We start from the raw sequence: 57,260 nt of genomic DNA, 5'->3' as shown, positions 1-57,260 counted from the left end.
GGCGAGATAGCCGATGGCCTCGACGAGGTTGGTCTTGCCCTGGCCGTTCAGGCCGACCAGCGTGGTGACACCGGGCTCGAGGGGCAGGTCGGCGGCGGTGTAACTGCGGAAGTCGGCAACCGTGAGGTGCCGGACGTACACAGGCGGCTAGGGCTCGTCGCGGCGCAGCAGGCTCATCGCGCCGCGCGCTTGCTCGCCGACGCCGACCGCGCAGACCCCGACGGTGCAGACCCCCGCGTCGAGCCGGTGCCCGAGGAGGGACCGGCCGAGGCTGCCTTGCGACCCTTCGCAGCCGCCTTGGCGGGGCTCTTGGTCGGCTTCTCCTTCGTGGCGGCCTTCGCCGCGACCGCCTTCTCGTGCTTCGGGGCTCCCTCGGTGCGGAGCTTCTCGCCCTCGGCGACCGACATCACCTGGTGTCCACCGAACCCACCGCGCAGGGCCGCCACGGCCTGCATGGTCGGGGACTCCTGCTGGCGGGAGGCGAACCGGGAGAACAGCGACGCCGAGATGACCGGCATCGGGACCGAGTTGGCGATCGCCTCCTCGACGGTCCAGCGACCCTCGCCCGAGTCGACGGTGTAGCCGGAGACGTCCTCGAGGTGCGGGTTCTTCTCCAGGGCATCGACCAGCAGGTCGAGCAGCCAGGACCGGACGACCGTGCCGCGGGTCCAGGCCTTGAAGGCGCCCGGGACGTCGGTGACGATGTCCTTGGCCTCGAGCAGCTCGTAGCCCTCGGCATACGCAGCCATCAGGCCGTACTCGATGCCGTTGTGGACCATCTTGGTGTAGTGCCCTGCGCCGACCTTGCCGGCATGGACGAAGCCCTCCTCGCGCGGACCCTCGGGCCGCAGGGCGTCGAAGATCGGCATCGCCTTGCGCACGTTGGCAGCCGAACCGCCGACCATCAGGCCGTACCCGTTGTCCAGGCCCCAGATGCCACCGCTGACCCCGCAGTCGAGGTAGCCGATGCCCTTGGCCTTCAACAGCTTCTCGTTCTCGAAGTCATCGGTGAACCGGCTGTTGCCGCCGTCGATGACCATGTCGCCCTTGTCGAGCAGCTTGGCCAGCTGGGCCACGGTGTCGGTCGTCGGCGCGCCCGCGGGGACCATCACCCACACCGTGCGCGGGGCGTCGAGTGCCTTGACGAGGGCGGCCAGGGTCTTGACGTCCGCCACCGCAGGGTTGCGGTCGAAGCCGACCACTTCGTGCCCGGCGCGGCGGATCCGCTCGCGCATGTTGCCGCCCATTTTGCCGAGACCGATCAGACCGAGCTGCATGTGACGACTCCCGTTCGTGTGGGTGGTTCGGTATGCCGCCACGCTGGCTTCGCGGCATACCTCGCGGTGCGCGTGCTCAGGCTACGCCCGGGGGCGGTCAGCTCGCGAAGCGAACGGGCATCAGGACGTAGCGGTAGGAGCTGTCGGCGTCGCCGTCGAGCTCGTCCTGGCCGGACAGCACCGCCGGGCGTGACGGCTGGGTGAAGGAGAACCGCGAGTAGTCGGTGCCGACCGCGCCGAGGCCGTCGAGCAGGAACTGCGGGTTGAACGCGATCTCGATCTCGGGTCCGGTGAGGGTCGACTCGACGGCCTCGGAGGCCTGGGCGTCGTCACCGGTGCCGGCCTCGATGGCCACCTGGCCGTCGGAGAACTTCAGGCGCACCGGGGTGTTGCGCTCGGCCACGAGGGCGACGCGCTTGACGGCCTCGATGAGCTCGGAGGTCTTGAGGACGGCCTCGGTGTCGACCGTCGTGGGGAAGATCGAGGTGACCTTGGGGTACTCACCGTCGAGCAGGCGGGTGGTGGTGCGGCGCTGCCCGGCCTCGAAGCCGACCAGTCCGTCGCCACCGGCCGAGGATCCGAGGGCGACCTCGATCGACCCGGAGGCGCCGAGTGCCTTGGCCGTCTCGGACAGGGTGCGGGCCGGGACCAGGGCCAGGTGGCTGGCGTCGGTGGCCTCGGGGTTCCAGGTCAGCTCACGCATGGCCAACCGGTAGCGGTCGGTCGCGAGGAGCGTCATCTTGTCGCCGTCGATCTCGACGCGGACGCCGGTGAGGATCGGCAGGGTGTCGCCACGGTCGGCGGCGATCGCGACCTGGGCAACCGCCTGGGTGAAGACGTCGCCGGCGATGGTGCCGCTCGCCGTGGGGGAGATCGGCAGCGTCGGGTAGTCGTCGGCCGGCATCTGCATCAGGCTGAAGCGCGAGGACCCGCAGACCACGGAGACCTTGTTGCCCTCGGTGGCGATGTCGACCGGCTTGGTGGGGAGGTTGCGGGAGATGTCGGCGAGCAGTCGGCCCAGGACGAGCACCGTGCCGCCCTCGGCGACCTCGGCCGCGACGGTGATCTTGGCGGAGACCTCGTAGTCGAAGGCCGAGAGGGTCAGGGTGCCCTCGTCGTTCGCCTCGATGAGGACACCGGCGAGGACGGGCACCGGTGGACGGGCCGGGAGGCCACGGGCCACCCAGGTCACGGCGTCGGCGAGGACCTCACGTTCGACCCGAAACTTCACCGTGACTACCTGCCCTTTCGCACGCGGCCCCGCCGCCGAACTTCAAGAATGTGACTTCACAAATGTGATTGCGCACTGACCCTAGTGCTCACGATGCACTCGGCCAACCCGGATGGGGCAATCCGTCCCAGCTGTTTCCTCCCTGTCATTTCAGTGGGTAGCGGTGTGGTCTGGAGGTGGGCAGGGTCAGGATTGGTACTCGGGGCTGGATGGCTGATGGGAGATGGGTAGTCGTTGTCATAGGGGGTGTGGATCCTGTGGACGACCGACATCAGTGCAGGTCAGCGCGGCGCGTCCCCTGTGCATGCAGGGTGGACAAGCGGTGGCACAACCTGGGCCGGCTTGTGGAGGCGCCGGCTGCGCCCACACGGTCTCCACACGGCATACCCCGGTTGTCCCCAGCTGGAGCCTGGTCGTGCACGGGTTGTCCACCGGTTGTCCACAGGGGTGGATGTGCGGGGGAAACGGCTCCGGAACAGAAATCATCCGTTTGGTGGATAGGCGTAGGGCCGAACCACATACCCACAGAGTTGTCCACAGGTGTGGACCATGGGTCGAGTTCCTCAAATGTCCGAATCTGCTGCGGGATTCGTGCTCACCTGAGCACGAACTCGACTGAGGTGTCGGGGAGGTGAACAGGCCCCCACACCTGTGCACAAGCCTGTGGACAACCAGTTCCTGGTGCAGAGAAGTCGGATCGGGCGTCAGCGAGACTGCTGCTTGATCCTGTTGGTCAGCTCGGTGACCTGGTTGTAGATCGCGCGCCGCTCGGCCATCAGCTGGCGGATCTTCTTGTCGGCGTGCATGACCGTGGTGTGGTCACGGCCACCGAACTGCTGCCCGATCTTGGGCAGGGACAGGTCGGTCAGCTCGCGGCACAGGTACATCGCGATCTGGCGAGCCGTCACCAGGACCCGCGAGCGCGACGTGCCGCAGAGGTCCTCGATGGTCAGCCCGAAGTAGGCCGCGGTCTGGGCCATGATCGTCGCGCTGGTGATCTGGGAGCCTTGCTCGTTGGGGATCAGGTCCTTGAGGACGATCTCGGCCAGGCCCATGTCGACGCTCTGCCGGTTGAGGCTGGCGAAGGCCGTGACGCGGATCAGGGCGCCCTCGAGCTCGCGGATGTTGGTCGAGATGCGGCTCGCGATGAACTCGAGCACGTCGTCGGGCGCGCTCATGCGTTCCTGGATGGCCTTCTTGCGCAGGATCGCGATGCGGGTCTCGAGGTCGGGCGGCTGGACGTCGGTCAGCAGGCCCCACTCGAACCGGCTGCGCATGCGTTCCTCGAAGCCGGACAGCAGCTTGGGGGGCAGGTCACTGGTGATCACGACCTGCTTGTTGGCGTTGTGGAGCGTGTTGAAGGTGTGGAAGAACTCTTCCTGCGTCTGCACCTTGCCCTGCAGGAACTGGATGTCGTCGATGAGGAGCACGTCGACGTCGCGGTAGCGGCGCTGGAAGTTGCTCGCCTTGTCGTCGCGGATGCTGTTGATGAAGTCGTTGGTGAACTCCTCGGAGTTCACGTACCGCACCTTGACGTGCGGGTAGAGGTTGCGCGCGTAGTGCCCGATGGCGTGCAGCAGGTGGGTCTTGCCCAGCCCGGACTCGCCGTAGACGAACAGCGGGTTGTACGCCTTGGCCGGCGCCTCGGCCACCGCGACGGCGGCCGCGTGGGCGAACCGGTTGCTCGCGCCGATGACGAAGGTGTCGAAGGTGTACTTGGGGTTGAGTCGCGTCGCCGACTCGTCGGTGACGCTCATGACCTCGTCGCGCGGGCGGCGCTGCGCCTCGGCGGGCGGCGTCAGCGGGTAGACGTTGTCCACCGAGAGGTGGGCAGGCGGCTGGCCGTGCGGCTGGCCAGGCTGTGCGAGGGGAGGAATCGACAGGGGCTGCTCGTCGACGTAACCCGTGGTGTCCTCACCGTGGTGCGCCTCGTCCAACGAGGTGTCGACGGTGACGGCCAGCTGCACCTGCTCGCCGAGCTGGGAGGACAGTGCCTGGGTCACCGCGTCGCGCACCCGCTGCTCGACGACGTCCTTGGTGTACTCGTTCGGCACCTTGACCAGGGCGGTTCCGTCGAGGAGTCCGGCGAGGCGGGCCAGCGTGAGGAACGCGCGTTCGCGGGCCGGGAGTCCGTCGGCGTCGAGGGTGGCGATGGTGTTCTGCCAGATCTGCGTGTAGTCCAGATCTGTGTCACTCACCGGTCCCACATCCCTTTCGACGGTTTGGCTGCCCTGTCGCAGGGTCATGGTGTCTGTCCCCTGTGCCTCATCGACACTGTGCCTTATCCACATAGTTATCCACAACCTGTGGGCAAGGGATGGGACGAGGAGGGACGGTAACAACAGCGGCGCAGGGCGGCAACCGAAACGGCGGAAATTGGGTCTCGTTCGGGGAAATTGGTGCCCGACGCACGGCGTGTCTGGTCCGAAATGGCCAAGAGTGGGTGCTATTGGCGCCTCGTCGGCCCTGCTGCTCCCCGCGGTATGCCGCGTGGCCGGCGCTGGTTTGACCCTGCGGTGGGCGCTCGCGTACCTTGGAACCGGCCTGTCGGCCGTTTTCGCATGCCCGTGACGCCCTGGATCGCTGGTGCCAGCCACCGAGGATCGGTTCTCGCGGGTCTCCGATTGCGGCCGACCACCCAGCCGCCCATGCACTCAGCAGGCCACCCGGGCCTGATCAGTAACGGAGATCCTCGTGAGCAAGCGTACTTTCCAGCCGAACAACCGTCGTCGGGCCAAGACCCACGGCTTCCGCCTGCGTATGCGGACCCGTGCGGGTCGCGCCATCCTGTCGGCCCGCCGCGCCAAGGGCCGCACCGAGCTCTCCGCCTGAGGCCGACCCCGTGCTGCCCGCGGGGCACCGGCTCCGTGCGAGTTCGGACTTCGCGGCCACCTTTCGGGGGCCCAGGGGAGCCCGAGCTGGCTCCACGCTGATCGTGGTCCACGCCAACCAGGCCGACGCGCGCGCGGGACAACCGCCGCGGGTCGGTTTTGTTGTCTCCAAAGCCGTCGGCGGAGCGGTGGTCCGCAACCGGACCAAGCGCCGGCTGCGGGCGCTGATGGCGGCTCGGGTCGGCGCACTGCCGCTTGGTACGGATCTCGTGATTCGCGCGAATCCTGTTGCGGCGCAAGCGAATTCGTCGTTACTGGGCGTCGAGCTGGATGGTCTCCTCGCTCGGGTGACCGCACGACTCGGGGCGGGGCGCGCGTGAGCACGCTCAAGCGGGTGACCGCGGCACCCCTGATCGGGCTCCTGCTCTTCTACCAGCGCTTCATCTCACCGATGACGCCTCCGACCTGCCGGTACTACCCCTCCTGCTCGGCCTACGCCGTCACCGCGATCCGGCGCTTCGGTCCGGTCAAGGGAACCTGGCTGGCCGCCAAGCGGTTGGCTAGGTGCCATCCCTGGGCAGCCGGTGGGGTCGACCACGTTCCAGCACCACCCACGCACGCCGCCCACGCCGCCTAGCGGCAAGGCACCAGACCTGCCGGCCGCGCGGCATACCCACTGCGCGGCCGGAACCACCGGTGGACCGTCACCTCGACGGCCCACCACCAGATTGAGGACGACATGAGTTTCAGTGATCTGATCTTCCCGTTCGAGTGGATCGTCTCGTGGATTCTTTTCGGTTGGCACTGGGTGTTCACGAACCTGCTCGGCATCCCGTCGGACTCCGGCGTCGCGTGGACGTTGTCCATCGTCGGCCTCGTGGTGGTGATGCGGGCCGCGATGATCCCGCTGTTCGTCAAGCAGATCCACGCGTCGCGGCGGATGCAGCTCATCCAGCCCGAGATGCAGAAGATCCAGGCCAAGTACAAGGACAAGAAGGACCCGGACTCCCGTCAGGCGATGACGCAGGAGACGATGGACCTCTACAAGCGCACGGGGACCAACCCGTTCAGCTCGTGCCTGCCGATCTTGCTGCAGTCACCGTTCTTCTTCGGACTGTTCCGCGTGCTCAACGGGCTCAAGAAGATCGCCGACGGCACGAACGATCCGATCGGCCCGATCTCGGCCAAGCTCGCCGGTGAGGCGGAGTCGTCGACGTTCTTCGGTGCACAGCTGTCCGACAAGTTCGTCGGAGCGAACAGCCTCACCGTCCAGATCGTCACTGTCGTGCTCATCATCGCCATGTCTGCCAGCACGTTCACCACCCAGCGCCAGCTGATGATGAAGAACATGCCGGCCTCGGCGCTGGACAACCCGTTCGCCAAGCAGCAGAAGATGCTGCTCTACCTGATGCCGATCTTCTTCGCGATCTCCGGCGTCAACTTCCCGATCGGTGTCCTCCTGTACTGGCTCACCACCAACGTGTGGTCGATGTGCCAGCAGTTCTACGTGATCCGCAAGATGCCCGCCCCCGGCTCCCTCGCGGAGAAGGCGATGCAGGAGCGGCGGCGCAAGAAGGGCAAGCCGATCGAGGAGTTCACCGTCAAGGGGCTCGACAAGGTGGAGGACGCCGAGGCGCCCAAGGCGGGCGGTCAGCGCGTCCAGCCTTCGCGGAACAAGAAGAAGAAGGGTGCCGCAGGTCCGGCCAAGAAGCCGGCGCCCAGCTCCACCACAGACACCAAGCCCCAGACCGACAACTGAGAGTGACCACCATGACCGAGCACAACAACACCGTCGTGGACGACACCCAGACCACTGAGACGTCCATCGACGAGGGCACCGATCAGGGCGCCGGCGAGGGCGTCGACCAGGGCATCGACCACGGGACCGACCAGGGCACCGATCAGGGCACCGACGAGCACACCGATCAGGGCGCCGGCGACTCCGACGACTCCGACGACACGGCAGCGGACGCGCCCTCTGACCACGAGCACGGGGCGCCTCGGCGTCGCCCGGCCAAGGTGGCCGACCTCGAGCGTGAGGGCGAGGTGGCGGCGGACTTCCTGGAGACCCTGCTCGACATCGCCGACCTCGATGGCGACATCGACGTGGACGTGGACGGCGACCGTGCCGCGGTGTCCATCGTCGACTCCGACGAGGGCCGGGTGCCTCGGCGCCTGGTCGGCCAGGACGGCAAGGTGCTCGACGCGCTCCAGGAGCTGACCCGGCTCGCCGTCCAAGCGGCCACCGGTGAGCGCAGCCGACTGATGCTTGACGTAGCCGGCCACCGGGCCGAGCGCCGTGCGTCCTTGGTCGAGGTCGCGCGCGGCGTCATCGAGCAGGTCAAGGCGACGGGCGAGCAGGCCGCTCTCGAGCCGATGACGGCTTTCGAGCGCAAGGTGGTTCATGACGAGGTCCTCGCTGCCGGTCTCACGTCCGAGTCCGACGGCGTGGAGCCCCGCCGCTTCGTCGTCGTCCTGCCGGCGTGATCGAGCCGCAGGCGAGTGTGTTTCACGTGAAACAGAGCGCATGACGGCGCACGAACGCACCGACGACGGGCGCGGGACCGGGGAGACCGGGACCGCGCCCGTCGCGTCGTCGACGGGTCCCGCCGCTCCTCCAGCCGTTTCAGACCCAACCGCTTCAGACCCGCCTGCGTCAGACCCAGCGGCTCCGGCTCCGGTGGCACCACCGGCGGCTGCGGCAGTGTTCGGTAAGCAGCTGGCCCTGGCCGAGCGGTTCGCCGCGATCCTGGCCGACACCGGGGTTTCGCACGGCCTGATCGGCCCCCGCGAGGTGCCGATTCTCTGGGACCGGCACATCCTCAACTGTGCGGTCGCGCACGAGGCCTTCCCCGAGGGGGTGGCCGTGGTCGACGTGGGTTCCGGAGCCGGGTTGCCCGGTTTGGCCCTGGCCATCGTGCGGCCTGACCTGCACCTGCACCTGGTCGAGCCCATGTTGCGTCGCACCACGTGGCTCTCGACGACGATCGACGAGCTCGGCCTCTCCAACTGCACGGTCCACCGGGGCCGGGCCGAGGAGTTCAACGGGGTGCTGACGGCGCCCTATGCCACCGCTCGAGCGGTCGCCCGCATTGACAAGCTCGCCCGGTGGACCTTCCCGCTGCTGGCCGACGACGGCACCCTCGTGGCCCTCAAGGGCGAGTCCGCCGCCCAGGAGCTGGCCGCCGAGGAGAAGGTGCTGCGCCGGCTGGGAATGACCTCAGCGCGGGTCGTGACCTTCGGGGCCACTCTGCTCCCCGTGCCCACCACCACGCTGCAGCTCACGGTGGGCGCTCGTCCGGCAGCCAAGCGCGGTGCCGCGCGACGCGCCCGGAACCGGACCTGATCAACCCTACTGACAGGGCGCTGCCTCCCGCGTTGTGACGCACGCGCGAACTAGGGTTGGATGATGCCCATGGCCAACGAGGAGACTGCGTGAGCACAGCAACGCTGCACCTGACCAGGGGGCTCGGATGGCCGCAACGGCCGGACCGCCCCAGCAGCGCACTCGGGTGGCCGGCAGGGGACCGGAGGTCGCAGAGCGACCCGGTTTCACGTGAAACGGAGCAGCTCTCCACCGCGACGACGGCCCTGGACGAGCGCGCGGGACAGGCCGAGCCCACGGCGAACGGTACGACCCTCACGACAGGTGACGCCTCCATGACCGGCACAGTCGACAGCGATACCGCCTCTGTTTCACGTGAAACCAATGGCGCCCGCGACCTCCATCCCGACGCCCACGCGGGCACGCACCCGGGCACCCGCCCCGTGGATGCGGCCGCGGCTGAGGAGGCGCTGGCGGCCGTTGTTTCACGTGAAACGGACGAGCGTGAGGAACTGGCCTCCTCCTTGCCGACCGCTGACCGGGACACCCCCTTGGCGCAGGCCGTCGCCGCTGATGCCCGCAAACGAATAGCCCTCACCGGGCGAGTCTTCCCCAAGCCGACGGCGACGCGCGTCCTGACCGTGGCCAACCAGAAGGGCGGGGTAGGCAAGACCACCACCACCGTGAACGTCGCGGCGGCGCTGGCCCAGGCGGGCTTGACCGTGCTGGTCATCGACATCGACCCGCAGGGCAATGCGAGTACGGCCCTCGGTATCGACCACCACGCCGAGGTGCCGAGCATCTACGACGTGCTCGTCGACGGCACACCGATGGCGGATGTTGTCCAGGAGTGCCCGGACATCCCCGGCCTGTGGTGTGCGCCGGCCACGATCGACCTCGCCGGCGCGGAGATCGAGCTCGTCTCGCTGGTTGCGCGCGAGACCCGCCTCCAGAAGGCGATCGCGGCGTACCTGGAAGCGGACGCCGACACCGATCGCCCGGCGCCGGACTACGTCCTGATCGACTGCCCCCCGAGTCTGGGCCTGCTGACGGTCAACGCCTTCGTCGCCGCCCAGGAGGTCTTCATCCCGATCCAGTGCGAGTACTACGCGCTCGAGGGTCTCTCACAGCTGCTCAAGAACATCGAGCTGATCCGCAACCACCTCAACCCGTCATTGCACGTGTCGACCATCCTGCTGACCATGTACGACGGCCGGACCCGCCTGTCGGCCCAGGTCGCCGAGGAGGTGCGCAACCACTTCCCGGCGCAGGTCCTGCGCAACACCGTGCCTCGCTCGGTGCGCATCTCGGAGGCGCCGAGCCACGGCCAGACCGTGATGACCTACGACCCCAACTCCAGTGGCGCCCTGTCCTACCTGGGCGCGGCTGCTGAGCTTGCCGATCGCGGCGCCGCCACCGCCGACCACTCGACCGCGTCCACGCAGAACTGAGAGAAGACACCATGAGCGAGAAGCGCCGCGCACTCGGCAGGGGCCTGGGTGCCCTGATCCCCAACGCCCCGACCTCCCCCAACGGCCGTCCCGTGGACGTCTTTTTCCCTGACCAGCGTCCCGGCGCGACGGCGTATGCCGGTGGGACGCCGTCCGGGCGCGACGGTGCCGGCGAGGCCTCGGCTGGGGCAGGGACGACCACGACGACGATGGAGCCGACCAGCGACGCCGGTCACGGTCCGGACGGGGTGTCCGACGATGACCGTGCTGCCGGCAACGGGCAGGCCCGCACCGGTGAGGCGTCAGGCTCGGGTGACGCGAGCGACACCGACGACGCAGATGGCGCGGTGGCGGCAGACACGGACAACCCGCACGGGCTGGCGCCGGTCCCGGGAGTCTCCTACGGCGAGATCCCGGTCGAGCAGATCCGCCCCAACCCGCGTCAGCCCCGGTCGGTCTTCGACGAGGACGACATGGCCGAGCTGGTGCACTCCATCTCCGAGATCGGGGTGCTTCAGCCGATCGTCATCAGGCCCATTCCTGCAGGTCAGGGGCCCGACCAGCTCGACAACGCCCCCGAGGGCGTGCGCTACGAGCTCATCATGGGTGAGCGCCGCTGGCGCGCCTCGCAGGAGGCTGGGCGGGCTACCGTGCCAGCGATCGTCAAGGAGACCGAGGACGACGACCTCCTGCGGGACGCCCTCCTGGAGAACCTGCACCGCAGCGAGCTGAACGCTCTCGAGGAGGCGGCGGCCTACCAGCAGCTGCTCGAGGACTTCGGCTGCACCCACGACGAGCTCGCCGCTCGGATCGGCCGTTCCCGGCCCCAGATCTCCAACACGCTGCGGCTGCTGAAGCTGCCGCCGCTCGTGGCCCGCCGCGTGGCTGCGGGCGTGCTGTCGGCCGGCCACGCGCGGGCCCTGCTGTCGCTGCCCGACGGTGCCGCGATGGAGCGCGTCGCGCAGCGGATCGTGGCCGAGGGCCTGAGCGTCCGCAACGTCGAGGAGATCGTCGCCGTCGGCGGGCCGGACGACGTGGCCAAGCCGCGACGCCCGCGCGCGGGCAACCGGCACCCCCAGCTCGACGACCTGGCGGCCCGGCTGTCCGACCGGTTCGACACCCGGGTCAACATCGCCCTGGGTCAGCGCAAGGGCAAGCTGACGGTCGAGTTCGCCTCGGTCGAGGACCTCAACCGGATCGTCGACATGCTCGGCCTCGACCGCCGCAGCTAGGACCGAAGTGGCTAGGACCGCAGACCGACCGACCGCCGCGACCGCGGGCTTGGAGTAGGTCGGCTGCTGCTCAGCGGTCGGGGAATTCCCTTGGGGGAGTAGCCGATTCGTGGTCGTTGTCAGCTGTGTGAGGCGAGGTAGGCGCGCAGGTCGCCGAGTCTCAGGACGCCCGTCGTGGCGGTGTCGTCATCTCCCAGGTAGAGCCGCTGCAGGCTGACCAGCACGGCCTCGGCGATCGTGTCGCGGAACGCCGGGTCGGCCAGGCGTGCGGCGTCGCTGGGGTGGGACAGGTAGCCGGCCTCGATGCGCACGGCAGGCATCCGGGTCTGCTGCAGCAGGGCCCAGGAGCGGCCGTGCGAGCGGCAGTTCTCGAGACCGGTGCGCGCCACGACCTCGCGCAGCACCAGGTCGGCGAGGTGCTCCCCGACGGCCGACCACGACGTCTTGCGGTCGCGGCCGAAGAAGAAGGTGGCGACCCCGCTGGCCTCGGCGGCGTCGTGGGAGTCGCAGTGCAATGAGAGCACGAGGTCGGCGCCGGCATCGTTGGCCAGGGCGGCCCGCTCGTCCTCGGTCGGGCAGGTGTGCTCGGTGCGGGTGTAGACGACCGAGACGCCGATGGCGGTCAGCCGACCCTCGATCCGGCGCGCGAGGTCCATGACCAGCTCGGCCTCGACCAGCCCGTGGGCCACGGCGCCGGAGTTGCTGCCACCGTGGCCCGGGTCGAGCACGACGGTGCGGCCACTCAGGCTGTGCCCGGAGCGGCGGACCAGCTCCTGCTCGCGCAGCACGTTGGCCGAGCCCCCCGACACCGAGCGACGCAGGTCCTTGAAGGCACGCAGCGTGTCGGGACCGACCGATCCGTCACCGGAGAGGCCGTAGGCGCGCTGGAAGCTGCGCACCGCACGCTCCGTCTCGGGCCCGAACCGGCCGTCGACGCGGCCGGCGGCGAAGCCGAGGGTGTTGAGCCGCTCCTGCAGGGTGACGACGTCCTCCCCGCGCAGCAGGTGACCCGGCGTGTGCATGAGGATCCGGTCGCCGAGGGCCCAGCGGGCACCGTCGATGGCCGTGAACGTCTCGACCCCGACCACCCCGTCGACGATCAGCCCCTTGTGCTGCTGGAAGGCCCGCACCGCACGCTCGAGGGAAGCGTCGAACAGGGCAGGGTCGAACGGGGTCTGGTCCCCCTCCCCAGCGCCCTCGGCGTCCGGGCCGCCGAGGTGTGGCGGTTCGGGCAGCTGGTCGAGTGGCAGCGCTGCCAGCCTGGCTCGCACGTCCACGACGGCGGGTCCGTGGCTGCCGAGGCCGAGCAGGCCGCTCTTGCTGTCGGACACTCGACCTCCTCGGGTGATCGCGCACCCAGCCAGGTTCTTGGCCGGTGTGCGGGTGGCTGGCTGTTGGGGTATTTGTGCAGGTCAGCGGTGGTGCGCCCGGGTTGCGGGGCATGGTGGCTGACGCCCGAGCCTAAGTCAGAACCGGGCTGCGGACCAACCGGACGAGCCCTGGTCCGAAAGCCTGGTCCGAAGGCCTCGTCCGGTCGCCTGGTTCGTCCGTGGTCCTCACGCCCTGGCCCGAAGCCAGGGGACGACGATGCCGGCCGCACCCACCATCGGGCGCGGCCGGCACACGGTCACTGCGGTGCTCAGCCGAGGTAGTCGGCGAGCTCGCGCACCAGCTTGGGCTTGGGCATCGCACCCACGAGGGTCTTGACGACCTCGCCGCCGACGTAGACGTTGAGCGTCGGGATGCCAGTGATGCCGTAGCGGCTGCTCACCGCGAGGTTCTCGTCGGTGTTGAGCTTGACGATGTCGATCTTGTCGGCGTGCGCGATCGCCAGCTCCTCGAGGACCGGGGCGACGGCGCGGCACGGGCCGCACCAGGGCGCCCAGAAGTCCACCAGGACGGGCTTGTCGTTCTGGAGGACGTCGACCTCGAAGGTGGCGTCCGTGGTGTCCTTGATGGCTCCCACTCGGGGGCTCCTTTCGGTGGTGCTGCGGTTGGGGCTGGATGGGTGGTGAGGTGTGCCGGTTGTGGCGTGGGGCTCGGTCTGTCCGTCAGGATCCCAGCGGGGTCTGACAGGCAGACCGGGTGGTCAGTGGGTGAGGGCGGGCTCGTCGGTGAGGGCGGTGTCGCCCGCGGGTGCGCCCGCGTGCTCGCGGTCGGCGAGGTAGCGCTCGGCGTCGAGGGCCGCGGCGCACCCGGAACCGGCCGCGGTGATGGCCTGGCGGTAGGTGTGGTCGACGAGGTCGCCGGAGGCGAAGACACCGGGCAGGTTGGTGAGCGTCGTGCGGCCCTGGACCAGGACGTAGCCCTCGTCGTCGAGCTCGACGACGCCCTTGACCAGCTCGTTGCGCGGGTCGTGCCCGATCGCGACGAACAGGCCGGTGACGGGCAGCTCACGGGTCTCGCCGGTCACGGTGTCGCGCAGCGTGATCCCGGTCAGCTTGGCATCACCGTGGATCGCCTCGACGGCGGAGTTCCAGGCGAACCTGATCTTGTCGTTGGACAGGGCGCGCTCGGCCATGATCTTGGAGGCGCGCAGCTCGTCGCGACGGTGCACGATCGTCACCGAACGGGCGAACTTGGTGAGGAAGGTCGCCTCCTCGACGGCCGAGTCGCCACCGCCGACCACGGCGATGTCCTGGTCGCGGAAGAAGAAGCCGTCACACGTCGCACACCACGAGACCCCGTGGCCGGAGAGTCGCTTCTCGTCGGGCAGCCCGAGCTCACGGTAGGCCGACCCCATCGCCAGGATCACGGCGTGCGCACGGTAGGTGTTGCCCTCGGCGTCGACGACCGTCTTGACCTCGCCCTCGAGGTCGACCGACTCGACGTCGTCGGTGATGATCTCGGCGCCGAACCGCTCGGCCTGGGCCCGCATGTTCTCCATCAGGTCCGGGCCCATGATGCCGTCGCGGAAGCCGGGGAAGTTCTCGACGTCGGTGGTGTTCATCAGCGCGCCACCAGCGGTCACGGCGCCCTCGAACAGCAGGGGCTGGAGGTTGGCCCGCGCCGCGTAGACGGCGGCGGTGTAGCCCGCTGGACCGGAGCCGATGATGATCAGACTGCGGATGTCGGCAGGTGCGGTGGTGCTCACGCGGTTACAGCCCCTTGTGGTCGAGAAGGCGGTGCACCGCAACATACGGTGCCTGTGTCTGCAACCGATCGTAGGCCCTCGATGTTCCCCACCGCTGCGGTGCGCCACGACGCGCCGTGAGGCGGCCCCTGCAGGCTCAGGGGACCGCGAGCGGGCCGGCCAGCACGAGGGGGTGCGCGGCGTCGCAGGCCGGGGACACGGCATACACGGTCCGTCCGGTGTCGTTGCTGACCACGGCGACCACCGCTGGTGCGCCGTCGAGAGTCGCGACGTCAGCCGCGACCGGCATCCAGGCCTGCACGCCGATCGCGGTGAGGCAGGCGCGCAGGCCGGTCTCGCTGTCGGCGGGACCGCGGCTGGCCTTGGGTGCTGCTGCGCTGTCGCGGGCGGTGTAGTCGACGGCAGCAGCCTGCGTCGCCAGCGCTGCCGCGGTGTATGTCGTGCCGCTGGCCGCCAGCGACACCTGGCCCAAGGGCCCCCTGACCCGCAGGTCCGGGCCCGAGGACGACTGGGTGCGCGGCGCGACGCCCGACCCCGAGTTCGTGTCCGACCCGCTCTCGCTACTGGCCGCCGCCCCGCTGCCGCTGTCTGCGGCGGAGCCGCCGCTGAGGGAGGCCATCACGTCGCCGGGGCCGGTGCCGGTGAGCAGGGCGGGGAGGCCGAAGCCGAGGATGGCGGCTGCCGCGGCGGCGACCCCCACGTGCTGCCAGCCCCAGCGGCGCGGCCGCAGGGGCACGACCGTGGCGCCGCCCTCGCGGGCCGACTGCTCGGCGGCGATGGAGGCGTTGATCCGGGAGACGAGGTCCGCCGGCATGGGGCCGGGGTCCGGCAGCGCCGACAGCAGCTCGCGGATGCCGGTGGGGTCGTGCTCGGGGCCCCCCTTGTCCGCGGGGGGCACGGGTGGGGTGCTCACCACGAGAACCTCCAGACGTCGGGGACCAGCATTCGGGACGCACGGATGCCGGTGGACACACGGCAGGGGCGACATGTGTACGACGTCACGGCTGCCCCGATGGTTCCCTGAGCAGCTCGGCCATGGCCTCACGGCCCCGACTGCAGCGCGACTTCACGGTGCCCTCCGCGACCTCGAGGACGGCGGCGGCCTCCGCCACCGAGAGGCCGTGCATGTCGACGAGGATGAGCGCCATCCGCTGGCCCTCGGGCAGTCGGTCGAGGGCCTCCCGCACGTCGAGCCTGGTGTCGACCGAGGCCTGCGCGTCGCGCTTGTCGGAGAGCTCGTACTCGGGCAGCGGACTGGTCGGCTTGTCGCGCCGCAACCGGTCCAGGCACGCGTTGACGACGATGCGGTGGAGCCACGTGGTCACGGCCGCGTCGCCTCGGTAGGACTCGGCTCGCCGGAACGCCGAGATGAAGGCGTCCTGCACGCAGTCCGAGGCCAGCTCGCGGTTGCGCGTGGTCCGCAGCGCGACAGCCCACATCCGGTCGCGGTGACGACGGAACAGCTCCCCGAAGGCGTCCGGGTCGCCGGCGATGTGGGCGCGGAGCAGGTCGCGGTCGTCGCGCTCGCGCAGCGGGAGGGTGCTCATGGGTATGCCGCCCTGCCGACCTTCCCGGTCAGCTGACCGTGACCTCGGCCAGCGTGGCGCGGAAACGCCCGTCGCTGACCTGGGTCACGCTGGTGAACCAGACGAAGACGAACTGGCCCTTGACCGCTGCAGGGGCGGTCAGGGTGACGTCGCCGGACTTGCCCTTCGAGGAGCCGACCTCCTTGGCGCTGTCGAGGCTCTCTCGGTCGTCGCCGACGTAGACCGTCACGTCGGAGGCGTTGGGCAGGACCAGCTTGACGGTGGTCACGTCGCGGTTCTGGCCGAGGTCCAGCCGCACGCCGACGCCCTTCTTGAGGCCACCGAGGTTGGCCGACGCGTAGCCCTCCGAGCTCCAGAAGGTGTTGTCCTTGCCGTCGAAGACGCGGGCCGCCTCGCCGTTGCGCTCCGCACCGTCGCCGGCCGGGTCGAACCCGGTGGCGCTGAGGACGGCGAAGGACTGGGTCCCGGACTCCTCGGGCTGGGTCGGCGTGACGGTCACCGCTGGGGCGGTCACCTTGACGGTGCTCCTCGGCGTGGGGGGGTCGCCGAGCCCGAGGTCGGTGTTGGAACCGATCTTCGAGGCTCCGTAGAACCCGACCACGATGGCCAGGATGAGGAACGCCGCCACGACGGCCAGCACGAGCTTGGACTGGTCGCGCGTGGGTGCCTCGCCGGTGTCGGCGTGGAGCATGGGGAGCGGAGGGTCCAGTGGCTCCTGGCCCTCGACGAGGGCCTGGTCGAGGGAGATCCGGCGTTGCTCCGCCCGCTCCTCGGCCGCCTGGCGCTGCGCCCGCCGCTCGGCGGCCTTGTCCGCCGCCGCGCGGGCGAAGCTTCCCACGCGGTGGGCAGCGGCCCCCGCTGCCTGACCGGCTGCCTGACCTGCCGTGCCGATCGCGGACCCGACCGCACTCGCTGCCGCAGCGGCCTGGGCGGCTGCCGCCGCGCCGGCGCCCGGCTCACCGGGCTCTGTGGATGGCTGGGTGGATGGCCCTGCGGCCGGCTCGGACAGCTCGGAGGGCGGGCCGGGGAGGACCGGGTCGAACCGCGTCTGGGTCGGGCGGCTCGCCGGACTGCTCGTCGGGCTGCCGCCACCTGCGGGACGAGGGCCACCCGCGGCCGGGAGCAGCGCTGTGTCGACGTCCGCACCGGTCGCGTGGTGCTGAGACGCCGCATCCTGCTCGTCTGCCGCGTCCCACTCGTCCGCGGCAACGGACGGTCCGTCGACAGGTGCGTCGACCGGTGCGTCCTGGCCGGTCGGCAGGGCGACGGTGCTCTCCGAGGCGGGGGAGGACGCGGATCCCGGGGTTGCTGGCGGGATGGGCACCGTGGCGAGCTCGGAGCGCAGTTGCTCCATGGCCAGCGGAATGGTCCGGGTCGTGCCGTCGTCCACCGGGGTCGTGCCGCCGAGACCGCTGACCTGCGCCATGGCCCACGGCGCGATCTGGGAGGCGAAGTCACCGGGGGTGAGCGGCCCCTGGTCCTCGTTGAGGGTGAGGCGGCACAGGGCGTCGAGGTCCCCGGGGACACCCGCCGCGATCTCGGACGGCGCGGGGACACCGCCGACGACGTGCGGCGCGGACTCCAGGCCGGGGACCGAACCGGGCAGTGGCCACCGGCTGGTCAACGCGGCATACGTGAGGGCCACGACGCCCACGGCGTCCAGCCGAGCCGCCTGCGTGGCGTCGAGGTCGTCCTCGTCGGCCATCGCGGCGAGGGTGGCCACCCCGCGGACCTTGATGGTGCCGTCGTGGGAGCGCAGGACCGAGTGCGGGGTGAGGCGCAGGTGGTGCAGGCCCCGGCCGCGCGCGGCCTCGAGGCCGGTGGCGGTCTCGCCGACGACGCGGCGGACCTCCTCGGCGGGCAGTCCGCCCTGTTCGAGGATCTGGGCGAGCGAGTGGGCGTCGTGGATGGCTTCCTCGACGAAGAACGCGATCCCCTCGGACCGGCCCACGTCGAGCACGCGCACGAGGCGGTGGTTGTCGAGTCCGGCGACGCGACGCGCGGCGTCGAGGGTGGCATCGGCGTGGGACTCGTCCTCGGAGAAGCACACGATGACGACGTCGCGCTCCAGCGTCGTGTCGTGGGCCGACCAGCGTTCGGCCCTCGGCAGCTGCTCGAGCCGACGCTGCACGGCATAGCGGCCGCCCAGCACCGTCGATGGGCCTACCCCGTGCACGCTGCCTCCTACGGTGTCGATGGACGCGTCGCCCCTATTGCACCAGCACGGTGCGGGCTCATCCTAGGGCGTGCCCGATCAGGAGGGGCGGCGCCGGAGGCGGCGCAACACGGGCTCGAACAGCTGGCCGACCTCCTCCACGCGCAGGAGGTGGGCGGTCCCGAAGCACAGGACGAGGAACAGCACCCCACCCAGCACCATCTCGACGAGGGCGCCCGACCAGCGCTCGCCGTCGATGCCGAAACCCTCGAGACCGACGAGCATGAAGGCCGTGGCCGCGGCGGCCAGCAGCCCGGCCAGCGCGAGCCTGACGTAGGTGCGGATGCTCGATCCGAGCCGCAGCAGGCCCAGCCGCCGACGCAGCAGCATGAACCCCAGGAGGGCCGCGGCGAGGTTGCTCAGCGTCTGTCCGATGCCGACGACGATGCCGGCGCGTCCCGGGTCCACGGTGAGGGCCGTGATGTTCACCGCGGTGGCGACGACGGTCACCACCACCTGCAGCAGGAACGGTGTCCTGGCGTCCTCGTAGGCGTAGAACACGCGTTGCACGAGGTAGAGCCAGCCGAACGGCACCAGTCCCAGCATCATCGCCATCATCACGTGCGCGATCGCCAGGCTCTCGGCGTGGTCGTTGCCGGGGAAGGCGACCCGCACGGCCTGGGCGCCCAGCACCAGGGCGAGGAAGGTGCCGGGGACCAGGAGCACCGCGGGCATCCGGATGCCCCGACCGAGGTCGGCGACCACCTCCACCGTGTCGTCCCGGTGCGCGGCCTGGGAGAGCCGGGTGAACAGGGCGGTGACGAGGGAGACCGTGATCAGGGAGTGGGGGAGCATGAACAGCAGGAAGGCGAGCCCGTAGGCAGTGACGCCCGCGCCGACCTGACCGCGCTCGTCGAGCAGGTCGCCCGCCCGGGTCATGACCTTCGACGTGACGATGAACCCGAGCTGGCTGACGGCCACCGCCGCAAACGTCCACAGCGCGACCTTGGAGGCGGACCGCAGCCCCACGCCGCGGAAGCCCCACACGGGTCGATACCGGAAGCCGCTGCGGTGCAGCGGGAGCCACAGCGCGAGTGCCTGGGCTGCGACGCCGAGGGTCGCGGTGCCCGCCAGCAGCCAGATCATGGTGCCGGACCAGTTCTCGACCTTGATGTCCTTGCCGTAGGCCGCGCCGAACCAGAGCAGCCCGCCGATCGCGACCACGTTGGCCAGGGCCGGCGCCCACATGTATGCCGCGAACTGACCTCGCGCGTTGAGCACCTGGCCGAACAGGGTGTAGAGGCCGTAGAAGAAGACCTGTGGAAGGCAGATGAAGGCGAACGCGGTGGCCAGCCCCAGGGTCGTGGCGTCCCACCGGTTGGAGAACAGCCGGACGAGCAGTGGCGCGGCCGCCGTGACGACGATGGTGGCGCCCAGCAGCAGGGCGATCGAGAGGGTGAGCAGCCGGTTGACGAACTCGTGACCGCCGTCGTCGTGGCTCGCGGCCTTGGTGATCTGGGGCACCAGGACGGCGTTGAGGACACCACCGGCGAGCAGCAGGTAGAACTGGTTGGGCAGGGTGTTGGCGACCTGGAACGTGTCGGCCGCCAGGGCGATGCCCACGGTGGCCGCGAGCATCGAGGCCCGCGCGAACCCGAGCAGCCGCGAGACGACCGTGCCGGCGGCCATGACGGCGCTCGACCGGGCAAGGCTGCGCTCGTTGCCGGTGGTGGCGTCGCTCATTCGGGGATGGCCTCTCGGGGGAGCCGGGCGCCGGGGCGACGTCGGACGGTGCGCACGATACCCAGCAGCAGGATGAGCCCGCCCACCGCGGCGAGCCCCCAGTAGACCCAGTTGCCCGTGGGCGTGACGCGGACCTGCACGTCGGCGCCCTGTCCGATGACGGTGCCGTCCGGCGTCGTCAGGGTGGTCCGCAGCGGCACAGAGCCCGCGGCGAGCGCCGTGACGCCCACGAACACGGTGGCCCTGCTCTTGGGGCCGATCCGCAGGACGGCGGGCTGGCTGTCGATCCGCAGGCGCGGGTTGGAGGCCTCCACCGTGAGCTTGACGTTCTCGACGGGCACGGCCAGGTCGTTCGTGACGGTGATCTGCAGCCGACCGGAGTCGGCGAGGAAGTTGATCGTGCTGGCCGACACCTTGACCGACGTGGTCGTCTGCCTGGCGGCCTGGGTGACCCGGCCGCTCAGGGTGTCCCACGCGGTCGGGGCGGCTCGCCAGCGGGTGGAGGCGAGCTGTTCGGCCGCCCGGGTCCAGGTGCGCAGGAACTCGTCGCCGTCGTCGCGGATCTGGGCGACACCGCGCACCGTGCGGACGGTCTGCTCCAGCTGGCTGATCCGGGCACTGGTGAGGACTGCCCGGCCGCCGCTGGGCGCGACCGTGGGCCGGGTGACCGGGGCGGCTGGAGTGCCCACGGCGCGCCTGGCCCTGGCCAGCACGTCGCCGGTCGTCGTCGGGGTGAGCCACGGGATGCTGGCGGTGGCGGAGAGGAAGGCCCTGGCGGCGGTCGGGTCGGGGTTGAACGAACGGGGCGCCGCCACGAGGACCGAGCGCCCCTGTGTGCCGGGGAGCTCGTTGAGCAGCGCGACCGAGTCCGCGACGAACTGCTGGGTGCTCAGCACGCCTTCCGCCGCCGAGGTGGTCCGCCGCAGGAGCGCGCTCAAGGCGTCGTCGTAGGCCAGCAGGGGCAGCCCGGTGGTGCTGCGTTGCGCCGAACCCGGGGTCGCGGCGGACCCCGGCGTGCTGAGCACCGCGGCCGAGGTGACCTGCCCGGCGAGGGCCGGCACGCGGAAGAGCCGGCGCAGGGCCGTCTCGCGGCTCGTGGTGTAACCGCCGTCGGCCGGCCAGGCCACGTCCGCGCGGCCGCCCAGCTTCTCGGCCACCGCCTGCGAGCGCCCCACCAGGGTGCGCATCAGGGACTGGCCCGTGCTGGCCCCGGCGACCGCTGCGAGGTCGGCGTCGGTGTCCGGCAGCACCCACGGGGTATGCCGCGCGGCCGCGTCGGTGATGCGGGCCTGGGTCGCGGCGCGCATCGCCGTCTCCTGGTCACCCTGGGTGGATTCACCACCGAGGTCGACGCCGGTCGGCAGCAGGCCGGGCAGGAGGGTGGGGTCGATGGCCCAGGTCACCGGCGCGTCCTGGGTCGCGTCAAGGACCCGGTTGACCCGCGATCCCTCGGCGAGCGCCTCGCCCCAGGCGGTCTCGCGGCTCGCTCCCCGGCCACCGAACAGGTTGGGGTCGGGGTCGAGGGTGAGCGGCACGGCCCAGCTGATGGAGATCGGCTCGTACTGCTTGGTCCGCTGGTAGCCGGCGAAGGTCCGCACGCTGGACGTGCCGGTCTGGATGCTGAGCGGGATGGCGCCGTACGCCGCGCCCCCCAGCGAGGCGAGGCGGGGAACCGTGAGCGAGAACGACGCCGTCCCGCCCGCCGGCACGGCACCGGCGAGCCGGGTCTGGGCGATGACGGTTCCCTCGGCCGGGCCGGTCGCCGTCGCCCAGGCCTGGACGGCCTCGCGGGTCGACTTCAGGGCCGCGTCGGCGGTGGGCATGACCACGGACACGGTGGGCCGGTTCAGCGGGCCGGTGCCGTCGTTGTGCACCGTGCCGGTGACGACGAGGTCCTGGCCGCCCATCACGACGGCTGGGGTCACGGCGGACAGGGCGAGGTCGACGCCCGCTGCCGACGCGGACCCGGACCCGGCCGCCCACGTGGGCAGCGCGAGCGCGGCCGCGGCGAGCACGCGGCATACGGATGCGCGGTGCATCACCCGTCTCCGGCCAGACGCGCCCAGGCCTGCCTCGCGATGCGTCGCTCGTTGGGGAAGGTGAGGTGCTCGTGCGCCTCGCGCAGGGGCAGCCAGGCGACGTCGATCGCCTCGTGGTCGGGGTCGTTCTCGATGGTGAGGTGACCGCCGGTGGCTTCGAGCAGGTAGTGGTGGACGAACTTGTGCACCCGGCGCTGGTCGGTGGCGAACCAGTAGTCGATGGTGCCGAGCTCGGTGAGGACGCGGCCCTCGATGCCGGTCTCCTCCTCGACCTCACGGGCGGCGGCCTGCTGGAGCGTCTCGTCGTTCTCGAGGTGCCCCTTGGGCAGGCACCACTCGATGCGGCCGGCCCGGTTGCGACGCGCGATCACGGCGATCCGGGCGACGCCCTCGTGCACGTCGACGACGATCCCGCCCGCCGACCGCTCCTCGACCGCGGGCAGCCGGGGCCGCTGGGGCACCAGCCTCTCGGGGTCGCGAGCGGGGGAGGTCACCGTGCCACTCTAACGAGCGCCTACCCTTGACCTCCGTGTCCACCGCCGATCCCCGCGAGCCGCAGACCGGCCCTCCCTCCCAGACCCGGGCAGTGCTCCTGCCCGAGCTGATGCGGCGGGCCGCTGCCCACCTCGCGCCGGTGGTGCCGCTGCTGACCGAGCTCGGCGACCTGTTCGTGGCGCAGGGTCACGAGCTGGCCCTGGTCGGGGGCCCGGTGCGCGATGCGTTCCTCGGCCGCCTCTCGCCGGACCTGGACTTCACGACCAGCGCGACGCCCGACCAGACGCTGGCGATCCTCAAGCCCTGGGCCGACGCCCACTGGGACATCGGACGCGAGTTCGGCACGATCGGCGCGCGTCGCGGCGAGCACACGGTCGAGGTGACGAGCTACCGGGCCGACGCCTACGACGGCCAGACCCGCAAGCCCGTCGTCGCCTTCGGAGACAACCTCGAGGACGACCTCGTGCGGCGCGACTTCACCGTCAACGCGATGGCGATGCGGCTCCCCTCGATGGAGTTCGTCGACCCGTATGCCGGGTTGGCCGACCTCGCGGCGCGGCGCCTGCGCACGCCGGGGCCACCGGAGGTGTCGTTCGGCGACGACCCCCTGCGGATGATGCGGGCGTGCCGGTTCGCGGCGCAGCTCGGCGTCGACGTCGCCCCCGAGGTGAGCGAGGCCATGACGGCCATGGCGGGATCGATCGGGATCGTGTCGGCCGAGCGGGTCCGCGACGAGCTGACCAAGCTGGTGCTGGCTCCGGCACCCCGTGCGGGACTGCGACTGCTCGTCGACTCCGGGCTGGCCGACCACGTGCTGCCGGAGCTCCCGGCGCTCAAGCTCGAGATCGACGAACACCACCGCCACAAGGACGTCTACGAGCACTCGCTGACCGTCCTCGACCAGGCGATCGCGCTCGAGGGGGCGCCGGACGGCCCCGAGTCGTCGGTGCCCGGGCCCGACCTGGTGCTGCGGCTCGCGGCGCTGCTGCACGACATCGGCAAGCCGGCGACCCGGAGGTTCGAGGCCGGCGGCGGCGTCTCGTTCCACCACCACGAGGTGGTCGGCGCCAAGCTCACCGGCAAGCGGCTCAAGGCCCTGCGCTACGACAAGGACACCGTGAAGGCGGTCTCGCGCCTCGTCGAGCTGCACCTGCGGTTCCACGGCTACGGCGACGGCGCCTGGACCGACTCCGCCGTGCGCCGCTACGTCACGGACGCCGGGCCGCTGCTCCAGCGCCTCCACCGGCTGACCCGCTCCGACTCCACCACCCGCAACGCCCGCAAGGCGGCACGCCTCTCGCAGACCTACGACGCCCTCGAGCTCCGGATCGAGGCGCTGATGGAGGCCGAGGAGCTGGCCAAGGTGCGGCCCGAGCTCGACGGCAACGAGATCGCGGAGGTGCTCGGCATCCGTCCCGGCCCCGTGCTCGGCCGGGCCTACGCCCACCTGCTCGAGGTGCGCCTCGACCGGGGCATGATCGGCCGCGAGGCCGCCGAGCAGGAGCTGCGCGACTGGTGGGCGCAGCAGCCGGAGTCGAGCCGGGCCGACTCGAGCCAGCCCCCGTCGAGCTGACCCCCCCCGACGTGTTGCGTCCCGGTGGTCACCGGGGCCCGGTTTCGGGGGTTCGGTGACGACCTGCGCGCAACAAGTCCGAGTCGGGACGCGAAAGGGGCACCTCCCGCGTGATGCGGAAGGTGCCCCTTTCGGTATGCCGTGTGGCTGGGGCGCTGGGTCAGCGCTCCTCGGTGCCGGCGATGAAGGCCTCGAGCTTGGTGCGGCCCTCGGTGTCCTCGCGCTGCACGGGCGGGGACTTCATGAGGTAGGACGAGGCGCTGATGAGCGCGCCGCCGATGCCACGATCCTTGGCGATCTTGGCCGCACGGATGGCGTCGATGATGATGCCGGCCGAGTTGGGGGAGTCCCAGACCTCGAGCTTGTACTCGAGGTTGAGCGGCACGTCACCGAAGGCGCGACCCTCGAGGCGCACGTAGGCCCACTTGCGGTCGTCGAGCCACGCGACGTAGTCGGACGGCCCGATGTGGACGTTGCGGCTGTCGGTCAGCCCCGCGAGGGCACCGGTCAGGTTGGACGTCACGGCCTGGGTCTTGGAGACCTTCTTGGACTCGAGGCGCTCGCGCTCCAGCATGTTCTTGAAGTCCATGTTGCCGCCGACGTTGAGCTGGTAGGTGCGGTCCAGCGTCACGCCGCGGTCCTCGAACAGCTTGGCCATCACGCGGTGGGTGATGGTGGCGCCGACCTGGCTCTTGATGTCGTCGCCGATCACCGGCACGCCGGCGGCCTCGAACTTCGCGGCCCACTCGGGGTCGGAGGCGATGAAGACCGGCAGCGCGTTGACGAAGGCCACGCCCGCGTCGATCGCGCACTGTGCGTAGAACTTGTCGGCGACCTCGGAGCCCACCGGGAGGTAGGAGACGAGCACGTCGGCCTTGGTGTCCTTGAGGACCTGGACGATGTCCACCGGCTCGGCGTCGGACTGCTCGATGGTCTGGGCGTAGTACTTGCCGATTCCGTCGTAGGTGTGACCGCGCTGCACGGTGACGCCGGTGGGCGGCACGTCGGCGATGCGGATGGTGTTGTTCTCGGAGTTGCCGATGGCCTCGGAGAGGTCGAAGCCGACCTTCTTGGCGTCCACGTCGAAGGCGGCGACGAACTCGACGTCCTTGACGTGGTAGTCACCGAAGGTGACGTGCATGAGCCCGGGGACGTTGCCAGCCGGGTCGGCGTCCTTGTAGTACTCGACACCCTGCACCAGCGAGCTGGCGCAGTTGCCTACGCCAACGATGGCGACGCGAACGGATCCCATGGGAATACTCCTTCTAGAGGGTTTTGGGGGTGGTGGATTTCGGGGTTCTGCTGGTGGTGCTCTTGGTGGTGACCGAAGCGGGGACGTTGCGCTCGGCGGTGATCAGCTCGTTGAGCCAGCGGACCTCGCGCTCGGCGGAGTCCAGGCCGTGCCGCTCGAGAGCGGTCGTGTAGGTGTCGAAGCGCTCGCGGTTCTTGGCCGCACTGGTGCGGATGTTGTCCAGCCGCTCCTCCAGCCGGCTGCGGCGCCCCTCGAGGATGCGCAGCCGGACCTCGGCCTCGGTGCGGGCGAAGAAGGCCAGGTGGACGTCGAAGGTGTCGTCCTCCCACGCGGTCGGCCCGGCTTCCTTGACCAGCTCCTGGAAGTGCTCCTTTCCGTCCGCGGTGAGCTCGTACACGATGCGGGCGCGCCTGGACCCGGAGGTGGCCGCGTGCTGAGTGCCAACCGCCTCGGCGATGAGGCCCTGGTCGAGCAGCCCGCGCAGGCAGGGGTAGAGCGTGCCGTAGGACAGGGCGCGGAAGACGCCGAGCGCCGCGTTGAGGCGCTTGCGCAGCTCGTAGCCGTGCATGGGGCTCTCGTGCAGGAGGCCGAGAACGGCGAACTCGAGGAGCTCGGAACGACGGCTCATGACTGGTCAGCACCTCCCTTCGCGATCGGCGGACGGAACTCGCCCGTGGGTGTCCTCGTGGCTTCGACGACTGGGTAAGCGTACACCAGATATATCGAGCCGATATATCTGGTGAACCCAGCCCGAACAGCCGGCCAGCCGGCATACCGGGGACACCGAATGCACGATTCAGAAGTCCGCCAGTCATACTGAGGGCCACTTGACTGCGCGCAAGGGCGGCCCGAGGGTCGGTGCCTGCGCCAGCTGTATGCCGATCGGGAAGGTCACATGAGTACCCCACGTCCGAAGACGCGAGCCCAGGCCAAGGCGGGGCAGACCCGCCGAGCCAAGGCAGCCAAGACGGCCCGGCCCAAGGGCGGCGCCGGCAGGCGGTGGGCGAAGTGGCTCGGCCTCACGGCGCTGGCGGGGTTCCTGCTCCTCGCGATCGGCTTCTTCGTCGCCTACTCGATGATCGACGCTCCCAAGCCGAACGACCTGGCCGCTGCGCAGGCATCGATCATCTACTACGCCGACGGCAAGACCGAGATCGACCGGATCAGTGAGGTCAACCGCGAGTCCGTGCCGCTGAAGCAGGTGCCCAAGGCCGTGCAGGAGGCCCACCTGGCTGCGGAGGACCGCAACTTCTACCAGAACTCCGGGATCAGCCCGACCGGCATCCTCCGGGGTGCCTGGACGACCCTGTCCGGCGGCACCGCCCAGAGCGGGTCGACGATCACGCAGCAGTACGTCAAGAACTACTTCCTGACCCAGGACCAGACGCTGTCGCGCAAGGGCCGGGAGATCATCATCTCCATCAAGATCGCCAAGCAGCAGTCCAAGGACACGATCCTCGAGAACTACCTCAACACGATCTACTACGGTCGCGGGGCGTTCGGCATCCAGACGGCGTCGAAGGCCTACTTCAACAAGGACGTGTCCAAGCTGACGCCGTCCGAGGGCGCCCTGCTGGCGTCGGTCGTCAAGGGACCGTCGTTCTTCGACCCCGGTCTCGGGGAGTCCCAGAAGGCCAACGCCGAGGCCCGGTGGAAGTACGTGATGGACGGCATGGTGACCAAGGGCTGGCTGACGCCTGAGGCGCGGGCCGAGGCGACGTTCCCGACCAAGTCCCTGGTGAAGTACCAGCCGAACCGCAATGCCGCCGGACCGAACGGGTTCATCACCGACGCGGTCAAGCGCGAGCTCAAGGCCAAGCTCAAGCTCACCGACACCGACATCGACAAGGGTGGCTACCGGATCGTCACCACGATCGACCAGAAGGCGCAGAAGGCCGCCGTCGACGCGGTCAAGGCCCGGATGCCCAAGGGCAAGGGCACGTCGTCGTTGCGGGTCGGCCTGACCTCGATCAAGCCCGGGGACGGCTCCGTGGTCGCGATGTACGGCGGTGCGGACTACCAGAAGGAACAGTTCAACACCGCTACCCAGGCCAGCATGCAGGCCGGGTCGACGTTCAAGATCTTCGCCCTGCTGGCGGCCCTGTCCCAGGACCAGCCGATCAGCACCAAGACCAAGTTCGAGGGCCGCAGCCCGCAGTACTTCAAGGAGTTCGAGGACTCCGCGGCGAAGACCGACTTCCTGCGCCGCGGCGGCGTCCGCAACTTCGGGCCCGGCTCGGGTGAGCAGTTCGGCAACATCGACCTGCGGACGGCCACCGGCCACTCGGTCAACACCGTCTACGCGCAGCTCAACATCAAGGTCGGGCCCAAGGCCACCCGTGACGCAGCGGTCGCAGCGGGTCTGCCGGAGAAGGGGCTCGGGACCAACTACGCCAACGTCCTCGGCACGTCGCACGTCACGGTGACGGACATGGCCAACGCCTACGCGACGATCGCGAGCCAGGGCACCAGGGTGACGCCGTACTACATCCGCTCCGTGAAGGGTGGACCCGGCGACCTCAACTACAAGGCCAAGCCGGTCAAGAAGGCGGCCTTCGACAAGGACGTCACGGCCGACACGGTCGACGCCATGGAGCAGGTGGTCAAGGACGGCACCGCCGTGTACGCCCAGAACCTCGGGCGGCCCGTCGCAGGCAAGACAGGCACCACGACCGACAACAAGGCGGCTTGGTTCGACGGGTTCACCCCGCAGCTGGCCACCGCGGTGGGCATCTACAGCACCGGCCCCAAGGGCGAGGAGCTGTCGATGAACAACATCCCCGGCGTCGGGGAGCTCACCGGTGCGACCGTGCCGCTGCACATCTGGACCGACTTCATGACCGCGGCGCTCAAGGGCCAGAAGGTCGTCGACTTCCCCAAGCGCGCCGGCCTCGGTGACGACAAGGTCTACACCCCGCCGCCGACGACGACGTCCACCACGACGACCACGACGACCACCACCACGCCGACCACCACGACGACGACGCCCACCCCGACCAAGACCAAGGGCACGGGCAAGCCGACGGCCACGGTTCCGCCGCCGACGACGATCACGCTCGGCGCCGGCGGACCACCCCCGACGACACAGTGACCCGGCCGCACGACCCGGCGCCGCACGTCCCCTCGACGTCGGACCTCCTGCCCGGTGGTGCGCTGGCGGTCGCCGGCGGGCCACTGGGCCGGCACGTCTCGGCTCGGGCGGTCTCGTGGGTCGCCACGGTCGTGCCGTTGCTCGTCGCGACGGCTGCGACCATGTCGCTGTCGGTCGCCGAGCGCGCCCACTGCATCCAGAAGGGCTGGACCGGCTCGGACCAGTTCTGGCACGCCTGCTTCTCCGACCTGCCGGCGCTCTACCAGCTGGGCAACCTCGACGACGGCCTGGCGTCCTACCTCGCTGGTGACGGTGCGCGGGCCGACCACCCGGTGCTCACGGGCTCGGTGATGGCCTGGGTGGGAGGTCTGGTGCCGGACGGGTCGTTCCTCGACCAGACCCGGTGGTACTTCGCCCTGTGGGCCCTGCTCGGCACCGGCCTCGCCATCGCCATCGTCCACCTCACCGCCGCCTCGCGTCCGCGGCACTCCGCGAAGGCCGCGCAGGTCGCGCTCAGCCCCGTGCTGCTGCTCACGGCGATGCTGTCGCCCGACCTGTTCGGGGTCGCCCTGGCCAGCGCCGGCATCTGGGCCTGGAGCCGGCGACGCCCCGCGCTGGCCGGTGCCCTCCTGGGCCTGGCAGTCGCCGCCCGGACCTACCCCGTCCTGATCCTGCTGGCCCTCGTGGTCCTCGGGCTGCGCACCGGCCGCCTCGAGGCGGCCGGGCGGACGCTGGCCGCCGCGGCCGGGGCCGTCGGGGTGGTCCTGCTGCCGTTCCTGGTCGCCAACCCCGGCGCCATCGTGGTGCCGTACGAGAAGTGGTGGGACAGCCCCGCCGGTCTGGGCTCCTTGTGGATGGTGCCCGACCTGGTCGGTCACCCCCTGCCCGCCGGAGTCAGCACCCTGCTCACGGTGGTGGGGCTGCTGCTGGCCGCGTTAACGGGCGCGATGTTCGCGCTGAGCACCCGACGTCGGCCCACCCTGGCCGAGGTCGCCCTCGTCCTGGTCGCCCTCGCCCTCCTGGCCGGCAAGACCTTCCCCGTGCAGTCCTCCCTCTGGCTGCTGCCGCTGGTGGCGCTGTGCGGGCTTCGCTGGCGGGACCACCTGCTGTGGGCAGGGGCCGAGGCCCTCCACTTCGTCGCCGTGTGGCTCTATGTCGGCGGCCTGTCCAAGCCCGACCGGGGCCTCCCGGCCGGTTGGTATGCCGTGACCCTCACCCTCCGCGTCCTCGCCGTCGGCTACCTCGTGTGGCGGGTCTGGTACACCGCCGCGCAGCGCGCCGAGGCCCCGGAGGTCTCTTCTTCCGAGGAGCTGCTGGGCCAGGACACGGGGGACCTTCCGAAGGACGACTTCCGGGACTTCGACCAGGCCGACGACTCCGACGCAGTGGTCGACGAGCTGGCCGGCGACTTCACGGACGCCCCCGACCAGCTGCTCGTCCGCCTCGCCTGAGGGGCGCCCGCCCGGAATCGGGGCCTGTGGACAACGATTCGGTCGATGTCCCTGTGTCCCGGTACTCTGTTCCAGGTTCCCCGGCGGCGCACCTCGACGGTGCTTCGCAGGGGATCGCACTGCAACCCTCCTGTCACGGAGAGACCGTGACCGCCATAGACCAAAGGAGGCGGGTTATCAGCATGCGTCAGTACGAACTCATGGTCATCCTCGACCCCGAGCTCGACGACCGGACCGTCGCGCCGTCGCTCGACAAGTTCCTCACCGTCGTGACCAAGGACAAGGGCACCGTCGACAACATCGACATCTGGGGCCGCCGTCGCTTGGCGTTCGAGATCAAGAAGAAGGCCGAGGGCATCTACGCCGTCGTCAACTTCACCGCAGAGCCGGCCACGGCCAAGGAGCTGGACCGCCAGCTCGGCCTCAACGAGTCGGTCATGCGCACCAAGCTCCTGCGCCCCGGCGCCTGAGCTGCACCCGATCTGTTTCTGAACACTGAGCCGGCTCTGAAGAGCTTGCTCGACCAGACCTGACCCAAACGAACAGGGGACCTGCTCCATGGCTGGCGACACCATCATCACCGTCATCGGCAACATCACCGGCGACCCTGAGCTGCGCTTCACCCCCTCGGGTGCTGCCGTCGCGAACTTCACCGTGGCCTCCACGCCGCGGCAGTTCGACCGGCAGTCCAACGAGTGGAAGGACGGCGAAACGCTGTTCATGCGCTGCTCGGTGTGGCGTGACGCGGCGGAGAACGTCGCCGAGTCGCTGCAGCGCGGCACTCGCGTGCTCGTCACCGGTCGCCTGAAGTCTCGCTCGTACGACACCAAAGAGGGCGAGAAGCGCACCGTCATGGAGCTCGAGGTCGACGAGGTCGGCCCGTCCCTGCGCTACGCCACTGCGAAGGTCAACAAGACCCAGCGCGGCGGAGCCGGTGGTGGCGGCTTCGCCGGTGGCGGCCAGGGTGGTGGCCAGGGTGGCTCGCAGGAGGACCCGTGGGCGACCGGCCCGTCCGGTGGCCAGCAGTCCGCTCCGCAGTCGGCACCCCAGGGTGGCGGCCAGCAGGGTGGCGGGTGGGGCGGCGGAGCGCCGTCCTACGACGAGCCCCCGTTCTGATCGGTCACAGGCACAGATCACTCGGTATGCCGGGTGGTGAGCTTCCACGGGGAAGCCGGCCACGCGGCATACCCACCGTTTGAACAGCATCATCCAGAAAACGTGAAACACACCATCCCTGGGAGACCAGGGCTCATCCGCTGAGACTCTCAGCAGAAGGAGAGCACCACGATGGCCAAGCCCGTTGTGCGCAAGCCCAAGAAGAAGGCCAACCCGCTGAAGGCGGCGAAGGTCGAGAACATCGACTACAAGGACACTGCGCTGCTGCGCAAGTTCATCTCCGACCGCGGCAAGATCCGCGCTCGTCGGGTGACCGGTGTGTCCGTCCAGGAGCAGCGACTCATTGCCACCGCGGTCAAGAACGCCCGCGAGATGGCGCTGCTGCCCTACTCGAGCTCGTCCCGCTGAGCTCGGGCGCTAGGAGGATCTGAACCATGAAGGTGATTCTGACCCACGAGGTCTCCAGCCTCGGGACCGCCGGTGACGTCGTCGACGTCAAGGACGGCTACGCCCGCAACTTCCTGTTCCGCCGTGGCCTGGCCACCGCGTGGACCAAGGGCGGGCAGAAGCAGGTCGACTCGATCAACAAGGGCCGCGAGGTCCGGGCGATCAACTCCCTCGAGGAGGCCAAGTCCATCAAGGGCAACCTCGAGGCCAAGGCCGTCAAGGTCGTGGCCCACGCTGGTGGCTCCGGTCGCCTGTTCGGTGCCATCTCGACCGCCGACATCGCCGCCGCCGTGAAGGCGGCCGGTGGCCCGGAGCTCGACAAGCGCAAGATCGAGGTCACGACCCCGATCAAGTCCGTCGGCAGCCACGAGGCGCTCATCCGCCTGCACCCCGAGGTGCAGGCCAAGGTGACGCTCGACGTCGTCGCCGGCTGACCCAGCCGCTGCACGAAGGCCCGGCTCCCGCTGCACGGCGGGGCCGGGCCTTCGTCACGCCCGGCACCCTTTCGGGGTCCGTTCGGGCGCGGGTGGCCCCGTGCGAGAGTTCGGGGCATGGGACAGAATCGGGCGCATGACACCACGCGTGGCGATCGCGGCGACCGGACCGGCGTCTGCTGAGGCCGGCCTCGCGGCGGCCGCTGCCGGCGGCAACGCCGTCGACGCCGCCATCGCGGCGATGGTCTCCGCGATGACCACCGAGCCGGGCATCGTCTCGGTCGCGGGCGGCGCCTTCGTCAGTGTCTGGCCCGCCGGCGGGGACCCCGAGGTGATCGACGGCAACGTCGAGATGCCCGGTCGTGGGCTGGACCCCTCGCAGTTCGGGACGGGGCTTCGCGAGGTCACCACCTCCTACGGCGGCGGCCTCACCCTGTATGCCGGTCACGGCTCGGTCGCGACGCCCGGCGCGTTCGCAGCCCTGGGCGTGGCCCACGACCGTCATGGTGCGGCGACGTGGCGGGACGTCCTGCATCCCAGCATCGTGGCAGCCCGGACCGGCTATGCCATCGGTGGCGCCGCGGCGAGCTACCTCGCCATCACCGGGGAGCTGGTCTTCGGGTGGGACGAGCACACCAGGCCCTTGGTGAGGGGCGACGACGGCGAGATCGTCATAGCCGGTCAGCAGGCGACCAACCCCGACCTCGCCGACACCCTCGAGCAGATCGCCACCGAGGGAGCCCGCTCCCTCTACACCGGCGACCTGGCCGCCCGCATCGCTGCGGACAGTGACGCGCGCGGTGGCCTCATCACCGCCGCTGACCTCGCGGCCTACCGGGCGGTGGTCCGCACGCCGTTGCGTCTTACCCTCGGGGAGTGGGACCTGGCCCTCAACCCGCCTCCCTCGGTGGGTGGGCCGATGCTCACCGTGATGCTGCGTGAGCTCGCGACCGGCGGCTGGGACTGGGCGCGCATCATCGAGATCCAGCGGCGGGTGTTGTCCTACCGCCACCAGGTGCACGACCTGTCGACCGATCTCGAGGAGGACGGCTACGCCCTGCTGGAGTCGGTCGACCGCAACGGGCTGGCCAGCCTGCCGACCTCCTCCTCGACGGCCCACGTCTCGGCGGTCGACAGCGACGGCACGATCTGCGCGATCACCGCATCGAGCGGGTATGGTTCCGGCGCAACGGTTCCCGGCACCGGGCTGATGCTCAACAACTGCCTCGGTGAACCCGAGCTGAACAGGCTCGGGCTGCACGCGCTGGCTCCCGGCACCCGCCTCGCCTCCAACATGTCCCCGTCCGTGGCGCGTTCGCGGTCCGGCGGGGCGCTCGCGATCGGCAGCCCTGGCGCCGACCGGATCACGACAGCCCTGATGCAGGTGCTCGGTCGCTACTGCCTCGAGGGCCTCCCGATGCAGGAGGCGATCGACGCGACGCGGGTGCACGTGCGGATCCTGGAGGACGGGACGACGCGGGTCGATCACGAGGACGACGACGCAGTGTCTGCTGCGGTGGAGAGCCTGGGGCTGCCGTCGTTCTCGCACGGCCCGAGGTCGATGTTCTTCGGTGGTGTCGGTGCGGCCCGGCGACTGGCCGACGGCACGCTCGACGCCGCCGGCGACTCCCGCCGCGAGGCCGCGACCCGCGTCGCCTGACCCCGCCCGGCCCGCCCGGCCCGGCGACCCGCCCGGCCTCATGACGACTTGTTGCGCGCAGATCGTCACCGGGCCCCCCGAACTGGCCTTGGGTGACCACCTGCCGGCAACAAGTCGGCGAGCCCTGGACTTGTTGCGCGCAGATCGTCAGCGGACCCCCCGAACTGGCCTTGGGTGACCACCTGCCGGCAACAAGTCGGCGAGCTCTTGGACTTGTTGCGCGCAGATCGTCAGCGGACCCCCCGAACTGGCCTTGGGTGACCACCGGCCGGCAACAAGTCGGCGCCCCGCGCGAGGGGTCAGCGGGCTGCGCCGGTCACGGCCCAGGCGTCGCCGCGGATCCGCCACCAGAAGAAGCACGCGCGGATCGCCATGAACGCCGTGAAGACGACCCAGAGGACGACGACCGCTCGCGGCGCACCGTGGGCCAGCAGCTCGTCACCGGTGGCGTGCACCCAGAGGGCGAGGGGCAGGTAGAGCACCAGCGTCGCCGCCATGGCCTTGGCGAGCCAGCGACCGTCACCCGCACCGATCAGCACCCCGTCCACCACGAAGACGTAGCCGGCCAGGGGCTGCCCGAGGGCCACCACGATGAGGGCGGCGGCCAACGCCGACCGCACGGCGGGGTCGGTGGTGAAGAGCGCGGGCAGCAACGAGTGCACCGCCAGGACGACCAGCCCCAGGAGTGCTCCTCCCCAGATGCCCCACCGGATCATCGTGGTGGTTGCGGCGCGTGCCGCAGCTACGTCACCGGCGCCGAGCGCCTTGCCCGTGATCGCCTGCGCAGCGATGGCGAGGGCGTCGAGGGCGAACGCCAGGAAGCTCCACACCGTCGCCGCCACCTGGTGCGAGGCCAGCGGCACGTCACCGAGGCCGGCGGCGACCCAGGTGGTGACCAACAGGATCGCGCGAAGCGCCAGCGTTCGCACGAGCAGAGGTATGCCGGTCAGCGCGGCGCGCAGGACGCGGCCCGGATGCGCGTGCAGAGTGGCGCCTGCCCGGCGCGCGTGGCGCACCAGGACGGTCACGAGTCCGATCGCCATGCCGGTCTGCGCGATCACGGTGCCCCACGCGGATCCGGCTATGCCCCAACCGAATCCGTAGACGAAGAGGAGGTTGAGAACCACGTTGGAGGAGAATCCGGCGACCGAGGCCACCAGCGGTGTCCGGGTGTCCTGAAGCCCGCGAAGCACCCCCGTGGCGGCCAACGCCACGAGCATCGCGGGGATGCCGAGGGCCGAGATGCGAAGGTACGTCGCGGCATACCCGATGGCGTCCTCGGACGCGCCGAAGACCCGGCAGAGCGGTTCGGCGGCGAAGGCGACGGCGATGGAGGTCGCTGCCCCCAGCCCGACCGCGAGCCAGGTGCCGTCGATGCCTGCTTCCAGGGCGCCGCGCTCGCTGCCGGCGCCGATCTGGCGCGACACGATCGAGGTGGTGCCGTAAGCGAGGAAGACGAAGATGTTGGCCGCGGTGATGAGGGTGGCACTCGCGACTCCGAGGCCGGCGAGCTGGGCGGTGCCGAGGTGGCCGATGATCGCCGAGTCGGCCAGCAGGAACAGGGGTTCGGCGACGAGGGCGAGGAACGCGGGGACCGCGAGGCGCAGGATGTCGCGGCTCTGCGCCGACCTCGCACCGACCTGCCCTCTGCTCACCGCGCCACGCTAACGGTTGGCCGGAGACCTGTTCGGTGGTGGTCGCCCAGCGGTCGCCCAGCGGTCGCGCAGCCCGGCGACGTAGGACTCGACGTCGGCAGCCATGTCCACCTGGTCGGGGGCGACCAGCCATTGCAGCTGGAGCCCGTCCATGAGGGCGACGAACTGCCGGGCGATGGCCGGCGCTGGCAGCCCCGGCTCGGCACTTCCGTCGGCCACGGCGTCGGTCAGGGCGCGGGTGAGTGAGTCGACGGCACTCGCGTGGTGCCGCCGCAGCCAGTCGTGTCCCGGGTGCGCCGGGTCGACCGCTTCGCCGGCCAGGCTGGTGAAGAGTCGGACCATCGCCTCGCGACGGGCGTTGAGCCGCACCAGCTCCACCATGTCGTCGAGCACCTCCCAGCCGCGGGCGGGTGCCTCGCGTCGGGCGGACAGGCTCGCGAGGTCGCGCAGGTCGCGCTGCTCGAGCACCGCCGCGAGCAGGTCCTCCTTGGAGGCGAAGTGGTGCAGCAGGCCGGTCTGGCTCAAGCCCGACGCGGTGGCGATGGCGGTCATCGGCGTCGCGTGGAAACCGCGCTCGGCGAAGAGCTCGGTGGCTGCCTCGACGATTCGTTCACGGGTGTCGCCGGTGCCGGCCGCACCCCTGGGCCGGCCGCGCCCCCGTCGTGCGGTGCTCACGACCGTTGTGCGGGACGGTGGTGCGGGAAGGTCACGACCGTCAGGCCAGGGGGAGCCGAGTGCGGATGTCGCCCAGACCGCGGGCGACCAGGAGCTCGCCTCCGGTGAGGGGGGCGCCCCACTCGCCGGCCGCCGTGTCCCACCGGCGCCACAGCCTCGCGTCCGTGGCGATCTCCACCTCGACGCGCTCACCCGCTGCCACCGTGGCCGAGCCCCACCCGACGAGCCGGACCGGCTGGTCGGGGTCGGCGGGCTGGAAGTACGCCTGCACGACCTCGCGAGACTGTCGTTCGCTGGTGTTTCGCACCGTGACACGCACTCCCGCCTCGGTGAGCTCGGCGGACTCGTAGTCCCACGACCCGTACCCGTCACCAGCGCCCAGCCAGTGTGCGGGGGCGTCCGCGTGACCGGCGTGGAAGCCGCGGTAGCCGACGAACAGCCCGTCCGTGTAGTCGAGCTGCAGGTCGGTGGGCTCGACGTCCCACGCCGGGGCCGCGCCGTCCGCTGCCGGCCAGGACGTCACCAGTCGGCCGGCGGGCTCCCGCAGCCCGAGGAGGGCATCGGCCACCGCGTGTCCACCCTCCTGCCCCGGCAGCCCGACCACGATGACGGCGTCGACGTCACCGGCCCACGGCATCAGCACAGGGGTGGCGGCGTTGACGACGACGACCGTGCGGGGGGCCGCGGCGGCCACCGCTGACACCAGCCGGTCCTGGTCGCCCGGCAGGGCGAGGGTGGACTTGTCGGTGCCCTCGGTCTCCTGCTCCGGGGTGAGCCCGACGACGACCACGGCGACCTCGGCGGTGCGCGCGGCCTCGACCGCCGCCTCGATGACGTCATCCGCCGGGGGCGGCACCGGGCCGGCCACGAGCGACTTGACGCCCATGCCCGAGGCCAGCACGTGCGACAGCGTGCTCAGCTTGCCGTCGGGGCCGGGTTGGGGTTCGGACCGCACGATGGTGAGGACGGCCTCGACCAGCGAGCCCGGCTCCGCGTCGACCTCGGTCGTCCAGCGCGGAGGCTTGAACATGCCCTCACCCGGGTCGGCGCCACTGGCGGCGAGGTCTCCTCCGCCGAGCTCCACACCGTCGAGGCTGACCGTCCACCGACCCGTGCCGAGGACACCGAGGCGCACGTGGCCGCCCTCGACCAGCCGGGCGCGCAGCCGCAGCTGCTCGGTCGGGCGCGGCAGGGTCTCGTCCCAGCCCGTCGTCACGTCAGCGCCGCCCACGTCCTCGGAGAGCATGACCACACCGTCCGCGTCGACGTGCTCGACCTGCATGCCGGGTGCGCCGGTCTCGGGGTCGCTGATCACCGTGGTCGAGGCGGGGAGTGGGCGCTCGCGGACCTCGACACCATCGACCACGGTCAGCCGGTCGCCGATCGCGGCACGCAGGCCGTCGGCGATGGACACCTGGTAGGGCGGGTTGACCTGGGCCGAGCCGCCACCCATGCAGACGGTCTCCACGGCGTGCCGCCCGATGAGGGCGACCGTGCCGGAGCCCGAACCCGAGAGCGGCAGGACCCCGCCCTCGTTGCGCAGGACGACCATGCCGTCGGTGGCCAGTCGGCGCAGCTGCTCGCGGCGCGCGGGTGCATCGGGTGCCGGCGAGTCCGTCGGCCACGCCCGGTGACCTTCCGGACCACCCAGGGCGCCGACCCGCTCCGCGAGCCGGAGCAGCCGGCATACGTGCTCGTCGATGACGGACTCGGGCACGGCGCCCGACTCGACGTCGGCCACCAGCGCCTGGCCCCATGGCCCGTCAGGGCCGGGCATGACGAGGTCGAGGCCACCGAGCGCCGCCGGGGCGGAGGTCTTGGTCGCGAACCAGTCGCTCATGAGCAGGCCGTCCCAGCCCCATTCGCCCTTCACGACCTCGTTGTTGACGTGGTCCTGCTCGGTGGCCGCGGCTCCGTTGATGTCGTTGTAGGCCGCCATGATCGACCAGGGCTGCGACTCCTCGACAGCGATCTCGAACGGCAGGAGGTAGACCTCGCGCAGCGCCTCCTCGCTCACGACCGAGTTCATGTAGTTGCGCAGCGTCTCGGATTCGTTGGCCACGAGGTGCTTGAGGCAGGCACCGATTCCCTTGCCCTGCAAGCCCTTGACGTATGCCGCGGCGAGACGACCGGTGAGCAGCGGGTCCTCCGAGTAGGCCTCGAAGAGCCGGCCCCCGAGGGGGGACCGGTGCAGGTTGATGGTCGGCCCCAGGACGACGTGGATTTGTTGGCGCTCGGCCTCCTCGGCCAGCATCTCCCCGACCTCGTGGGCGGTGTCCTCGTCCCAGGCGCTCGCGAGGAGGGTGGCGTTGGGGAAGAGCGCCACAGGGTCACCGCCGGTGAACTTGAGACCACGGACGCCGGTGGGGCCGTCGGAGAAGGCCATCGGCGCGAGCCCGATCGAGTCCTCGCCGTGGAGGGTGAAGGAGGTGGCGCCGGTGAGCAGGCGCACCTTGGTCTCAAGGTCGAGGGTGGCGACGAAGGCGCTGAAGTCGGTGGAGGTCACGGCTCCCAGTGCAGCGGAGCGTGGGCAGCCAGTAAATAGTTACCGCTAACTATTTCGCGGACTGAGACACCGGGGCGGAGGCGGTTGGCATGATGGCGTCGTGTCCACGATCGTCTTCCTCCACGCCCACCCCGACGACGAGGCGTCCCAGACCGCCGGTGCGATGGCCCGTGCCGTCGCGGAGGGGCACCGCGTCGTCACCGTTTTCGCCACCAATGGCGACCATGGCGAGCTCCCGTCCGGCGGCCTCCCCGAGGGCGAGACCCTGGTCCACTGGCGTCGTCGTGAGGCCCAGGCCAGCGCGGATGCCCTGGGGGTCCAACGGATCGCGTGGCTGGGCTACCGCGACTCGGGCATGACCGGCTGGGCGCAGAACTCGGACGAGGGCGCCTTCACCGGTGCCGATCTCGACGAGGCGGCGACAAGGCTCGCGGCGATCCTCGATGAGGAGGATGCCGACGTCCTGGTGGGCTACGACTGGCACGGCGGCTACGGCCACCCCGACCACGTCAAGGTCCACGCCGTGGTCCACCGCGCAGCCGAGCTGGCCGCCCGTCGCCCTCGACTGCTCGAGTCGACGATGAACCGGGACGCCGTGCGCGGGGTCTTCCAGGCGGCGGTGGCAGCCGGTGCCGGGGACAAGGCGTTCGACCCCGACAGCCCCATGGACGACGGCAACCCGCTCGGCACGCCCGAGGCCGAGATCACCTGGCAGGTCGACGTGGGCGACTACCTCGAGCAGCGTCGCGCCTCCCTCGAGGCGCACCGGAGCCAGGCGAGTGACATCGAGGGGATGCTCTCGATGCCCCCGGACTTCTTCGCGATCTTCTTCGGGCGCGAGCACTACCTCGAGCCCGGCCTCGACCGTGCCCAGCACCCAGGGATGCAGGTGGGCTGGCCGTTCGGTGACTGACGCCGCCCGGGCAGCCGCGCCGCTCGGTCCTGTCGCCCTGCTCCGCCTTCCCCAGGTCGCGCGGCTGTTGTTCTCCGCCGTGGTCGGGCGACTGCCCAATGGCATGGTCCCGCTCGCCCTGGTGCTCTTCGCCCGCGACACCGGCAGCGGCTACGGCCGGGCCGGTCTGCTCACCGCGGCATACTCCCTCGGGTGTTGCCTGGGTGGGCCTGCCCTCTCGCGCGTGATGGACCTGCGTGGACAGCGCGCCGCGCTGGTGCTGGGTGGGCTGGTCTCGTCGTTCGCGCTCGCGGTGCTCCCGTGGGTGCCGTCCGGAGGCGCGCTGTTCGTGGCCCTGGTCGCCGGGCTGGCGACGCCACCGCTCGAGCCGGCCCTGCGCACCCTGTGGCCATCCGTGCTGTCGCCGCGCCAGGTGCCGTCGGCGTTTGCGCTCGACGCGGCGGCCCAGGAGCTGATCTTCGTGATCGGTCCGCTGGTCGTCCTGGTCGCCCAGCTGGGTGGCAGCGGTGGCGGGCTGGTGGCGGCCGCTGCCATCGGGTTGGCCGGCACTGCCTGGTTCGTCGCGTCGCGCGCCTCGGGTGCGTGGGTGCCGCCCGTGCACGAGGACAGGCACTGGCTCGGACCGCTGCGTTCGCGCCGGCTGTGCGTGCTGTACGCCGCGGTTGCGCTCGTGGGACTGACCATCGGGGTGCCGGCCGTCGCGCTGGTTGCCTATGCCGAGTCGACCGGCGACCGCGGGCTGGCACCCTGGCTCGTGGCCGCCAACGCCCTCGGAGCCCTCGTCGGCGGGGTTGCCTACAGCCCGCGCGCGCCCCACCGCGATCCGCGCCGTGACCTGCTGCTGGGGCTGGGACTGGTCGCGCTGACGTATGCCGCCCTGGCCTGGGTGCCGTCGAACGCCCTGGTGATGGGTCTGCTCGCCGTCGCCAGCGGGGTCGGCCTGCCGGTGGTCCTCACGTGCGTCTTCCAGCTGGTCGACCGGCTGGCCCCGGTCGGCACGACCACCGAGGCGTTCGCGTGGCTGATCTCCGCGTTCCTGGTGGGTTCGTCGGCGGGTGCCGCCGCCGCAGGCTCGCTGTCGGACGCAGGGCAGATCGGCGCAGCCTTCCTCGTGGCCGCGGGGTCCGCGCTGGCCGCCCTGGCAGTGGCGCGGGTCGTCGTCCGTCCGGCCCATCCCGTCAGAGGTGCTTGAGGGCCTCGCGCCGGCTCAGTCCGCTCAACCTGTCGCCGTACTCCGCAACGGTCGCACGTACCCAGTCCGGGTCGGTCCGCGCGTGCTGGCGCAGAGCCCATCCGATCGCCTTCCGGATCCAGAAGCTGGTGTCCGCGAGGTTGGGCTCGATGGCCTCACGCAGCAGCGCGAGGTCGGTCTGCTCCTTGAACGTCAGCTGGCTGATGATGGCGGTCCGGCGCAGCCACTGGTCGTCGTCCGTCGCCCACCCGCGCACCACGGGTGTCATGGTCGCCTTGTGGGACAACAGGATCGGCCCGATGCGGTTGCTCGCGACCTCGTCGACGTGGTCCCACCAGGCGCCAGTCACAAGGAGGTGGCGGTAGAGCGGGACCACGTCCGGGTCCTGCCACTCGCGGTAGGCGCGGTGTCCCGTGAGCGCCGTCGCGGCATACCGCTCCTCGCGGTGGGTGGCACCGTCCCAGAGCTCGCGCACCGCGCCGTCCCATTCACCGCGCCCCTCGATCCGGTATGCCGGGTCGGCCAGGATCGGTCGCAGCAGCGCCTTGAGCTCGGGGGAGGTCAGGCCGCGGTAGGGCATCGACGACTTCATGTAGGCCTGCTGGCTCACCGCACGCTCGGGGTCGCCCGCCCCGGCGAGGGCGGTCCGGACGGCATCGACGACGGGGTGGGTCACGCAGGCAGCATCCCAGCCTGCTCCGACAAGCGGGAGGGACAGGGCCCAGGCGTCGCCCGGGCATCGCGCGGGGATCGCGCGGGGATCGCGCGGGGAAGGCGGGGATCGTGCGGGGAGCGCGCGGGGATCACGTGCCGGTGGCAAGGGCCTCGTCGCGTCGCGCCACGAGCAAGGCCCGGGTGGACCCGAGCAGGGCCCCGGGCAGGCCGGTCGGCCGCAACCGCGGCGCGCCCGGTGGTGCCACGACCAGGTCGGCGCCGGGTGCCAGCCGATCGAGCAGGGCCGCCCCGCGGCCGGCAGCGGACGGTGCGACGCCCAGTCGCGGCCACAGGTCGCGCGCCAGCAGCTGACCCGTCGGCCCGATCAGTGCGTTGGCCTGGGCGGCTGCCCACACGAGTGCCCCCATCGCGGAGTCGTCACGGGTGCTGCGCAGCAGCATGCCGGGGTCGGCGGTCAGCGCTGCGGCGAGCAGGTGCCGCAGAGCGGCCACCAGCTCCTCGAGCCCGAACGCCTCGACAGCCAGGCGGTCGCACTCGGCACTGATCCTGTGCGCCCTGACCAGCAGGTCGACGGGCAGTTCAGGCAGGTCGAGAGGTCGTGTGACCAGTGGGCGGTCGTCGAGGTCGAGCAAGGCGCGACGACCCCCGACGAGGCAGTCCAGCCACCGCAGCTCGCGGTCGAGGTGGTCGGTCGCCATCGTCAGCGCCGGGCGGCGACGCCGCGCCGAGGGCTCCCACCGGCCGTCGCTGCCGTCCTCCACCCAGTGGTCGGCGGGCAGCCCGTCGACGAGGACCAGGTGGGTGATACGGGCCCGACGACCCAGGGTCTGTGCGCGCGCGTCGCGGGCTGTGGTGGCTGCCTCGGCTTCCGCCTCGTCCGTCCACCGGGTCGACCAGTCCGAAGGGTCGTTCAGCGGCGCCCCGGCCGCAGCGGGCGGTGTGCGGTGGCTCGGCGAAGGTGGTGGCGACGTCATGTCCCCACCATGACAGCGACAGCGGGACCACCCGGCAGATATCCACAGCCCGCCCCGCGGGGCTCACGGCGCGAGGCTCAGTCAGCGTGGCTCAGGCGGCGCCGTAGCGCGCCTGTGCGCGGGCCCTGGCCTTGGCCGCCTCGGTCTCACGGTCCTTCGGCGGCGCCGTCGTGGTGAGGTGCTCGAGCAGGTGCTGGGTCGCGTGCGCGACCTCGGCGACGGCCTCGTCGAAGGCGGCCTGGTTGGCGGCGCTGGGCTTGGTGCTGCCGCTGACCTTGCGGACGTACTGGAGCGCCGCGGCGCGGACCTCGTCGGAGGTGGCGGCGGGCTCGAAGTTGTGCAGCTGGCGGATGTTTCGGCACATGCGGTCAGGCTACGTCGGGGCGGCCGAGTGTGTCGCGCGTCATGTGGACGAGCCACAGCGTGGACACGCCCGAAAATTTCCTGGGTCCACACCCGGTGGATCACGAACCTGCAGGTCAGCGGCGGGTTGTGCGACCAGGCGTCGCGAAATCCACAGGGTTATCCCCCGACTGTGCACAAGCAAGTCGGGCGTTGCGCACACCTTGTCCCCACCCTGTCCACAGGGCTGGTTTGAGGTGCGGGGCGGGCGGCCATACGTTGTGCCGGGTCACATGGTTCTGGTGTCGCAGACGCGAGATGTCGGTGGGCACTGGTGTACTCGAATCACACCGGTGGAAGTCGCCGCCAGTGGGCGTCGGATGTGGTGCCGTGGAGTGCGGTGACCTTTGAAATGCATGGCGGATGCGGTGCACGTCGAATGAAGTGACAGGGGAGTTGCGCGGGTGTCTCTTGCGGAGTTGAGCACGAGTGCGTTCGGCACCGGCGGTGACGGACCGCCGCCGAGCGACGAGCGCGTTCCCCCTCAGGACCTGCATGCCGAGCAGTCCGTCCTCGGCGGCATGCTGCTGTCCAAGGACGCGATCGCCGACTGCGTCGAGGGGCTGCGCGGCACCGACTTCTACCGACCCGCTCACGAGCTGATCTACGACGCGATCCTCGACCTCTACGGGCGGGGTGAGCCGGCCGACGCGATCACCGTGTCGGACGAGCTGTCCAAGCGCGGTGACCTGCAGCGGATCGGCGGCCAGGCCTACCTGCACACCCTCATCCAGGCTGTCCCGACGGCTGCGAACGCGGGCTACTACGCCGAGATCGTCAGTGAGCGGGCGGTGCTGCGCCGCCTCGTCGAGGCCGGCACCCGCATCGTGCAGCTCGGCTACCAGCAGGGCAACGGCGACGTCGAGGACATCGTCAACGCCGCCCAGGCCGAGGTCTACGCGGTGGCCGACAAGCGCGGCGGTGAGGACTACCACGCGCTCGGTGACATCCTCGAGGAGACGCTCAACGAGATCGAGGTGGCCGCGGGGCGCGACGCCAGCGAGATGCTCGGCGTGCCGACCGGCTTCATCGAGCTCGACGAGCTCACCCACGGCCTGCACCCTGGCCAGATGATCGTCCTCGCTGCCCGGCCGGCCGTCGGAAAGTCGACGATGGGCCTGGACATCGCCCGGTCGGCTGCCATCAAGCACAAGATGGCGACCGCCGTCTTCTCGCTCGAGATGAGCCGGTCAGAGATCACCATGCGTGTGCTCTCGGCCGAGGCGCAGATCCAGCTGCAGGACCTGCGCAAGGGCACGATCGGTGATGCGGGCTGGAAAAAGCTCGCGCGCATCATGGGTCAGATCTCGGATTCGCCCTTGTTCATCGACGATTCGCCGAACATGTCACTGATGGAGATCCGGGCCAAGTGCCGCCGGCTCAAACAGCAGCACAACCTCAAGCTGGTCGTGATCGACTACCTCCAGCTGATGAGCTCGGGCAAGAAGGTCGAGTCGCGCCAGCAGGAGGTGTCGGAGTTCTCGCGTGCGCTCAAGCTGCTCGCCAAGGAGCTCGAGGTGCCGGTGATCGCGATCAGCCAGCTGAACCGTGGTCCCGAGCAGCGCACCGACAAGCGCCCGCAGATGTCCGACCTGAGAGAAAGTGGATCGATCGAGCAAGACGCGGACATGGTGATCCTGCTCCACCGCGACAAGGCCGACCCGGGCCGCGAGGGTGAGGCCGACGTGATCGTGGCCAAGCACCGTAACGGTCCGACCAAGGACATCGTGCTGGCCTTCCAGGGCCACTACTCGCGCTTCGCTAACATGGCCCGCGACGGCTTCTGACCGGCCCACCCCGCCGGGGGCGTCAGACCCAGATCGCTGCGGGTATGCCGTCGGAGAAGGTCTCGGGCGGCTCCGGGAGCGAACGTGCGAGTCCGGTCGTGCGACGGGCCGCCGTCCACGCGGCGGCACACGCGTCGAGGACGTCGTCCGCGGCATACCCGTCGCCCTTGAGCACTGACGGTGACGCGATGCCCGCGGAGGCAAGGGCCGCCAGCCGGGCCGAGCGTCCCTCGTCGGTCTTCTTCGCGGCGATCAGCGGTGCGCCGGCCATGACGGCGAAGCTCAGCTCAGGGTGCACCTCGAAGACGGCCACGGTCGGTCGGCTGCGCACCCAGGCGTCGACTTCGAGGATCTTGTCGCGCAACCCGAAGGCGTGGGCGCCCACTCCCTGACCGGACCTGGTGCGGTTGACCGCGTCCGCGGCTTCCCGCGAACCCTGCTCGTAGGCCGCCCGGGTCAGCGTGGTGAAGACCGAGGAAGCCTTGCCCTTCAACGCTTTTCGCGCCAGGACGTCCGCCTGACGGGTGCTGTCGTCGGGAAGGCCGATGGGGATGTCGATCGCCACCGCCTGGAGGTCGAGGGTCTGGCGCACCATCTCCACCAGCGCGGCGATGGTGGCCGCGACGGCGATGCGCGGCCGCGGCGCGCCGGGCTCGAGGATGGCGCCCACCCAGCCGGCCTTGCACGCGTCGACGCCGAGCACGGGCACGGTCACCTCCACGCGCGGCGCCGGCGTCGGCCCGCCGGGTGGCTTCGTCTCCGGATCGGTAGGCCGCGTGGCGAGGTCGCCCACCTCCACCCCGAGCGCGTCGCCGAGGCGTCGCAGCGTGGTCGCGATCGCCGCCACTGCCTCCGCCACCTGTCCGCTCGCGGCGGGCTCGTCGGCCGTGAACCCCGCCGCTGCAGGTGCATCCAGCCTCGCGGCGAGGGCGGCCGCCTGCTGGGAAAGCTCGATGGACAGGTCGTGCGCGCTCGCCTCGCCCGCCATGTCTGCTCACCGCCGTTCGGTCGTGTCCGCCTGGCGCAGCGCGCCGTGCGCCAGCGTGCCACGACTCGCGCCGAACCCTCGATCAGGGTGTGCCGGAGTCTGCCCGAGCGCGGGATGGCACAGTGCAAGGTATGCCGCCGACCGAGTCCCAGCCGAACTCCGCCCCGCTCGCTGCGGAAACCTCGCTCGCTGCCAAGGCCTCGTTCGACGTCGAGGCCCTGCGCGGCCAGTTCCCCGCGCTGCGGGGAGGGGCGGCGCACTTCGACGGACCAGGTGGCTCGCAGAACCCGCAGGCGGTGGCCGATGCCATTGCCCGCCAGCTGACCTCCCCCATGTCGACCAGGGGCGCAGTCACCCACGCGGAGCGCAACTCCGACGCTGCGGTGCGCGATGCCCGGACCGCGGTGGGGGACCTGCTTGGCGCGGACCCGACTGCAGTGGTCTTCGGCCGCAGCATGACGGCGCTGACCTTCGAGATGGCGCGGACCCTGTCCCGCGGCTGGGGTCCGGGGGACGAGGTGGTCGTGAGTCGGCTCGACCACGACGCGAACATCCGCCCGTGGGTGCTGGCCGCCGCGGCGGTCGGTGCGACGGTGCGCTGGGCAGAGTTCGACCCAGGCACCGGTGACCTCGATCCTGCGGCCTTCGCCGAGGTGGTCGGCGACCGGACCCGGCTCGTCGCCGTTACTGCCGCGTCCAACCTGATCGGAACCAGGCCCGCCCTTCCGGAGATCGCCGACATCGCCCATGGCGCTGGAGCCCTGCTCTACGTCGACGCCGTGCACCTGGCCCCCCACGGGCTGATCGACCGGGCGGCCATGGGCGCCGACTTCGTGGCCTGCTCGCCCTACAAGTTCTTCGGCCCGCACTGCGGCGCCCTGGCGTCGACCCCGGAACTGCTGGAGACGCTTCACCCCGACAAGCTCCTGCCCTCCTCCGACGCCGTTCCCGAGCGGTTCGAGCTCGGGACGCTGCCTTACGAACTGTTGGCCGGAGTGACTGCGGCCGTCGACGTGCTGGCGGGGATCGTGCCCGGTGACGGCAGTCGGCGCGAGCGGCTCGCCGGCTCTATGGCAGCTGTGAGCCGGCACGAGCTGGGCCTGCGCGAACGTCTGGAGACCGAGGTGTCGGCGCTCCCCGGCGCGACCCTGCACTCGCGGGCTGACCACCGCACCCCGACCATCCTCGTGACGTTCGAGGGCCAGGACAGCACGGCGCTGTCCCGCCACCTGGCCGATCGGGGAGTCAACGCCCCTGCCGGGAACTTCTACGCGGTCGAGGCGTCCCGGGTCCTGGGGCTCGGGGACGCCGGTGGTCTCCGCCTGGGCGTCGCGTCCTACACGACGGACGAGGACGTCGACCGGCTGGTGACGGGTCTGCAGGCGTACCCGTTCTGAGGAATGTGGCTCGCCGCCCACTGCTGCTTTGGCACCTGTCTGCGCCGCCGCTTCGCGCGTAGACTCGACGAGCAAGGCTGCCCCGGACCCGGTGGCGTACCACCACGGCGCATCACCACCGGGAGTCCGTCATGAGCACCCTTCCCAGTCCCGTGTCCTCGACGGCGGACGCCCCTCGACGGCTGTACGCGGACGTGAATGCGGCCGTGCGCGCCGCAGGACTGATGGATCGGCGGCTCGGGTCCTACGCCGGCCACTTCGCGTTCAACCTCCTCGGACTCCTCACCGTGGTGGCCGCGATGGTGCTCTGGCGCAACTCGTGGTGGCTGATCGCGTGGGCGGCGGTGCTGGCGGTGGTGTCGGTGCAGATCGGGTTCCTCGGTCACGACATCGCGCACCGTCAGGTCTCGCGCAGGGCCAGGACGGCCACCCTGCTCGGTCTGCTCCACGCCAACCTGCTCAGTGGGCTCAGCTACGGGTGGTGGGTCGACAAGCACAACGCCCACCACGCGCACCCCAACGACCTCGACACCGACCCCGACGTGCGTGCCGGAGCCCTCGTGTTCGACGTCAGCCAGGCGGTCGGACGCCGGGGGCTGGCCGCGACGGTCACGAGGTACCAGGCGTGGCTCTTCTTCCCCATGCTCACCTTCGAGGCCGCGAACCTCTATGTCGCCGGCCTCCGCACGCTGGTCCGCCCGGGTTCCCGTTACCGGACGACCGAGATCCTCCTGATCGGCTGCCACACGCTGGCCTACGTCTCACTCGTGGCGGCCACCATGACGTGGGTGCAGGGTCTGGTCTTCGTCACCGTCCACCAAGGGCTTCGCGGTCTCTACCTCGGCGTGTCTTTCGCCCCCAACCACAAGGGAATGCCCGTGCTCTCCAGGGCCGACGAGGCGGACCCGTTCCTGCGCCAGGTGCTCACGTCCCGCAACATCCGCGGTGGCCCGGTGGTCGACTGGGCCCTGGGCGGGCTGAACTACCAGATCGAGCACCACCTCTTCCCGAGTATGCCGCGGGCGAACCTTCCCCGGGCGCAGGTGATCGTGCGCTCGTTCTGCGACCGCAACGGCGTTCCCTACGTCGAGGCCTCTGCGCCCTCCTCGTACGCGGACGTCGTTCGCCACCTGCATGCCGTCGGCGCCTCGTTGCGCGAGCGTGCCTGAGCCTGCGGACTTCAGCGACCTCAGCGACTTCAGCAACCTCAGCGGGCGACGACCAGGCCGAGCCAGTCCGCCAGGTCCTCGATCTCGGCGTCGACCGCGGACCGCAGCCCGGCAGGGAACGGCTCGTCCTCGTGGACCGCAGCGATCCGCAACACCCCCGCCGCCAGGTCGGCGGTGGCGTCGACCTTTCCGACCAGCCGGTCGGCGTGCAGGATCGGCAGCGCCCAGTAGCCCCACCGGCGTTTGGCAGCCGGCTTGTACATCTCGAGCTGGTACTCGAACTCGAAGAGCTCGGTCATCCGCTTGCGGTCGAACACCAGCCGGTCCAGTGGGGACAACAGCACAGTGCGTCCGGCGAACGGCTCGTCGAGGCGCTCCAGCTGCCGCGGGTCGACCCGCCAGGGCCCACGCAGGCCCTCCACGAAGACCACCTCGCCGACCTGGCCCACGTCGTTCGGCTCCCCGGAGACCTCGACTGCCTTCTCGCGGGCCAGCCCGATTGCGGCCAGTCGCCGCCGGGCGCGCTCCCCAAGGGCCTCGTCCACGGGCACGGCCCTGGTGTCGGGGAAGACCCGCCTGGCCAGGTCCCACTGCCGTTCGCGCCCCTCGCGGCTGGCCACGGCCACCTCGCCCCGGGCCTCCATGAAGTCGAGCATGCGCTGGGTGTTCTTGTTGTTGGTCCAGCCGGTCGACCGCCACGGCACGACGCACGAGTCCGGCAGGTGTCGCGCCGCGAGGGGTGCCTCGGACTCGAGCTGCTCGAGGATGTCGAGGCGGCAGTCGTCGTTGGCCGACACCCACTCGGCGACGTCCATCTGCCAGTCGCGAAGCGGTTCGGGGCCAGGCCACTGGGCCATCTCCGCGCGGTAGAGGGAGATGTCCTCCGCTGGGCGCAGGAACCCCCTCAGCTCGACCACCGCCCGCTCCTGGAACAGCTCGTCGAGGTCGCCCACGGCGTAGCGACCGCCGAGGCGGCTCCAGCACACCAGGTCCGCGCTGGGCGCGACCGCCGCCGTCAGGTCGACCTGGACCGCCCCCAGGCGCCGCACCACCTCGAGCAGGTCCGTGGGCCGCGGTGCGTCGAGCAGCTGCGCCCGCACCGCGATACGTCGCGCCTCGGCGCGGGACAGCACGATGTCGGCCATCAGCCTCGGCCGGACTCCAGCGCCAGCCGCCGCTTCAGGATCTTCGCGAGGTAGTTCATCTGCGCGACGTGGGCCGAGTCACCGTCGCTCTGCAGCACCGCCGGGCCCTGCGCGTCGGTGATGATCGCGACGGCATACCCGTCGACGATCCCCATCTGTCGGGTGACCGTGTTGCTCCGCAACCAGCCTCCCTTGAAAGGGCCGGCGCCGATGGTCCCCAGGCCCCACCGGTGCGCGGAGATCGGTCGCATCGACGACAGCAGGTAGGCGCTCGCAGCCTTGGACACCACTCGCCCCGCGCTGAGGGCGGCCATGAACCGGACCTGTTCGCGGATGGTCCACAGCATCCCGCCCTGGGAGGTGTCGGGGGCCACCGTCCGGGTGTCGCCGATCGACCGCAGGACCCTGGTGATGGCTGCGCCGGGGCTTCCCGGGATCGCGTCACGCAGGGCGACGACCGCGTTCGCGTCGGAGGCGGTGAGGGCGGCGGTCACCCAGCGCTTCTGCTGCGCGGTGGCCCTGGCCGGGTCGCCGTCGCACACGGTGTCGAGGAAGGCGGCGACCACCAGCACCTTGGACGTCGACCACGCCTTGTAGCTCGACACCGACCCCTCGACGGTGACCTTGCCCGGGTTGCTGAGCGGGGCGAACGCGAAGGCGTCGTTGGGGTCCCCCGCGAGGCTGGTCCGCAGCGCGCCCGACGGCGCAGGGGAGGACGGCCTGGTCGACCGGGGTGGCTTCACCGCGGGTGCCTTGGTCTTCGGAGCGGCCCGGGTCGCCGTGGTCGTCGTGGAGCTCGTGGTCGTGCTGCTCGTCGAGGGCAACGTCGTACTGGTGGACGTCGTGCTGGCGGAACTCGTGGTGGCCGCGCGCGGCGCCTCCTCGGTGCCAGCGCACGCGCCGAGCGCGAGGCAGGCCACTGCCAACCAGACCGTGTGCCGCATGGTCACCGAGGGTAACCCGGCCGCCTCCCAGCGCGAACCACCTGTGGGACCTGCATCGCGAACGCCGACGTGGCGGCGGCCGAGCCATCAATCGAGTTGGTGCGGCCTGACCGGGCCGGACATGATCGAGCCCATGACGTCGAAGGCGCAGAACTATCCGGACATGTGGGTCGACCCCGAGGACGACCCCCGCGAGGCGGCGGGCACGTCGGCCGGCACGTCGGCGGGGATTTCGGCGAGCGACGAACGCAGCGTCCTGGTCGACTACCTGCGGCACTTCCGGATGACCTTCGAGATGAAGTGCGACGGCCTCGACGCCGAGCAGATGGCCCGACGGTCGGTCGAGCCGTCCACCATGTCCCTGCTGGGGCTGCTCCGGCACCTGGCCGCGGTCGAGCACACCTGGTTCCGGATCACGATGGACGGCGAGGTCGTGCCGCGGCTGTGGGGCAAGGACGACGACCGCGACGCCGACTTCGACGGGGCCGTGGCCGACGACGAGGTGGTTGCCGAGGCCTGGCGGTCATGGCGCGAGGAGGTCGCCCACGCCGAGGCGTTCGTCGACGCAGCCGAGTCCCTCGAGCTGATGAGCACCCACCCCACCCGCGACCCGATCTCGTTGCGAGAGCTGCTCGTCCACCTGATCGAGGAGTACGCCCGGCACTGTGGTCACGCCGACCTCATCCGCGAGCGGATCGACGGCCGGACCGGCCAGTAGAGCGCCTGCGGCGCCTGCCAGGGCACGGCCACGCCGGGAACGCATAGCCTGTGCAGCGTGAGCACTGAGGCCGCACCGCCCGAACCGACGACCGTGCACGACGCGGTGCAGAGGTATGCCGCGATGCAGCCCGAGCTGCGCGTACCCACCGAGCAGTTCGTCTCGCTCGTCACCTCGCTGCTCGACGACGCCGGCATCAACTACGTCAGCGTCACGGGACGCACCAAGTCCGTGGCCTCCTTCGCCGCCAAGGCCTCGCGCACCGTCGACGGCGAACCCGAGTACGCCGATCCGCTGACCGAGATCACCGACCAGATCGGCGTGCGGGTCGTGACCTACCTGCACGGCGACGTCGACGCGGTGGCCGGGCTGCTGTCCGACGCGTTCAGCGTCCTCGACGACCGCGACATGGGGCGCGAGACGGCCCGGCAGGGCCGGTTCGGCTACTCCAGCCGCCACCTTCTCGTGGCGGCGGACCCCGTGAAGGGCGTGCCCGCGGCATACGAGGTGCTGAAGGGGCGCAGCGCCTCGGTGCAGGTGCGCACGATCCTCCAGCACGCGTGGGCGGAGTTCGAGCACGACGTGCGCTACAAGGGCACGATCCCCGCGGAGCACGTGCCCGACCTCGATCGCCGGTTCACGCTGGCCGCGGGGCTGCTGGAGCTCGCCGACCGGGAGTTCTCCGAGATCCGCGACACCCTTCAGGTGACGATGGGCGGCCAGCGGCTGACGGCGGACGAGGACGACCCGCGGATCAGCGCGTCGGACCTCGCGACCTTCCTCGCCGGCCAGTTCCAGGAGGCCGGCTGGTCGCGCACCGACCACTACGCCTGGATCTCGGGGCTGCTGCTCGAGCTCGGCATCACCTCGCTCGACGAGCTGTCCGGCCTGCTGTCGTCGATCGACCTGGAGGGCATCAACGCCCGGATGGGTTACCGCTACCCGGCCGGCGTGGTCCGCCGCCTCGACGACGCGCTGCTCGCGGTCTACGGCTCGCGCTACCTCGCCCTCCACGGCAACGCGCACCGCGAAGCCGCCCTGCGGACCAGGCTGGAGAAGCTCCGCGCCGTCTGAGCCGAGTCGGTTGTCCGCTCAGAGCCGGTCCAACAGCGCTCGGGCCTCGCCCAGGCGGTCGCGCTCACGTTCGAGCAGGGCACGCCGTTCGGCGCTCTTGTCGCCCTCCTCGGCCAACCGGCGGGCGGCCAGCACGTCGAGCTCGGCGCTCGTCCACTCGACGCAGGCCTGGAGGATCTCGGGCCCCTCGCGCCGCCACTGGCCGGCTCGGGCCTCGAGCTCGGACAGCCGACTTCGCGCCTCCTCGAGCTCACGGTGGTACTCGTGGGTCAACCGCTCGTGGGCCAGCGCCCCGACCGTGCCCTCCGTCCGGGCCGCGTCCAGCCGGCGCTGGTAGCCCTCGATCGCCTGTACCTGCGCCCGGGCCTCGCCGAGGTCGTGGACCAGCTCCGGCAGCAGCACCGAGGCGGCCACCCTCAGCTGCACGATCCGGGCCTCTTCCGCGGGCACCTGGCCGGCCAGGCTGCGCAGCTCGGCCATCTCCAGCTCGAGGAACAGCTCGAGCTGACCCACCTCGTGCGACAGCCGGGCCACCTGGCCGGGCAGCAGCCGGGCCTTGTCGCGCACCTCGAGGAACGGGTGCAACACCCATTCCCGCAGGTCACCGGAGCGATCGGTTGTGCGGTGCTGCACGTCCTTGAGGCGCCGTTGCAGCGTGCCCGAGAAGCCCGAGGGCGCGTCCGGCCGATCGGTCTCGGCGGACTCGGGCTCCACGGCACCCAGGTCGACCTGCAGGATGGCGTCGACGACCTGTCCGAGCTGTGCCACGCGGCCGAGCACGGCCTTCCACGCCGCGGTGCGCCACCGGATGTCGTCCAGGACCTTGAGGTCCTTGCGGACCCGCGTGGCGTCGATCACGCCCTCCCGGGTCTGCCGCTGCTTCTCCGCGAGGTCGCTGACGCGGTCCAGCTCGGCAAGGTAGCCCTGGAACTCGGTGGAGGCTGAGGTGACGAAGTCGGTCCAGGTGCTGAGCGGCACCCCGGTCTGCTGCTTGACGTACTGGCTGGCCAGTACCTTGACGGCACGCAGCGCCCCCGCGATCGGGAGGCCGATCAGGCCGAACCCGGCCAGGGACTGGCCGCCGCCCCCGCTGGGGCCGCCGCCATGGGTCACCACCCCCAGGGCAGCTTCCAGCGCCTCGAGCGTCTCGGCGACCTCCTTGCAGTCGGACTGCACGACGTCGACCGTTCGTCGCAGGGCCACGAAGCTCGTCTGGACCGCCACGGCGTCGCGCACGCTCAGCACGTTTCCGGTCACGGTTCCCGTCGTGTCCACCGTCATCGCCCCCTCAGCTGCTGCCCCGGCCGTGCGGGTGCCTGTGGTTGCCGCCCGATGGGGCGGACGACGGGCGGTCGGCTCCCCGTAGCCATGTTTCGGATTGTCCTCGCCCGCTCGATCCTGTCATCGGTCATTTGGACGAGGGGGGCGGCGGTCGAGCGGGCGTCGTCCAGCGCCTCCTGCCGACACCTGACGCTGTCACCTGCCGGGGCTAGTCTGCGAAGCATCCCTCCCTTCTCACGCAGGAGCGCGTCATGGCCTCGATCCTCAACCCCTACATCTCGTTCCAGGACAACGCCCGGCAGGCGTTGGAGTTCTACCAGGAGACCTTCGGCGGTGAGCTGACGGTGAGCACCTTCGGGGAGTACGGCGACCCCAGCCAGCCCGGTGCCGACGGCATCATGCACGGCAACCTCAAGACCCCCGCCGGCTTCACCATCATGGCCGCCGACACCCCGCCCGGCATGGACTACACCCCCGGCACCAGCATCTCGGTCAGCCTCTCCGGCGAGGGCGACGACGGCGACGAGTTGCGTGGCTACTGGGACAAGCTGTCGGCCGACGGCACGGTCTCGGTGCCGCTGGAGAAGCAGATGTGGGGCGACGAGTTCGGCATGTGCACCGACCAGTTCGGCATCGGCTGGATGGTCAACATCGCCGGGACGCCCGCCTAGGTCGTCGGCTCGACGGGGCCGGACGCCGACCGTGTCCCGACTAACAGTGGGCCAGAAGTGGGTCTAGGGGCGGAGCCAGGCCGTCGCGTCGGTGGGAAGCAGCCCGTCCTCGAGAGGGATGCTCGACAGCAGCACGCGGTCCACGGGCAGCTCGACCGGAATGCCTGAGAGGTTGGCGACGCAGCGCAGCGCCTCACCACGCTCGAAGTCGAGGACGTCAGGTGCCGACTCGCGCCACGCGAGCTCCTCGCCATCGAGCCCTCCGGTGTCGCGGCGCAGTCGCAAGGCTTGGCGGTAGAGCGCCAGCATCGATGCCGGGTCGCCATCCTGCGCCTCGACGGTGAGCTCTCTCCACGACTGCGGCTGCGGCAGCCATGGCGTGACGCCGTCGGGGGAGAATCCGAAGGGAGGCTCCTGCCCGCTCCATGGCAACGGCACCCTGCAGCCGTCTCGTCCGCGCATCTCGCCGCCGCTGCGCAGGAACATCGGATCCTGGAGCACCTCGTCGGGCAGGTCGTCGACGTTGGGCAGGCCGAGCTCCTCTCCCTGGTAGATGTAGGCACCACCCGGCAGCGCGAGCATCAGCATCGCGGCTGCCCGTGCACGCCGCGTCCCCAGCGCCAGGTCGGACACCTCGCCCTCACCGTCGCTGATGAAGTACGAGCTTGTCGTCGGCCGGCCGTAGCGGGTGACCGGACGGATCTCGTCGTGGCTGGTCAGCACCCACGTGGAAGGCACGCCCAGCGGCGCGAACGACGACAGCGTGTCGTCGATGACCTGGCGCAGCGGCCCGGCCTCCCACGGCCCCTTGAGGTAGGGGAAGTTGAAGGCGGTGTGCATCTCGTCGGGGCGCAGGTAGGCGGCCAGCCGCTCCGGCGTGCTGACGACGGCCTCGGCGACGAACGCGCGGTCACCGTCGTAGGTGTCGGCGATAGCCCGCCACCGCCGGAAGATGTCGTGCACCGTGTCGACGTCCCAGTGCGGGTTGTCGTCCCAGTCGACGGTGCGGAACTGCAGCACCCCGCCGTAGTCGGCGTCCGGCAGCCCTGCCTTCTTGGACATGGCGGGCGCAGCGTCGATGCGCAGTCCGTCGACCCCGCGGTCGAACCAGAACCGCAGCACGTCGTCGAAGTCGTCCAGCACTGCCTCGTTGCTCCAGTCGAGGTCGGGCTGTTCGGGGGCGAACAGGTGGAGGTACCACTGCCCCGGCGAACCGTCCGGCTCGACGATCCGCGTCCAGGCCGGCCCGCCGAACGCGCTGATCCAGTTGTTGGGGGGCTCGCCTCCATCGGCACCTCGGCCGTCGCGGAAGAAGTAGCGCGCGCGCTCCGGCGACCCCGACCCGGCCGCGAGGGCCGCGAGGAACCACGGGTGCTGGTCGGACGTGTGGTTGGGGACGAGGTCGATGATGACCCGCAGGCCGAGGGCGCGGGCCTCGCTCAGGACGGCGTCTGCGTCCTCGAGGGACCCGAACATCGGGTGTATGCCGCGGAAGTCGCTGACGTCGTAGCCTCCGTCAGCCATCGGCGAGGGAAACCACGGCGAGATCCAGAGCCCGTCGACCCCGAGGTCGGCGAGGTAGGGAAGCTTGGCCCGCAGGCCCTGCAGGTCGCCCTCCCCGTCGCCGTTCCCGTCGGCGAAGCTGCGCGGGTAGACCTGGTACATCACAGCGGAGCGCCACCACGGGGACGGCTCTGGGTCGACTGCCACAGGCTGAACCTACTGGCTCCGAGCAGCTTCCGACAGGGCACGCGCATCGGCGCCCGACCCGTGGGTCGGACGCCGATGTCGTGGAGGTCGCAGGCCCGCGACGAGGGCGTGGGGCCTCGTCAGTGGACCACCACAGGCGGCACTCCTTGTTCGTCGAGCAGGTGCGACTTCTCCTGCTTGCGCGGCAGGAAGTACGCCGGGATCAGCGTCAGGCTCACCAGGATCGCCGCCCACCAGTAGGTGTGGGCGAACGCGCTCGCAGCCGCGACCGGTGCCTGCGCTGGGCTGGACGGCGGGTTGTCCTTGAGGGCGTTGGTCAGGACCACCGAGAACAGGGCCACGCCGACGGAGCTGGCGATCTGCTGGGTGATGTTGAGCAGCGTCGACCCTCGCGCGACCTCGTGGTGGGTGAGCGTCTTGAGCGCAGTGGTGAAGATCGGCATCATCGTGCCGCCCATGCCCAGCCCCATGACGAACAGCACCGGGATGAGGAAGCCCCAGTGTGAGGAGTCCGCCTCGATCTGGGTCAGCGCGAACATGCCGCCGATGATGAGCACCAGTCCGAACGGCACGATCCGCCCGACCGGGAACTTGTCGACCAGGGTGCCGGCGATCGGCATGGTCAGCATGGCGCCGACGCCCTGCGGGGCGACCAGCCAGCCTGCGTTCAGCGGTGTCTCGCCCTGGACCTGCTGGAGGAACTGGGGCACGAGCAGCAGGCCGCCGAAGAACGACGCCGCGAAGATGAACATCGTGATGACCGAGACCGTGAGGTTGCGGTTCTTGAACAGTCGAAGGTCGAGCAGCGGGTGCTTGGGCCGGAAGCTGTAGAGCACGAACGCGACCATCAGGGCCAACCCGACGAAGCCCGGGACCAGCACCTTGGCGTGGCCGATGCCGCCCTCACCGGGGATGGACGAGACGCCGTAGAGGAAGAGTGCCAACCCGGGGCTCATCATCAGCATGCCGACGAAGTCGAACGACTCGGACGGCTGGGGGTTGTCCTTGGCCAGCGCGAGCCCTGCGTAGACCAGGGCAACGAGCCCGATCGGGGCATTGATCAGGAAGATGTAGTGCCAGCTGAAGTGGTCGATCAGCCAGCCACCGAGGATGGGGCCGAAGATCGGGCCGAGCAGCATCGGCACGCCGAGGATGGCCATCAGGCGGCCCATCCGGGCGGGGCCGGCGGCGCGGGTCATGATCGTCATGCCGAGCGGCATCAGCATCCCGCCGCCGAGGCCCTGGAGGACGCGGAAGCCGATCAACATGCCGATCGACGTCGCCGCAGCGCACAGGACCGAGCCGAGGGTGAACAGCAGGATCGCGAGCATGTAGAGGCGCTTGGTGCCGAAGCGGTCGGCCGCCCAGCCGGACAGCGGGATCACCGTCGCGAGCGCAAGGGTGTAGCCGGTCACCGTCCACGCGACGGTGGAGTACGCGAGTGGCTCGCCGCCGAAGGCCGTCTGGAAGGTGCGCAGCGCGACGTTGACGACGGTGATGTCGAGGATCGACATGATGGCCCCGAGGACGACGACGCCAGCGACCTTCAGGACGGCGGCGTCGATCTTCTCGGGGTAGACGACAGGTGTCGTGGCAGGTGCAGACACTGGGGGTCCTCTCGGGAACGGATGTGAGTCGTCGCGCTTCCCCCGCAACGGTGCGTGACGCAGGAAAAATCCTAGACCTGCGTACTGACAGCCCACACACCCTTTTTGCGGGCGCGGCATCGGTGCAGGTGGGAGGGTTGGCCGGTCGTTGTCGACCGACCCTCGGCCGGTCGTTGCCGACCGACCGTCAGGCGTTGCCGGCCGCTTCGAGGGCGGCGATGTCGAGCTTGTGCATCGTCATCATCGCGGCGAAGACCTTGGCGGCACGGTCGGGGTCGCCACTGGCGATCTCGTCCCAGTTCTCCGGCACGACCTGCCAGGACAGGCCGAACC

52 protein-coding genes (2 of these 52 cut by a window edge) are annotated in these 57,260 nt (G+C 70.6%); 24 read left to right on the top strand and 28 right to left on the bottom strand.

Annotated features, from left to right (window positions below):
- The 4 genes from recF to dnaA all read right to left on the bottom strand — a co-directional run.
- Positions 1–141, bottom strand: partial view of a DNA replication/repair protein RecF gene (gene recF / locus AC1DS4_RS11660; RefSeq protein ID WP_477632866.1) — the 5' portion only. Its footprint begins 1,062 nt before the window's first position; 141 of the gene's 1,203 nt are visible here — the first part of the coding sequence; it begins with the start codon at positions 139–141; its stop codon lies beyond the left edge, outside the window.
- 32 nt (positions 142–173) lie between these two features.
- Positions 174–1,277, bottom strand: coding sequence for a phosphogluconate dehydrogenase (NAD(+)-dependent, decarboxylating) (gene gnd / locus AC1DS4_RS11655; RefSeq protein WP_477632865.1), 1,104 nt, complete (start codon positions 1,275–1,277; stop codon positions 174–176).
- A 97-nt stretch (positions 1,278–1,374) separates the two neighbouring features.
- Positions 1,375–2,508, bottom strand: coding sequence for a DNA polymerase III subunit beta (dnaN, locus tag AC1DS4_RS11650; protein ID WP_477614218.1), 1,134 nt, complete (start codon positions 2,506–2,508; stop codon positions 1,375–1,377).
- Positions 2,509–3,212: 704 nt separating this feature from the next.
- Complete coding sequence (gene dnaA / locus AC1DS4_RS11645; protein WP_477614217.1) at positions 3,213–4,706, bottom strand: chromosomal replication initiator protein DnaA; 1,494 nt, start codon at positions 4,704–4,706, stop codon at positions 3,213–3,215.
- Between the two features lie 496 nt (positions 4,707–5,202).
- On the opposite strand from dnaA, the gene rpmH reads away from it, so the two are divergent.
- From rpmH to AC1DS4_RS11605, 8 genes are all read left to right on the top strand, one after another.
- A complete protein-coding gene (gene rpmH, locus AC1DS4_RS11640; RefSeq protein ID WP_140739978.1) occupies positions 5,203–5,340 on the top strand; it encodes a 50S ribosomal protein L34 in 138 nt (45 codons plus the stop codon).
- Complete coding sequence (rnpA, locus tag AC1DS4_RS11635) at positions 5,279–5,719, top strand: ribonuclease P protein component (RefSeq protein WP_477632864.1); 441 nt, start codon at positions 5,279–5,281, stop codon at positions 5,717–5,719. The genes rpmH and rnpA overlap by 62 nt, the downstream gene beginning before the upstream one ends.
- Positions 5,716–5,976: a membrane protein insertion efficiency factor YidD gene (gene yidD / locus AC1DS4_RS11630; RefSeq protein ID WP_477632863.1), complete on the top strand. Its 261-nt coding sequence runs from the start codon at positions 5,716–5,718 to the stop codon at positions 5,974–5,976. The genes rnpA and yidD overlap by 4 nt, the downstream gene beginning before the upstream one ends.
- A 102-nt stretch (positions 5,977–6,078) precedes the next feature.
- Positions 6,079–7,098 (top strand): membrane protein insertase YidC, encoded by a 1,020-nt coding sequence (gene yidC / locus AC1DS4_RS11625; protein ID WP_477632862.1) that lies wholly within the window; start codon positions 6,079–6,081, stop codon positions 7,096–7,098.
- Between the two features lie 11 nt (positions 7,099–7,109).
- A complete protein-coding gene (locus tag AC1DS4_RS11620) occupies positions 7,110–7,826 on the top strand; it encodes a Jag family protein (RefSeq protein WP_477632861.1) in 717 nt (238 codons plus the stop codon).
- A gap of 217 nt (positions 7,827–8,043) precedes the next feature.
- Positions 8,044–8,685, top strand: coding sequence for a 16S rRNA (guanine(527)-N(7))-methyltransferase RsmG (rsmG, locus tag AC1DS4_RS11615; RefSeq protein ID WP_477632860.1), 642 nt, complete (start codon positions 8,044–8,046; stop codon positions 8,683–8,685).
- Between the two features lie 89 nt (positions 8,686–8,774).
- Positions 8,775–10,115, top strand: coding sequence for a ParA family protein (locus AC1DS4_RS11610; protein ID WP_477632859.1), 1,341 nt, complete (start codon positions 8,775–8,777; stop codon positions 10,113–10,115).
- An 11-nt stretch (positions 10,116–10,126) separates the two neighbouring features.
- A complete protein-coding gene (locus tag AC1DS4_RS11605) occupies positions 10,127–11,347 on the top strand; it encodes a ParB/RepB/Spo0J family partition protein (RefSeq protein WP_477614210.1) in 1,221 nt (406 codons plus the stop codon).
- Positions 11,348–11,466: 119 nt separating this feature from the next.
- On the opposite strand, the gene AC1DS4_RS11600 is transcribed toward AC1DS4_RS11605, so the two are convergent.
- From AC1DS4_RS11600 to AC1DS4_RS11560, 9 genes are all read right to left on the bottom strand, one after another.
- Entirely contained in the window at positions 11,467–12,678 is a 1,212-nt protein-coding gene (locus tag AC1DS4_RS11600) for an N-acetylmuramoyl-L-alanine amidase (RefSeq protein WP_477632858.1), read from the bottom strand.
- Between the two features lie 308 nt (positions 12,679–12,986).
- Positions 12,987–13,313, bottom strand: a complete 327-nt coding sequence (trxA, locus tag AC1DS4_RS11595) for a thioredoxin (protein ID WP_477614208.1) — start codon at positions 13,311–13,313, stop codon at positions 12,987–12,989.
- Between the two features lie 123 nt (positions 13,314–13,436).
- The gene (gene trxB / locus AC1DS4_RS11590) at positions 13,437–14,486 is read right to left on the bottom strand and encodes a thioredoxin-disulfide reductase (protein WP_477614207.1); all 1,050 of its coding nucleotides are present in this window, start codon (positions 14,484–14,486) and stop codon (positions 13,437–13,439) included.
- Positions 14,487–14,577: 91 nt separating this feature from the next.
- A complete protein-coding gene (locus AC1DS4_RS11585; protein ID WP_477614206.1) occupies positions 14,578–15,354 on the bottom strand; it encodes a hypothetical protein in 777 nt (258 codons plus the stop codon).
- An 85-nt stretch (positions 15,355–15,439) separates the two neighbouring features.
- Entirely contained in the window at positions 15,440–15,988 is a 549-nt protein-coding gene (gene sigM, locus AC1DS4_RS11580; protein ID WP_477624561.1) for an RNA polymerase sigma factor SigM, read from the bottom strand.
- A 28-nt stretch (positions 15,989–16,016) separates the two neighbouring features.
- Positions 16,017–18,164, bottom strand: a complete 2,148-nt coding sequence (locus tag AC1DS4_RS11575; protein WP_477614204.1) for a hypothetical protein — start codon at positions 18,162–18,164, stop codon at positions 16,017–16,019.
- Positions 18,165–18,242: 78 nt separating this feature from the next.
- Positions 18,243–19,886: a murein biosynthesis integral membrane protein MurJ gene (gene murJ, locus AC1DS4_RS11570; protein WP_477632857.1), complete on the bottom strand. Its 1,644-nt coding sequence runs from the start codon at positions 19,884–19,886 to the stop codon at positions 18,243–18,245.
- Positions 19,883–21,925 carry a DUF6049 family protein gene (locus AC1DS4_RS11565; RefSeq protein ID WP_477632856.1) on the bottom strand — a complete coding sequence of 681 codons (2,043 nt, stop codon included), beginning with the start codon at positions 21,923–21,925 and terminating at the stop codon, positions 19,883–19,885. Before AC1DS4_RS11565 ends, murJ begins: the two co-directional genes overlap by 4 nt.
- Complete coding sequence (locus AC1DS4_RS11560) at positions 21,925–22,419, bottom strand: NUDIX hydrolase (RefSeq protein ID WP_477614201.1); 495 nt, start codon at positions 22,417–22,419, stop codon at positions 21,925–21,927. The genes AC1DS4_RS11565 and AC1DS4_RS11560 overlap by 1 nt, the downstream gene beginning before the upstream one ends.
- Before the next feature lie 110 nt (positions 22,420–22,529).
- Here AC1DS4_RS11560 and AC1DS4_RS11555 point away from each other — a divergent pair, with 110 nt between their 5' ends.
- Positions 22,530–23,993 carry a CCA tRNA nucleotidyltransferase gene (locus AC1DS4_RS11555; RefSeq protein WP_477632969.1) on the top strand — a complete coding sequence of 488 codons (1,464 nt, stop codon included), beginning with the start codon at positions 22,530–22,532 and terminating at the stop codon, positions 23,991–23,993.
- 160 nt (positions 23,994–24,153) lie between these two features.
- Here AC1DS4_RS11555 and AC1DS4_RS11550 read toward each other — a convergent pair whose 3' ends face one another.
- Together AC1DS4_RS11550 and AC1DS4_RS11545 are read right to left on the bottom strand one after the other, a co-directional pair.
- Positions 24,154–25,245 carry an inositol-3-phosphate synthase gene (locus AC1DS4_RS11550; RefSeq protein WP_477614200.1) on the bottom strand — a complete coding sequence of 364 codons (1,092 nt, stop codon included), beginning with the start codon at positions 25,243–25,245 and terminating at the stop codon, positions 24,154–24,156.
- Between the two features lie 13 nt (positions 25,246–25,258).
- On the bottom strand, positions 25,259–25,873 hold the full coding sequence (locus tag AC1DS4_RS11545) for a PadR family transcriptional regulator (protein ID WP_477614199.1): 615 nt from the start codon (positions 25,871–25,873) through the stop codon (positions 25,259–25,261).
- A 267-nt stretch (positions 25,874–26,140) separates the two neighbouring features.
- On the opposite strand from AC1DS4_RS11545, the gene AC1DS4_RS11540 reads away from it, so the two are divergent.
- From AC1DS4_RS11540 to AC1DS4_RS11510, 7 genes are all read left to right on the top strand, one after another.
- Positions 26,141–28,336, top strand: a complete 2,196-nt coding sequence (locus AC1DS4_RS11540) for a transglycosylase domain-containing protein (RefSeq protein WP_477632855.1) — start codon at positions 26,141–26,143, stop codon at positions 28,334–28,336.
- On the top strand, positions 28,333–29,787 hold the full coding sequence (locus AC1DS4_RS11535) for a glycosyltransferase 87 family protein (RefSeq protein ID WP_477632854.1): 1,455 nt from the start codon (positions 28,333–28,335) through the stop codon (positions 29,785–29,787). The genes AC1DS4_RS11540 and AC1DS4_RS11535 overlap by 4 nt, the downstream gene beginning before the upstream one ends.
- A 182-nt stretch (positions 29,788–29,969) precedes the next feature.
- Positions 29,970–30,257 carry a 30S ribosomal protein S6 gene (rpsF, locus tag AC1DS4_RS11530; protein ID WP_056921396.1) on the top strand — a complete coding sequence of 96 codons (288 nt, stop codon included), beginning with the start codon at positions 29,970–29,972 and terminating at the stop codon, positions 30,255–30,257.
- 88 nt (positions 30,258–30,345) lie between these two features.
- Positions 30,346–30,903 carry a single-stranded DNA-binding protein gene (locus tag AC1DS4_RS11525; RefSeq protein WP_477632853.1) on the top strand — a complete coding sequence of 186 codons (558 nt, stop codon included), beginning with the start codon at positions 30,346–30,348 and terminating at the stop codon, positions 30,901–30,903.
- Between the two features lie 171 nt (positions 30,904–31,074).
- A complete protein-coding gene (rpsR, locus tag AC1DS4_RS11520) occupies positions 31,075–31,311 on the top strand; it encodes a 30S ribosomal protein S18 (protein ID WP_056884210.1) in 237 nt (78 codons plus the stop codon).
- A gap of 26 nt (positions 31,312–31,337) precedes the next feature.
- A complete protein-coding gene (rplI, locus tag AC1DS4_RS11515) occupies positions 31,338–31,784 on the top strand; it encodes a 50S ribosomal protein L9 (RefSeq protein WP_477614195.1) in 447 nt (148 codons plus the stop codon).
- Positions 31,785–31,920: 136 nt separating this feature from the next.
- Complete coding sequence (locus AC1DS4_RS11510; protein WP_477632852.1) at positions 31,921–33,444, top strand: gamma-glutamyltransferase; 1,524 nt, start codon at positions 31,921–31,923, stop codon at positions 33,442–33,444.
- A gap of 299 nt (positions 33,445–33,743) precedes the next feature.
- On the opposite strand, the gene AC1DS4_RS11505 is transcribed toward AC1DS4_RS11510, so the two are convergent.
- Genes AC1DS4_RS11505 through AC1DS4_RS11495 form a run of 3 tightly spaced genes read right to left on the bottom strand, consistent with a single transcriptional unit; the run spans position 33,744 to position 38,280 of the window.
- Positions 33,744–35,099 (bottom strand): MATE family efflux transporter, encoded by a 1,356-nt coding sequence (locus AC1DS4_RS11505; RefSeq protein ID WP_477632851.1) that lies wholly within the window; start codon positions 35,097–35,099, stop codon positions 33,744–33,746.
- 9 nt (positions 35,100–35,108) lie between these two features.
- Positions 35,109–35,774 carry a TetR/AcrR family transcriptional regulator gene (locus tag AC1DS4_RS11500; protein WP_477614192.1) on the bottom strand — a complete coding sequence of 222 codons (666 nt, stop codon included), beginning with the start codon at positions 35,772–35,774 and terminating at the stop codon, positions 35,109–35,111.
- Between the two features lie 40 nt (positions 35,775–35,814).
- Positions 35,815–38,280 carry a glycoside hydrolase family 3 protein gene (locus AC1DS4_RS11495; RefSeq protein ID WP_477632850.1) on the bottom strand — a complete coding sequence of 822 codons (2,466 nt, stop codon included), beginning with the start codon at positions 38,278–38,280 and terminating at the stop codon, positions 35,815–35,817.
- A 100-nt stretch (positions 38,281–38,380) separates the two neighbouring features.
- Between AC1DS4_RS11495 and AC1DS4_RS11490 the strand changes: the two genes are divergently transcribed.
- Together AC1DS4_RS11490 and AC1DS4_RS11485 are read left to right on the top strand one after the other, a co-directional pair.
- On the top strand, positions 38,381–39,193 hold the full coding sequence (locus AC1DS4_RS11490; RefSeq protein ID WP_477632849.1) for a PIG-L deacetylase family protein: 813 nt from the start codon (positions 38,381–38,383) through the stop codon (positions 39,191–39,193).
- Entirely contained in the window at positions 39,186–40,385 is a 1,200-nt protein-coding gene (locus tag AC1DS4_RS11485) for an MFS transporter (RefSeq protein WP_477624558.1), read from the top strand. The genes AC1DS4_RS11490 and AC1DS4_RS11485 overlap by 8 nt, the downstream gene beginning before the upstream one ends.
- Here AC1DS4_RS11485 and AC1DS4_RS11480 read toward each other — a convergent pair.
- The 3 genes from AC1DS4_RS11480 to AC1DS4_RS11470 form a co-directional block, all read right to left on the bottom strand.
- A complete protein-coding gene (locus AC1DS4_RS11480; protein WP_477624557.1) occupies positions 40,372–41,061 on the bottom strand; it encodes a DNA alkylation repair protein in 690 nt (229 codons plus the stop codon). The two genes, AC1DS4_RS11485 and AC1DS4_RS11480, sit on opposite strands and share 14 nt — an antisense overlap.
- A gap of 127 nt (positions 41,062–41,188) precedes the next feature.
- Entirely contained in the window at positions 41,189–42,034 is an 846-nt protein-coding gene (locus AC1DS4_RS11475) for a hypothetical protein (protein ID WP_477624556.1), read from the bottom strand.
- 91 nt (positions 42,035–42,125) lie between these two features.
- Positions 42,126–42,398: a DUF2277 domain-containing protein gene (locus tag AC1DS4_RS11470; RefSeq protein ID WP_477614186.1), complete on the bottom strand. Its 273-nt coding sequence runs from the start codon at positions 42,396–42,398 to the stop codon at positions 42,126–42,128.
- 457 nt (positions 42,399–42,855) lie between these two features.
- Here AC1DS4_RS11470 and dnaB point away from each other — a divergent pair, with 457 nt between their 5' ends.
- Positions 42,856–44,223, top strand: coding sequence for a replicative DNA helicase (gene dnaB / locus AC1DS4_RS11465; RefSeq protein WP_477614185.1), 1,368 nt, complete (start codon positions 42,856–42,858; stop codon positions 44,221–44,223).
- Positions 44,224–44,245: 22 nt separating this feature from the next.
- Here the strand turns inward: dnaB and AC1DS4_RS11460 are convergent, their stop codons facing one another.
- On the bottom strand, positions 44,246–45,211 hold the full coding sequence (locus AC1DS4_RS11460; RefSeq protein ID WP_477632848.1) for a DUF429 domain-containing protein: 966 nt from the start codon (positions 45,209–45,211) through the stop codon (positions 44,246–44,248).
- Positions 45,212–45,342: 131 nt separating this feature from the next.
- On the opposite strand from AC1DS4_RS11460, the gene AC1DS4_RS11455 reads away from it, so the two are divergent.
- Entirely contained in the window at positions 45,343–46,608 is a 1,266-nt protein-coding gene (locus tag AC1DS4_RS11455) for a cysteine desulfurase-like protein (protein ID WP_477632847.1), read from the top strand.
- A gap of 131 nt (positions 46,609–46,739) precedes the next feature.
- Positions 46,740–47,777, top strand: coding sequence for a fatty acid desaturase family protein (locus tag AC1DS4_RS11450; RefSeq protein ID WP_477614181.1), 1,038 nt, complete (start codon positions 46,740–46,742; stop codon positions 47,775–47,777).
- 38 nt (positions 47,778–47,815) lie between these two features.
- Here the strand turns inward: AC1DS4_RS11450 and AC1DS4_RS11445 are convergent, their stop codons facing one another.
- On the bottom strand, positions 47,816–48,922 hold the full coding sequence (locus AC1DS4_RS11445) for a DNA glycosylase AlkZ-like family protein (protein ID WP_477632846.1): 1,107 nt from the start codon (positions 48,920–48,922) through the stop codon (positions 47,816–47,818).
- Positions 48,922–49,866 (bottom strand): serine hydrolase, encoded by a 945-nt coding sequence (locus tag AC1DS4_RS11440; protein WP_477632845.1) that lies wholly within the window; start codon positions 49,864–49,866, stop codon positions 48,922–48,924. Before AC1DS4_RS11440 ends, AC1DS4_RS11445 begins: the two co-directional genes overlap by 1 nt.
- 133 nt (positions 49,867–49,999) lie before the next feature.
- Between AC1DS4_RS11440 and AC1DS4_RS11435 the strand changes: the two genes are divergently transcribed.
- Both AC1DS4_RS11435 and AC1DS4_RS11430 read left to right on the top strand, forming a co-directional pair.
- Positions 50,000–50,584 carry a DinB family protein gene (locus tag AC1DS4_RS11435; protein WP_477632844.1) on the top strand — a complete coding sequence of 195 codons (585 nt, stop codon included), beginning with the start codon at positions 50,000–50,002 and terminating at the stop codon, positions 50,582–50,584.
- A gap of 57 nt (positions 50,585–50,641) precedes the next feature.
- Positions 50,642–51,658, top strand: a complete 1,017-nt coding sequence (locus tag AC1DS4_RS11430) for a GTP pyrophosphokinase (protein WP_477614177.1) — start codon at positions 50,642–50,644, stop codon at positions 51,656–51,658.
- 18 nt (positions 51,659–51,676) lie between these two features.
- Here the strand turns inward: AC1DS4_RS11430 and AC1DS4_RS11425 are convergent, their stop codons facing one another.
- Positions 51,677–52,915 carry a hypothetical protein gene (locus tag AC1DS4_RS11425; protein WP_477632843.1) on the bottom strand — a complete coding sequence of 413 codons (1,239 nt, stop codon included), beginning with the start codon at positions 52,913–52,915 and terminating at the stop codon, positions 51,677–51,679.
- A gap of 275 nt (positions 52,916–53,190) precedes the next feature.
- On the opposite strand from AC1DS4_RS11425, the gene AC1DS4_RS11420 reads away from it, so the two are divergent.
- Complete coding sequence (locus AC1DS4_RS11420) at positions 53,191–53,610, top strand: VOC family protein (protein ID WP_477614175.1); 420 nt, start codon at positions 53,191–53,193, stop codon at positions 53,608–53,610.
- Between the two features lie 63 nt (positions 53,611–53,673).
- Here the strand turns inward: AC1DS4_RS11420 and AC1DS4_RS11415 are convergent, their stop codons facing one another.
- The 3 genes from AC1DS4_RS11415 to AC1DS4_RS11405 all read right to left on the bottom strand — a co-directional run.
- Positions 53,674–55,275 (bottom strand): glycoside hydrolase family 13 protein, encoded by a 1,602-nt coding sequence (locus AC1DS4_RS11415; protein WP_477624624.1) that lies wholly within the window; start codon positions 55,273–55,275, stop codon positions 53,674–53,676.
- A 164-nt stretch (positions 55,276–55,439) separates the two neighbouring features.
- On the bottom strand, positions 55,440–56,927 hold the full coding sequence (locus AC1DS4_RS11410) for a DHA2 family efflux MFS transporter permease subunit (protein WP_477614174.1): 1,488 nt from the start codon (positions 56,925–56,927) through the stop codon (positions 55,440–55,442).
- 187 nt (positions 56,928–57,114) lie between these two features.
- Positions 57,115–57,260 carry the 3' portion of a VOC family protein gene (locus tag AC1DS4_RS11405; protein WP_477624550.1) on the bottom strand. The gene runs 325 nt beyond the window's last position, so only the last 146 of its 471 coding nucleotides appear in the window; the start codon falls outside the window, past its right edge; its stop codon occupies positions 57,115–57,117.

The organism is Pedococcus sp. P3_C7, from assembly GCF_056402615.1.
Note: the sequence above shows the minus strand (reverse complement) of the source record. Positions and strands in the feature narration are given on the sequence as shown.

Excerpts from the sequence above, each read along its gene's own strand:
- AC1DS4_RS11450 (WP_477614181.1), top strand. The coding sequence starts at position 46,740 with ATGAGCACCCTTCCCAGTCCCGTGTCCTCGACGGCGGACGCCCCTCGA.
- AC1DS4_RS11445 (WP_477632846.1), bottom strand. The coding sequence starts at position 48,922 with ATGGCCGACATCGTGCTGTCCCGCGCCGAGGCGCGACGTATCGCGGTG.
- yidC (WP_477632862.1), top strand. The coding sequence starts at position 6,079 with ATGAGTTTCAGTGATCTGATCTTCCCGTTCGAGTGGATCGTCTCGTGG.
- AC1DS4_RS11510 (WP_477632852.1), top strand. The coding sequence starts at position 31,921 with ATGACACCACGCGTGGCGATCGCGGCGACCGGACCGGCGTCTGCTGAG.
- trxB (WP_477614207.1), bottom strand. The coding sequence starts at position 14,486 with ATGTTGCGGTGCACCGCCTTCTCGACCACAAGGGGCTGTAACCGCGTG.
- AC1DS4_RS11545 (WP_477614199.1), bottom strand. The coding sequence starts at position 25,873 with ATGAGCCGTCGTTCCGAGCTCCTCGAGTTCGCCGTTCTCGGCCTCCTG.
- AC1DS4_RS11470 (WP_477614186.1), bottom strand. The coding sequence starts at position 42,398 with ATGTGCCGAAACATCCGCCAGCTGCACAACTTCGAGCCCGCCGCCACC.
- rpsR (WP_056884210.1), top strand. The coding sequence starts at position 31,075 with ATGGCCAAGCCCGTTGTGCGCAAGCCCAAGAAGAAGGCCAACCCGCTG.
- AC1DS4_RS11455 (WP_477632847.1), top strand. The coding sequence starts at position 45,343 with ATGCCGCCGACCGAGTCCCAGCCGAACTCCGCCCCGCTCGCTGCGGAA.
- gnd (WP_477632865.1), bottom strand. The coding sequence starts at position 1,277 with ATGCAGCTCGGTCTGATCGGTCTCGGCAAAATGGGCGGCAACATGCGC.
- AC1DS4_RS11460 (WP_477632848.1), bottom strand. The coding sequence starts at position 45,211 with ATGGCGGGCGAGGCGAGCGCGCACGACCTGTCCATCGAGCTTTCCCAG.
- AC1DS4_RS11435 (WP_477632844.1), top strand. The coding sequence starts at position 50,000 with ATGACGTCGAAGGCGCAGAACTATCCGGACATGTGGGTCGACCCCGAG.
- AC1DS4_RS11440 (WP_477632845.1), bottom strand. The coding sequence starts at position 49,866 with ATGCGGCACACGGTCTGGTTGGCAGTGGCCTGCCTCGCGCTCGGCGCG.
- AC1DS4_RS11415 (WP_477624624.1), bottom strand. The coding sequence starts at position 55,275 with ATGTACCAGGTCTACCCGCGCAGCTTCGCCGACGGGAACGGCGACGGG.
- AC1DS4_RS11555 (WP_477632969.1), top strand. The coding sequence starts at position 22,530 with ATGCGGCGGGCCGCTGCCCACCTCGCGCCGGTGGTGCCGCTGCTGACC.
- AC1DS4_RS11550 (WP_477614200.1), bottom strand. The coding sequence starts at position 25,245 with ATGGGATCCGTTCGCGTCGCCATCGTTGGCGTAGGCAACTGCGCCAGC.
- AC1DS4_RS11565 (WP_477632856.1), bottom strand. The coding sequence starts at position 21,925 with ATGCACCGCGCATCCGTATGCCGCGTGCTCGCCGCGGCCGCGCTCGCG.
- AC1DS4_RS11420 (WP_477614175.1), top strand. The coding sequence starts at position 53,191 with ATGGCCTCGATCCTCAACCCCTACATCTCGTTCCAGGACAACGCCCGG.
- rpsF (WP_056921396.1), top strand. The coding sequence starts at position 29,970 with ATGCGTCAGTACGAACTCATGGTCATCCTCGACCCCGAGCTCGACGAC.
- sigM (WP_477624561.1), bottom strand. The coding sequence starts at position 15,988 with ATGAGCACCCTCCCGCTGCGCGAGCGCGACGACCGCGACCTGCTCCGC.
- AC1DS4_RS11475 (WP_477624556.1), bottom strand. The coding sequence starts at position 42,034 with ATGACGTCGCCACCACCTTCGCCGAGCCACCGCACACCGCCCGCTGCG.
- AC1DS4_RS11605 (WP_477614210.1), top strand. The coding sequence starts at position 10,127 with ATGAGCGAGAAGCGCCGCGCACTCGGCAGGGGCCTGGGTGCCCTGATC.
- rplI (WP_477614195.1), top strand. The coding sequence starts at position 31,338 with ATGAAGGTGATTCTGACCCACGAGGTCTCCAGCCTCGGGACCGCCGGT.
- AC1DS4_RS11620 (WP_477632861.1), top strand. The coding sequence starts at position 7,110 with ATGACCGAGCACAACAACACCGTCGTGGACGACACCCAGACCACTGAG.
- AC1DS4_RS11540 (WP_477632855.1), top strand. The coding sequence starts at position 26,141 with ATGAGTACCCCACGTCCGAAGACGCGAGCCCAGGCCAAGGCGGGGCAG.
- murJ (WP_477632857.1), bottom strand. The coding sequence starts at position 19,886 with ATGAGCGACGCCACCACCGGCAACGAGCGCAGCCTTGCCCGGTCGAGC.
- AC1DS4_RS11525 (WP_477632853.1), top strand. The coding sequence starts at position 30,346 with ATGGCTGGCGACACCATCATCACCGTCATCGGCAACATCACCGGCGAC.